Origin of the sequence: Tenacibaculum crassostreae (genome assembly GCF_964512405.1) — a bacterium.
Lineage (GTDB): Bacteria > Bacteroidota > Bacteroidia > Flavobacteriales > Flavobacteriaceae > Polaribacter > Polaribacter crassostreae.
The window spans coordinates 57,672-115,342 of the sequence record NZ_CAZELE010000003.1 but is presented as its reverse complement, the minus strand read 5'-3'; the positions used below and the strand labels follow the sequence as shown (position 1 = coordinate 115,342).

54 protein-coding genes and 2 tRNA genes (2 of these 56 cut by a window edge) are annotated in these 57,671 nt (G+C 32.1%); 17 read left to right on the top strand and 39 right to left on the bottom strand.

Annotation, left to right across the window (positions count from 1 at the left end):
* The 7 genes from ACKTST_RS02770 to ACKTST_RS02740 form a co-directional block, all read right to left on the bottom strand.
* A protein-coding gene (locus ACKTST_RS02770; RefSeq protein ID WP_408046272.1) for a peptidylprolyl isomerase crosses the window boundary here: on the bottom strand, positions 1-283 show its start. 1,835 nt of this gene lie to the left of the window's left edge; 283 of the gene's 2,118 nt are visible here — the first part of the coding sequence; its start codon is at positions 281-283; its stop codon lies off the left edge, out of view.
* A 108-nt stretch (positions 284-391) separates the two neighbouring features.
* Positions 392-1,684, bottom strand: a complete 1,293-nt coding sequence (locus tag ACKTST_RS02765) for a hemolysin family protein (RefSeq protein WP_408046271.1) — start codon at positions 1,682-1,684, stop codon at positions 392-394.
* The gene (locus ACKTST_RS02760) at positions 1,684-1,881 is read right to left on the bottom strand and encodes a hypothetical protein (protein ID WP_408046270.1); all 198 of its coding nucleotides are present in this window, start codon (positions 1,879-1,881) and stop codon (positions 1,684-1,686) included. The genes ACKTST_RS02765 and ACKTST_RS02760 overlap by 1 nt, the downstream gene beginning before the upstream one ends.
* On the bottom strand, positions 1,881-2,453 hold the full coding sequence (gene lptC / locus ACKTST_RS02755) for an LPS export ABC transporter periplasmic protein LptC (RefSeq protein ID WP_408046269.1): 573 nt from the start codon (positions 2,451-2,453) through the stop codon (positions 1,881-1,883). The genes ACKTST_RS02760 and lptC overlap by 1 nt, the downstream gene beginning before the upstream one ends.
* A 9-nt stretch (positions 2,454-2,462) precedes the next feature.
* The gene (locus ACKTST_RS02750; protein ID WP_408046268.1) at positions 2,463-3,773 is read right to left on the bottom strand and encodes a hypothetical protein; all 1,311 of its coding nucleotides are present in this window, start codon (positions 3,771-3,773) and stop codon (positions 2,463-2,465) included.
* Positions 3,774-3,788: 15 nt separating this feature from the next.
* On the bottom strand, positions 3,789-5,072 hold the full coding sequence (locus ACKTST_RS02745) for a hypothetical protein (protein ID WP_408046267.1): 1,284 nt from the start codon (positions 5,070-5,072) through the stop codon (positions 3,789-3,791).
* Positions 5,065-5,796 carry a type III pantothenate kinase gene (locus ACKTST_RS02740; RefSeq protein ID WP_408046266.1) on the bottom strand — a complete coding sequence of 244 codons (732 nt, stop codon included), beginning with the start codon at positions 5,794-5,796 and terminating at the stop codon, positions 5,065-5,067. Before ACKTST_RS02740 ends, ACKTST_RS02745 begins: the two co-directional genes overlap by 8 nt.
* Before the next feature lie 107 nt (positions 5,797-5,903).
* On the opposite strand from ACKTST_RS02740, the gene ACKTST_RS02735 reads away from it, so the two are divergent.
* A tRNA-Phe gene (locus ACKTST_RS02735) sits at positions 5,904-5,976 on the top strand.
* A 39-nt stretch (positions 5,977-6,015) separates the two neighbouring features.
* Positions 6,016-6,091 (top strand) — tRNA-Phe (locus ACKTST_RS02730).
* Between the two features lie 51 nt (positions 6,092-6,142).
* On the opposite strand, the gene ACKTST_RS02725 is transcribed toward ACKTST_RS02730, so the two are convergent.
* From ACKTST_RS02725 to ACKTST_RS02715, 3 genes are all read right to left on the bottom strand, one after another.
* Positions 6,143-6,760, bottom strand: coding sequence for a response regulator transcription factor (locus ACKTST_RS02725; protein ID WP_408046265.1), 618 nt, complete (start codon positions 6,758-6,760; stop codon positions 6,143-6,145).
* Complete coding sequence (locus tag ACKTST_RS02720; protein ID WP_408046264.1) at positions 6,753-9,629, bottom strand: sensor histidine kinase; 2,877 nt, start codon at positions 9,627-9,629, stop codon at positions 6,753-6,755. Before ACKTST_RS02720 ends, ACKTST_RS02725 begins: the two co-directional genes overlap by 8 nt.
* A 274-nt stretch (positions 9,630-9,903) precedes the next feature.
* Positions 9,904-12,087 carry a cadherin domain-containing protein gene (locus tag ACKTST_RS02715; protein WP_408046263.1) on the bottom strand — a complete coding sequence of 728 codons (2,184 nt, stop codon included), beginning with the start codon at positions 12,085-12,087 and terminating at the stop codon, positions 9,904-9,906.
* 188 nt (positions 12,088-12,275) lie between these two features.
* Here ACKTST_RS02715 and ACKTST_RS02710 point away from each other — a divergent pair, with 188 nt between their 5' ends.
* Together ACKTST_RS02710 and ACKTST_RS02705 are read left to right on the top strand one after the other, a co-directional pair.
* Entirely contained in the window at positions 12,276-13,301 is a 1,026-nt protein-coding gene (locus ACKTST_RS02710; RefSeq protein ID WP_408046262.1) for a hypothetical protein, read from the top strand.
* A gap of 204 nt (positions 13,302-13,505) precedes the next feature.
* Positions 13,506-14,714 (top strand): hypothetical protein, encoded by a 1,209-nt coding sequence (locus ACKTST_RS02705; protein ID WP_408046261.1) that lies wholly within the window; start codon positions 13,506-13,508, stop codon positions 14,712-14,714.
* Between the two features lie 39 nt (positions 14,715-14,753).
* On the opposite strand, the gene ACKTST_RS02700 is transcribed toward ACKTST_RS02705, so the two are convergent.
* A complete protein-coding gene (locus ACKTST_RS02700) occupies positions 14,754-15,731 on the bottom strand; it encodes an endonuclease/exonuclease/phosphatase family protein (RefSeq protein WP_408046260.1) in 978 nt (325 codons plus the stop codon).
* Between the two features lie 101 nt (positions 15,732-15,832).
* Between ACKTST_RS02700 and ACKTST_RS02695 the strand changes: the two genes are divergently transcribed.
* Positions 15,833-16,285 carry a hypothetical protein gene (locus ACKTST_RS02695; protein WP_408046259.1) on the top strand — a complete coding sequence of 151 codons (453 nt, stop codon included), beginning with the start codon at positions 15,833-15,835 and terminating at the stop codon, positions 16,283-16,285.
* A 31-nt stretch (positions 16,286-16,316) separates the two neighbouring features.
* Here the strand turns inward: ACKTST_RS02695 and ACKTST_RS02690 are convergent, their stop codons facing one another.
* The 3 genes from ACKTST_RS02690 to ACKTST_RS02680 are packed head-to-tail and all read right to left on the bottom strand — an operon-like array spanning position 16,317 to position 19,779.
* Positions 16,317-16,832 carry a gamma carbonic anhydrase family protein gene (locus ACKTST_RS02690; protein WP_408046258.1) on the bottom strand — a complete coding sequence of 172 codons (516 nt, stop codon included), beginning with the start codon at positions 16,830-16,832 and terminating at the stop codon, positions 16,317-16,319.
* 8 nt (positions 16,833-16,840) lie between these two features.
* Positions 16,841-17,572 carry a LytR/AlgR family response regulator transcription factor gene (locus tag ACKTST_RS02685; protein ID WP_408046257.1) on the bottom strand — a complete coding sequence of 244 codons (732 nt, stop codon included), beginning with the start codon at positions 17,570-17,572 and terminating at the stop codon, positions 16,841-16,843.
* Positions 17,569-19,779 (bottom strand): tetratricopeptide repeat-containing sensor histidine kinase, encoded by a 2,211-nt coding sequence (locus ACKTST_RS02680; RefSeq protein WP_408046256.1) that lies wholly within the window; start codon positions 19,777-19,779, stop codon positions 17,569-17,571. The genes ACKTST_RS02685 and ACKTST_RS02680 overlap by 4 nt, the downstream gene beginning before the upstream one ends.
* 238 nt (positions 19,780-20,017) lie before the next feature.
* Here ACKTST_RS02680 and ACKTST_RS02675 point away from each other — a divergent pair, with 238 nt between their 5' ends.
* Positions 20,018-21,130 carry a vWA domain-containing protein gene (locus tag ACKTST_RS02675; protein WP_408046255.1) on the top strand — a complete coding sequence of 371 codons (1,113 nt, stop codon included), beginning with the start codon at positions 20,018-20,020 and terminating at the stop codon, positions 21,128-21,130.
* A 52-nt stretch (positions 21,131-21,182) separates the two neighbouring features.
* On the opposite strand, the gene ACKTST_RS02670 is transcribed toward ACKTST_RS02675, so the two are convergent.
* Genes ACKTST_RS02670 through ACKTST_RS02660 form a run of 3 tightly spaced genes read right to left on the bottom strand, consistent with a single transcriptional unit; the run spans position 21,183 to position 23,789 of the window.
* A complete protein-coding gene (locus ACKTST_RS02670) occupies positions 21,183-21,974 on the bottom strand; it encodes a glucosaminidase domain-containing protein (RefSeq protein ID WP_408046254.1) in 792 nt (263 codons plus the stop codon).
* Positions 21,974-22,915 carry a 1-aminocyclopropane-1-carboxylate deaminase/D-cysteine desulfhydrase gene (locus ACKTST_RS02665; protein WP_408046253.1) on the bottom strand — a complete coding sequence of 314 codons (942 nt, stop codon included), beginning with the start codon at positions 22,913-22,915 and terminating at the stop codon, positions 21,974-21,976. Before ACKTST_RS02665 ends, ACKTST_RS02670 begins: the two co-directional genes overlap by 1 nt.
* A gap of 31 nt (positions 22,916-22,946) precedes the next feature.
* Positions 22,947-23,789: a winged helix-turn-helix domain-containing protein gene (locus tag ACKTST_RS02660; protein ID WP_408046252.1), complete on the bottom strand. Its 843-nt coding sequence runs from the start codon at positions 23,787-23,789 to the stop codon at positions 22,947-22,949.
* A gap of 182 nt (positions 23,790-23,971) precedes the next feature.
* Here ACKTST_RS02660 and ACKTST_RS02655 point away from each other — a divergent pair, with 182 nt between their 5' ends.
* Positions 23,972-24,595 (top strand): hypothetical protein, encoded by a 624-nt coding sequence (locus ACKTST_RS02655; RefSeq protein ID WP_408046251.1) that lies wholly within the window; start codon positions 23,972-23,974, stop codon positions 24,593-24,595.
* A gap of 72 nt (positions 24,596-24,667) precedes the next feature.
* On the opposite strand, the gene ACKTST_RS02650 is transcribed toward ACKTST_RS02655, so the two are convergent.
* Positions 24,668-26,584, bottom strand: a complete 1,917-nt coding sequence (locus ACKTST_RS02650) for an ABC-F family ATP-binding cassette domain-containing protein (RefSeq protein WP_408046250.1) — start codon at positions 26,582-26,584, stop codon at positions 24,668-24,670.
* 225 nt (positions 26,585-26,809) lie between these two features.
* Here ACKTST_RS02650 and ACKTST_RS02645 point away from each other — a divergent pair, with 225 nt between their 5' ends.
* Entirely contained in the window at positions 26,810-27,100 is a 291-nt protein-coding gene (locus ACKTST_RS02645) for a DUF983 domain-containing protein (protein ID WP_408046249.1), read from the top strand.
* Here ACKTST_RS02645 and ACKTST_RS02640 read toward each other — a convergent pair whose 3' ends face one another.
* The 7 genes from ACKTST_RS02640 to topA form a co-directional block, all read right to left on the bottom strand.
* Complete coding sequence (locus ACKTST_RS02640) at positions 27,101-28,150, bottom strand: NAD(P)/FAD-dependent oxidoreductase (protein ID WP_408046248.1); 1,050 nt, start codon at positions 28,148-28,150, stop codon at positions 27,101-27,103.
* Positions 28,151-28,226: 76 nt separating this feature from the next.
* Complete coding sequence (gene porN, locus ACKTST_RS02635; protein WP_408046247.1) at positions 28,227-29,087, bottom strand: type IX secretion system ring subunit PorN/GldN; 861 nt, start codon at positions 29,085-29,087, stop codon at positions 28,227-28,229.
* A gap of 19 nt (positions 29,088-29,106) precedes the next feature.
* The gene (gene porM, locus ACKTST_RS02630; RefSeq protein ID WP_408046246.1) at positions 29,107-30,642 is read right to left on the bottom strand and encodes a type IX secretion system motor protein PorM/GldM; all 1,536 of its coding nucleotides are present in this window, start codon (positions 30,640-30,642) and stop codon (positions 29,107-29,109) included.
* 43 nt (positions 30,643-30,685) lie between these two features.
* Positions 30,686-31,324 (bottom strand): type IX secretion system motor protein PorL/GldL, encoded by a 639-nt coding sequence (gene porL, locus ACKTST_RS02625; RefSeq protein ID WP_408046245.1) that lies wholly within the window; start codon positions 31,322-31,324, stop codon positions 30,686-30,688.
* A gap of 49 nt (positions 31,325-31,373) precedes the next feature.
* Complete coding sequence (porK, locus tag ACKTST_RS02620) at positions 31,374-32,747, bottom strand: T9SS ring complex lipoprotein PorK/GldK (RefSeq protein ID WP_408046244.1); 1,374 nt, start codon at positions 32,745-32,747, stop codon at positions 31,374-31,376.
* A 99-nt stretch (positions 32,748-32,846) separates the two neighbouring features.
* A complete protein-coding gene (locus ACKTST_RS02615; protein WP_408046243.1) occupies positions 32,847-34,007 on the bottom strand; it encodes a formimidoylglutamase in 1,161 nt (386 codons plus the stop codon).
* 59 nt (positions 34,008-34,066) lie between these two features.
* On the bottom strand, positions 34,067-36,550 hold the full coding sequence (gene topA, locus ACKTST_RS02610; RefSeq protein WP_408046242.1) for a type I DNA topoisomerase: 2,484 nt from the start codon (positions 36,548-36,550) through the stop codon (positions 34,067-34,069).
* Between the two features lie 199 nt (positions 36,551-36,749).
* Here topA and miaB point away from each other — a divergent pair, with 199 nt between their 5' ends.
* The 7 genes from miaB (at position 36,750) to groL (ending at position 43,260) form a co-directional block, all read left to right on the top strand.
* The gene (miaB, locus tag ACKTST_RS02605) at positions 36,750-38,204 is read left to right on the top strand and encodes a tRNA (N6-isopentenyl adenosine(37)-C2)-methylthiotransferase MiaB (RefSeq protein ID WP_408046241.1); all 1,455 of its coding nucleotides are present in this window, start codon (positions 36,750-36,752) and stop codon (positions 38,202-38,204) included.
* 81 nt (positions 38,205-38,285) lie between these two features.
* Positions 38,286-39,518, top strand: coding sequence for a sigma-54 interaction domain-containing protein (locus ACKTST_RS02600; RefSeq protein WP_408046240.1), 1,233 nt, complete (start codon positions 38,286-38,288; stop codon positions 39,516-39,518).
* A gap of 36 nt (positions 39,519-39,554) precedes the next feature.
* Positions 39,555-40,061, top strand: coding sequence for an LptE family protein (locus ACKTST_RS02595; RefSeq protein ID WP_408046239.1), 507 nt, complete (start codon positions 39,555-39,557; stop codon positions 40,059-40,061).
* A 6-nt stretch (positions 40,062-40,067) separates the two neighbouring features.
* The gene (locus ACKTST_RS02590; RefSeq protein WP_408046238.1) at positions 40,068-40,808 is read left to right on the top strand and encodes a hypothetical protein; all 741 of its coding nucleotides are present in this window, start codon (positions 40,068-40,070) and stop codon (positions 40,806-40,808) included.
* The gene (gene secG, locus ACKTST_RS02585) at positions 40,809-41,153 is read left to right on the top strand and encodes a preprotein translocase subunit SecG (protein WP_408046237.1); all 345 of its coding nucleotides are present in this window, start codon (positions 40,809-40,811) and stop codon (positions 41,151-41,153) included. It begins immediately after the preceding gene.
* Positions 41,154-41,315: 162 nt separating this feature from the next.
* On the top strand, positions 41,316-41,591 hold the full coding sequence (locus tag ACKTST_RS02580; protein WP_299107720.1) for a co-chaperone GroES: 276 nt from the start codon (positions 41,316-41,318) through the stop codon (positions 41,589-41,591).
* Positions 41,592-41,625: 34 nt separating this feature from the next.
* Positions 41,626-43,260: a chaperonin GroEL gene (gene groL, locus ACKTST_RS02575; RefSeq protein WP_408046236.1), complete on the top strand. Its 1,635-nt coding sequence runs from the start codon at positions 41,626-41,628 to the stop codon at positions 43,258-43,260.
* 54 nt (positions 43,261-43,314) lie between these two features.
* On the opposite strand, the gene ACKTST_RS02570 is transcribed toward groL, so the two are convergent.
* On the bottom strand, positions 43,315-43,704 hold the full coding sequence (locus tag ACKTST_RS02570) for a hypothetical protein (RefSeq protein ID WP_408046235.1): 390 nt from the start codon (positions 43,702-43,704) through the stop codon (positions 43,315-43,317).
* Positions 43,682-44,659, bottom strand: a complete 978-nt coding sequence (locus tag ACKTST_RS02565; protein WP_408046234.1) for a polyprenyl synthetase family protein — start codon at positions 44,657-44,659, stop codon at positions 43,682-43,684. Before ACKTST_RS02565 ends, ACKTST_RS02570 begins: the two co-directional genes overlap by 23 nt.
* 61 nt (positions 44,660-44,720) lie before the next feature.
* Between ACKTST_RS02565 and ACKTST_RS02560 the strand changes: the two genes are divergently transcribed.
* Positions 44,721-45,242: a hypothetical protein gene (locus ACKTST_RS02560; RefSeq protein ID WP_408046233.1), complete on the top strand. Its 522-nt coding sequence runs from the start codon at positions 44,721-44,723 to the stop codon at positions 45,240-45,242.
* Here the strand turns inward: ACKTST_RS02560 and rlmN are convergent, their stop codons facing one another.
* The 10 genes from rlmN to ruvC all read right to left on the bottom strand — a co-directional run bounded on the left by rlmN (position 45,243) and on the right by ruvC (position 53,674).
* The gene (rlmN, locus tag ACKTST_RS02555) at positions 45,243-46,283 is read right to left on the bottom strand and encodes a 23S rRNA (adenine(2503)-C(2))-methyltransferase RlmN (protein WP_408046232.1); all 1,041 of its coding nucleotides are present in this window, start codon (positions 46,281-46,283) and stop codon (positions 45,243-45,245) included. It lies immediately after the preceding gene.
* Positions 46,284-46,351: 68 nt separating this feature from the next.
* Positions 46,352-47,401 (bottom strand): tRNA preQ1(34) S-adenosylmethionine ribosyltransferase-isomerase QueA, encoded by a 1,050-nt coding sequence (queA, locus tag ACKTST_RS02550; RefSeq protein ID WP_408046231.1) that lies wholly within the window; start codon positions 47,399-47,401, stop codon positions 46,352-46,354.
* Between the two features lie 67 nt (positions 47,402-47,468).
* Positions 47,469-48,698 carry a 3-phosphoshikimate 1-carboxyvinyltransferase gene (locus ACKTST_RS02545; protein ID WP_408046230.1) on the bottom strand — a complete coding sequence of 410 codons (1,230 nt, stop codon included), beginning with the start codon at positions 48,696-48,698 and terminating at the stop codon, positions 47,469-47,471.
* A gap of 26 nt (positions 48,699-48,724) precedes the next feature.
* Positions 48,725-48,973, bottom strand: a complete 249-nt coding sequence (locus ACKTST_RS02540; protein WP_408046229.1) for a hypothetical protein — start codon at positions 48,971-48,973, stop codon at positions 48,725-48,727.
* Positions 48,974-49,300 (bottom strand): nucleotide pyrophosphohydrolase, encoded by a 327-nt coding sequence (locus ACKTST_RS02535; protein ID WP_408046228.1) that lies wholly within the window; start codon positions 49,298-49,300, stop codon positions 48,974-48,976.
* A gap of 49 nt (positions 49,301-49,349) precedes the next feature.
* Positions 49,350-49,727, bottom strand: a complete 378-nt coding sequence (locus ACKTST_RS02530; RefSeq protein ID WP_408046227.1) for a VOC family protein — start codon at positions 49,725-49,727, stop codon at positions 49,350-49,352.
* The gene (locus tag ACKTST_RS02525; protein WP_408046226.1) at positions 49,724-50,935 is read right to left on the bottom strand and encodes an MFS transporter; all 1,212 of its coding nucleotides are present in this window, start codon (positions 50,933-50,935) and stop codon (positions 49,724-49,726) included. The genes ACKTST_RS02530 and ACKTST_RS02525 overlap by 4 nt, the downstream gene beginning before the upstream one ends.
* Before the next feature lie 231 nt (positions 50,936-51,166).
* Positions 51,167-51,916 (bottom strand): cyclase family protein, encoded by a 750-nt coding sequence (locus tag ACKTST_RS02520; protein WP_408046225.1) that lies wholly within the window; start codon positions 51,914-51,916, stop codon positions 51,167-51,169.
* A 12-nt stretch (positions 51,917-51,928) separates the two neighbouring features.
* Positions 51,929-53,116, bottom strand: a complete 1,188-nt coding sequence (hemW, locus tag ACKTST_RS02515) for a radical SAM family heme chaperone HemW (protein WP_408046224.1) — start codon at positions 53,114-53,116, stop codon at positions 51,929-51,931.
* Positions 53,117-53,122: 6 nt separating this feature from the next.
* Positions 53,123-53,674, bottom strand: a complete 552-nt coding sequence (ruvC, locus tag ACKTST_RS02510; RefSeq protein WP_408046223.1) for a crossover junction endodeoxyribonuclease RuvC — start codon at positions 53,672-53,674, stop codon at positions 53,123-53,125.
* A 46-nt stretch (positions 53,675-53,720) separates the two neighbouring features.
* Between ruvC and ACKTST_RS02505 the strand changes: the two genes are divergently transcribed.
* Positions 53,721-54,464 carry a Bax inhibitor-1/YccA family protein gene (locus ACKTST_RS02505; protein WP_408046222.1) on the top strand — a complete coding sequence of 248 codons (744 nt, stop codon included), beginning with the start codon at positions 53,721-53,723 and terminating at the stop codon, positions 54,462-54,464.
* A gap of 60 nt (positions 54,465-54,524) precedes the next feature.
* On the opposite strand, the gene ade is transcribed toward ACKTST_RS02505, so the two are convergent.
* Positions 54,525-56,147, bottom strand: a complete 1,623-nt coding sequence (gene ade / locus ACKTST_RS02500) for an adenine deaminase (protein ID WP_408046221.1) — start codon at positions 56,145-56,147, stop codon at positions 54,525-54,527.
* An 80-nt stretch (positions 56,148-56,227) separates the two neighbouring features.
* Positions 56,228-57,671, bottom strand: the 3' portion of a protein-coding gene (gene pckA / locus ACKTST_RS02495) for a phosphoenolpyruvate carboxykinase (ATP) (RefSeq protein WP_408046220.1). Its footprint extends 161 nt past the window's final position; the window shows 1,444 of its 1,605 coding nt (coding positions 162-1,605); its start codon lies beyond the right edge, outside the window; its stop codon occupies positions 56,228-56,230.

Here is a 57,671-nt window from a genome sequence, read left to right as displayed (position 1 = left end):
ATTGCGCTTTATATATTTTTTGACGAAGTAAGTTATTCCATACAGTTTTTGCTGCTTGCATTTCAGAAACTCTGTTTCCTGTTTGTGCTTTGTAAGCATCTAATGCTTCAGCAAATTCTTGACGAGAAATAGTTTCGCCATTTACTTCACCTACTTGGTTTACTTTATTTGCACTAAAAAAATCTGAAATTGTAGAAGGGTCTAATACAAAAGCAAAAAGTGCTAAACCTATTACAAGAATTAAGAACATTGAACGTTCTCTAATTTTCGATAAAATTGCCATACGTCATTTATTTTATTAACAGTGTGCGAAAATACAATTTCATAGTAAATAATGCAATGTTTTTTTACGCTGTTTTTGAGGAAGTTCTCTCGTAGAAATGTAGTTGCGTTAATCTGCTTTATTGGTTACTTTAAAGTAGATATCATCAATTTTAGTTGCGCTTACTTTTAAGATTTTAATTTGAAAGTTTTCTATATGTAAAACTTCATCTTGTTCTGGTATGGTTTCGGTATGATCTAAAATAAAACCACCAAGTGTTTCGTAAGCTTCTTCTTTAGGAATATTCAGCCCGTATTCTTCATTTAAATAATCCACCTCTAAGCGTGCAGAAAATTTATATTCGTTTTCATTAATTTTTTCTTCTAGCAACTGTTGTGTATCATGCTCATCTTCAATCTCTCCAAACAATTCCTCTACAATATCTTCTACCGTAATAATTCCTGAAGTTCCTCCATACTCGTCAACCACAACCGCAATACTTTTACGTTTTTTTATCAAACCGTTAAGTACATCGTTGATAATCATTGACTCTGGAACAAACTCTACAGGCAATAGAATAGATTTTATTGAACGTGGTTTTTTAAACAATTCAAAAGCGTTTACATACCCTAAAATATCGTCTAATGAATTTTTATAAACTAGGATTTTTGACAAACCAGTGGTGATGAACATTTTTTTAAGATTACTTACCGATTCGTGTAAATCTACCGCATAAATCTCTGTTCTAGGCACCATAATTTCGCGTGCTTTAACCTTGTGAAATTCTAACGCGTTTTGGAAAATTTGTATTTCTGAATCTACTTCTTCTTCATCATTTCCTCCGTCTAATTGCTCTGAAATATAGTTACCTAATTCTTCTTTGCTAAATTCTGTTTGAATCTCATCTTCTTTTGTTCTAAAGAATACACGTAAACAGAAATCAGAGATTTTGGTAATTACCCAAGTAATTCCGTAAAAAAACACGTAAAAGATATAGGCAGGAATTGCAAAAATCTTTAAAATTTCATTGGCATAAATCCTGAAAATAGCTTTCGGCAAAAACTCAGCTGTAACCAGAATAATTACTGTTGAAATAAGTGTTTGTGTTAGTAAACTTATATCGGAAAGTATATAATTTACCAAGGCAAAATCTGAAGGCAAAAATGATTGAAACCAACGCATTAACAATTCTCCCATAAAATAACTATACACAACTAATGCTACGTTATTACCCACCAACATTGTGGTGATAAATTTGGAAGATTTTTCGGTTAACTTGGTTAAGATTTTAGGAACAATTCCCTCTCGCTTTTTTTCTAGCTCAATATGAAGTTTGTTCGCCGAAATAAAGGCTATTTCCATACCTGAAAAAAAGGCTGAAAATAGAATAGAAGCAAAAATAATAATGACTTCGGGATGCATTAACCTTGTTGATTTCTTTTTTCAATTTTTCTTCTAAAATGTCTTTTAAAGAAGAAAATTAATATGATAAAGATAGCAAATCCGAACATAATAAATGCTTCTTCTCTATCGGAATTCCATTTTAAAATTCCTTCAACAAAAAAAATGACACCTACTACAAGGTATCCGTATTGTAAATATTTCCAAAGAGTGTTCATTAAATATCTTTTTGTGTTGTTTCTATATCTCCTGTAATGTCTTTAGCCATCCATTTAGATAAATCTTCTTTTGATTCAAATCCGAAGCCGTTAATTACGCTTTCAGGAGTGGTAAAACGAAATCCGTCTTCAGTAAAAAAGTAGTGTTCTTTTTGATCCCAAAACAACTGATTGGTTTCTAATTTTGTTTGTTTTGAGTGATTGAGGATAACAACATTTCCTTTAATTTCTGAGATATTAGTGTTGTTATACGTTAATGCATAATTACCAGAAATTGTAGTTGAATCTGTTCCTGTTTTATCTATGGTAACAATTTCTATTCCTTTAGGAAATTCGTTATACGGATGCTCTTTTCTGTTTGAAAAATCATAAAAAACAGGTGCTTTTGTTTTAGACGTTATTCTACCTGAATCTTTATGAATATGATAAATATTTACCGCTGAACCTACGGGTAAGTTTTTATCAGCTAAAAAATCTCGTACTTCTTTTTTTGAATTGGTACAAGAAAAAAACATTGCTACCAAACAAATGGTAGCAATGCTATTTTGTATATGTGTTGCTTTTTTAAGCATTACAATTTATTAAGGTACACGAACTGTTTCTCCAATCCAACATCCAACTCTGTAGCTAGCTCCAGTAGCCATTCCTTTTTGGAATACTAACTTTTTAGATGGTACATTTTTCTTATAACTTGAAATGTATCTTCCTGCACCACAACCTGGATCTACTTGATTTGCTTTTAACGCTTTGTTTAAAGCTGCTACGTAAACCATTCTCTTTTCAAATTCGTCGCTACCACAAGAGTTTGCACTTCTTTGATATAAACTTGCAATGAATAAGTAAGCTTTACCCATGTTAGGATTGTACTTTAAAGCTTCGTATGCTAAAGCTCTTGCTCTTGCTCCGCTTGCTCCTTGAGCTTCTCTTAACTTATACTTAGCCTTTTTAAACGGATCTGTTTCTAAATCAAACGCTTTCTTTCTCATTTCAGCAGCTCCACTTCTATCTCCATTTTTAGCTAAAACCCCAGCTAAGAAGTTATATGCATCTGCAGATTGTGTTACTTTAGCGTATTCGTTAGCTAACTTTTCGAATAACGGATCAGTAGTACATTCTTTATTGTACATTCTTGATACTGCTCTCTTTAACCAAACACCATCAGTTTTCTTAGATTCAAAATCTCTAGAATAGATTGGTATTAATCTTTCACAAGTAGCTATTTTAGAAATTTTAGCATCTAAACCACCTTCAACCTGACCTAAAGAAGTAGAGTTAATAGTATAAGCTCTTAAGTTCTTTTGTTCTCTAGAACTGATTGTCCCTAAAGAATCTTTCTCTTGTAATTTAGCAATCTTCTTACTATAATCATCTAATTTTTCTTCTACAGACTCCATAACGTCATCATACGTATCAAATACTTTCTGAGGATCGTTATCTTGATGTTTTTCAGCTATAGCCTCAAAATATCTAAAGATATTTTTTACCCCCATATCTTTTGGAGAAATATTATAAGCTTTCTTTAAAATTTCAAAAACCTCATCTTCTGATGCTAATTTATTTTCCAGCAAATACTCTGCATAATCACTATGTGCTTTTGCTGGGTTTTTATCAGGAAAATTAGCCAATCTTGTTTCATAAACTTTTTTAGCTAATGCTGGATCTTTTAAATTCTCAGCTACTTTAGCTCCATATTTATATATGTTGATAGATAAACCTGCACAGTTATCTAATAAGTACTCTAAATCTGGTTTAGCTTGCGTATACTTTTTTGTAGTAGCATTACCTTTAAATAGGTTGTACTTAATATTACACTCTTGACTTGCTTGCGCTTTCGCTCCATTTACGGCTACAAACAAAAATAATCCTGTTAGTAAATACGTAATTTTTTTCATCGTTCTCGGTTTTTGTTAATCTATTCGTGTTTTACGGAACCAGTTAATATCGTTTAAAGATAAACTTAATCTTACATTAAAATAGTTTTCTTTAATTAAATTATTACTTGTTGTTCCTCTTTGTCCGTACTCAAATCCAACGTTTACGTTTGATAATTGTCTCGGTAATGGCAATCCTAATCCAACATTTATGCCAAAGTCTTTTACTGCAGTAAAATTATCTGTAGTTTTCACCATTAAACCAGTATCTTCAAAACGTAAACCTGCTCTATAGGTTACTCTATCCCAATAACTTGAAATAGAATTAATTTTTGGGATATAATATCCTCCAATAGAAAATTTACTAGAGTCTTCATATTTATGAGATTGTCCGTCTGCAATAAAAACACTATTACTTTCTAAAGCACTTTGAAATTGTTGGTTAATTCCTACATACCATTTATTCTCTCTTCCAATTCCAAAACCATATACACTTTTTAAAGGTACATTAATATCTCCATTTAATGATCTATTATACAATTCATCTCTAGGAATTTCTTGACCTGAACCACTAAAAGACAATGAATACATTTTTTCATTACCTCTAGCTGATAAGTCTGTAGCTAAAGTGAAAGATGCCCCTGTATGTAGTTGTAACTTATTTTTCAACTCTGTTTTGTACTGAACTCCTAATCTAAATTGCCCACCTCTTACGTTGAAAGATTCTTCTTGTTTAGTAGCTAAAGCTACTTCTGCTCTTTGATTTAATATGCTATTTTCAATATTACCGAAGATGAAAGCTGTTTCAACTCCAAAAGACAATCCTTTATAAGCATACATACCAAAACTAGCGTAGATTTTATTAGCACCGCCTTCTCCTTTAAACTGAGTTACTTCTGTAAGGTTTTCATCAACATCAAAAGCTTCACTTGTTAACGAGTAACCTACAGATGAAAATGGTTGCAATCCTACAGATAAACCTGCTTTTTGTCCAATAGGAAAACCTAAAGAAATGTACCTTAAATTCGTAGAATTTCCTGATTGAGAAGTAGTATTATCTTTTATTGTTAAAAAAGTTAAGCTACCTCCTATCGCGTAAGTTGCAGCTCTTAAATCTGCATTTGCAGCTGGGTTTGTAAAATTTAAATGATGGTTACTTTTTATTGCAGCACCAATTCCTCCCATAGAAGCTTGTTCTACTGTAACGGCTTCAAAATTCTCTCCTATTCCAAAGTAAGAATATGGTGAAGCACTGTTTCTTTGTGCAAGTATTGTAGATGTAGTTAATACGAAAACTCCTAATATAAATCTCTTAATCATTCGCTATATTGTGTATCAAAATAGTATGTAATCCTTCCAAAACAAAATTTGGATGGGCAAATATGACACTTTTTAATTGTTTTGACAAGAAATATGTATCTCCACCTGTTAAAACTACTGTTAAATCTGTATACTTTTTTTGATATTGCTGAATTACACCGTCTATTTCATTAGAAACCCCATTTACAACCCCTGAATGAATTGACGAATTTGTATCAAAACCCACAAAATTTTCAATATTTTTTGTCTCTAACAATGGTAATTTAGAAGTAAAAGAATGTAATGCTTTATATCTCATTTGTACACCCGGTGAAATTGCTCCTCCTAAATATTCTCCTTTTTTTGTAATAAAATCGTAGGTTATACATGTACCTGCATCTAAGACTAGTACATTTTTGTTTGGATATTTATTTACCGCTGCTGATGCCAAAGCTATTCTATCAACACCCAAAGTCTTTGGAGTTCTATATAGATTTTCGAAAGGCACTTTTGAGCTTGAATCTAAAAAAAGAGGATACAAAAAATCGTTTATCCTTTCTTTCTTTTTTTCTGAAATTGATGCTACAGAAGACATTATACTGTGAGTAATGGGAAACTTCGCCACAATTTTTTTAAGCTCAGAAATTATTTTTGCCTTTTTAAAGACAAACACGTCCTGTATAGTATCTGTTTCAGTAACAGCTACTTTAACCCTAGTATTTCCTACATCAATAATTAGATACATATTCAATTTCTTAGTGTGTGTAAATTTACGTTACATTTTTTTAAAGTTTTTACTTTGGATAATTAAAAAACCATTGTATATTTGCATCCGCTAAACAAAAGCTAACTGGTGCCTTAGCTCAGTTGGTAGAGCAAAGGACTGAAAATCCTTGTGTCCCTGGTTCGATTCCTGGAGGCACCACTTTTTTTAAAGAGGCTTTTGATTAGCAAACCAATGACTGGTGCCTTAGCTCAGTTGGTAGAGCAAAGGACTGAAAATCCTTGTGTCCCTGGTTCGATTCCTGGAGGCACCACCACAAAAACCCGAACAAATTGTTCGGGTTTTTTAGTTTTAAATTCTTATGATTTTATATGGCTCCTAACTTATCAATCAATTCTTCTCTTTTACTTACATGCATTTTTTCGTAAATGTTACGTGTATGTGTTTTAATTGTATTTACAGACAAACTTAGCTCTTCTGCTATAGTCGCATAACTTTTTCCTTTTGCTAATAATTTTACAACTTCATTTTCGCGTTCTGTTAACTCTTCTTGCTTTGGCATTTGAAAATAAGCTATTACTTTTCTTGCTATACTTCCGCTCATAGGAGAACCTCCATTTTTCACTTGTTTTAATGCACTTATAAGTTCTTCTGGACTTGTGTTTTTTGTTAAATAACCGATAGCTCCTGCTGACAATGCATCAAAAATATAATCAGAATCTTCATATACTGAAATCACCATGCTTTTTGCTTTTGGGTTTTGATATTGAAACCTTCTCACCCCTTCAATTCCATTTATCCCTGGTAATTTTATGTCTATCAGAATAATATCTGGATCTTCATTTTTACAATACAAAAGCGCATCCTCACAATTAGAAAAAGCCCCAATTACATTAAATTCTTCTGAATTATTGATGATTTCTTTAAACGAAATTAAAAGACTCTCGTTATCTTCAATAACTACTACATTTTTCATCTTACTCATTAATATTTCCTTTAAAACAAACACTAAAACCATTAGTGGTTTGTATGTTTAACTCCCCATTTATTGATGTTATTCTCTCTTTCATATTTCGTAAGCCATTTTTTCTTCCAGATGCATTTAAATCAAAACCTACACCGTTATCTTCAAGTTTTATTTCTAAAATATCTTTATTTAAGTATACTGAGAATAGTACTTCTGTGGCTTTACTATGTTTTAAGGCGTTTGTCATAGCTTCTTTAAACACTAAAACCAATTGCTTGTTCCAATAATGCGGTAAGGTTATATCTGATTTCGCCACGTTATTAGTACTCTTAAAATTAATATTAGAATACTCGAACAACTTCTCTCCAAAATCGTTTAAATACATCTGTACCTCATGTAGCTTGTTATTTTTATAGTCTAACGACCACACAAAGTCTCGCATCCCTGCATATAAGAAATTAGCATCTTTATTAATTTGATGTAAACTCGGATATAAATTACTTTCTTTTTCTGTTTTTTTAAGTGATAAGTTAGATAACATAGAGATACTTGCTAATTTATTACCTAAATCATCATGGAAATCTTGCGCTATTTGATGGCGTACATTTTTTAAATCTTCTTGTAACTTCTCTCTTTCTTGAATTGTTTTTCGGAATATTTTATTTTTCTTTCGAACCTTTACTAATTGTGTGTATACTGCTAAGGTTACTGCTCCTGACCCACATAGAACTAATAAAATATAAAACCACAATTGTTTAAACCATAACTTAGTTATTTTGAATTTATAGAGTTGCGTATATTTCCAATCACTTAAGCCATCTTTATAACGAAAAACCAATTCATAATCATTTTCATTTAAGTTTTTAAATTCTAGCTTAGTGTCAGAAGTTTCTTTCCAATCATCATTATTCAATTTATATTGAATTTTTACAGTATTTGGGTTTACAAAGTTTATCGTTGCAATATCAAAACTCGTATGTTGTTGATTTATTTTTAAATAAGTGTTGGATTGTTTTTTAAACGGATGCAAATTATCAAGTTTAAAAAGCCCTTTATTACCCGCTACGTATAGGTTGTTATTAAACTCTGTTATCTTTTCTACCGACAATGATTTTTGTCCTAAATTGTTGTCTATACTGTAAAAATCATTTTCATTTAAAACATTTAACCCCTTTTGAGTTGCCACCCATAAAACATTATGGGAATCAACAAAAAGATCGTTTATATGATTACTAGACAATCCGTTTTTTGTTGTGTAATGAACAATCTCTCCTTCTGTAACCATAAATATTCCGTTATTGGCTGCAATCCATAAATTATTGTCTTTATTAATTATATCAACAAACATATTTGCTTCAATAGCTAAACTATCTGTCCAATTAATTACTTCACCAGTGGTAATATCTAATCTAAAAATCCCCAAGCGCCCAAATATGGCGTATACATACTTTTTATGTTGAAAAGCGTGGTGAACATAATATCCTTCAACCAAATGAAACTCTCCTTTTTTAAGAACTTCTTTATCCTCCTCAATAGAAAATGAAAAATCAGTAATTGTAACTATTTTGTTTTGATATTTAAAATGAAATTTTTTATGCACTCTATTGGTTATATCTAGTGAACCCAGTTTTGTTTTATAAGTTTTATTAGAAATGTTAGCAGTAACAATATTGATTTGATTATTTTTTTCTACTTGAAAAACTTCAGTATGAAAAGGAATTTTTTTTGACCTTACTAAAGTATCGTTATCAACACTATAAATAACATTTGGTGCTGCAATTACAATCTTTTCATCTAAAAATGAAACATCTCTTAAATCGGGGTTTGAAAAATATTTTTGATCATAAAAATTGTTGTTCGTATTAAGTAATTGGTAAACACCATCACCGTAAGTAGTAATCCAAAGATTTGCATCTTTATCAAATAAAAAATCTGATATAGAGCTTTTAATTCCTATGTTTTTTGAAATATTTACAGTGAAATCATTTTGGATATCATAAGAATATAATTCTCTAAATCCGTTTTCTTGATTTATAAAAACAAAATACAGCTTCCCTTTATAAAATTGCATTTGGATTATCTTTCCACTTGGCAGTTTAGGGTTCCTTTTTTCAAGAAACCTTTCTCTGTCATAAAAAAATAATGATGTATAAGAAGATACTACATAATAACCTTTCGATTCTGTTAATGCATGTATGAGTTTATTATTTAATCCTGAAAAATTTCTTCTAATAAAATTCTCTCCTTCAAAAACATAAATTCCTCTAACTTTATTTTCTGAAGTTATGTTTAACTCTGAATCGAATAGATGCAACTTACCATTTACAAACTCATAATTAACATCTCTTATTGGCTTATCAGTTACTTTTGTCTTTTTTAAAATTAATTCTTTTCTTTCATTATACCACACTTTAAAAGAACTAGTCTTGTGACCATTCAAATCATACAAAACTCCTCTACTCGATGAACAAGAATATATTAAAGAATCATTTAATTGATATAGTTTGTTTATTTTAGAATAGTCTTTCTCTAAAGGTTCCTTTTTAAATACACTATCATTTTTTAATATATGAAGTCCTCTACCCCAAGTTGCTATTAAAAATTGTTCGTTTTTAACATCTTCAATAACATCTATTACAAAATTTGACTTTAACCCATTTTCGCTAGTAAAAACCTTAAACTTTTCTCCATTAAATTTAACCAAACCGTCATCGGTTCCAATCCAAATATACCCTTGTGAGTCTTGTATAAGTTGATATGTAATATCGTGTGGAAGCCCTTGCTCGGTAGTATAATGCTTATAAACATTGTTTTGAGCACTCAGTTTCATTCCCCAAAAAAGAGAAAACATAAAACACCAAACAAAACAACTTTTTACAGCTTTCATTTCACAAAAATAGGAATGCAAATATCGATAAAAATAACGTTTTAAAAATCACCCTTTTTGGGTGAACTCTAGCCTAACCAACAAAAATTTCACTAATTAATACTTATGTTAATTCAATTGTTTAGCACAATTCACTACCCTTACAACTAGGTTTGACTAAATAAATTCAAAATCTAATGAATTGAGTAGAGTTTAAAAAACGCTTTTTAATCTAAACTAAAAACAAAAAAGGAGGTAATTAAATCACCTCCTTTTTTGTTTTATGTAAGTATTCTTATGGACAAGCAGTATAAGTATAACTATCTGCATTATCTGTAAACCATTTTGTAGGGTCTGGTTTAAAATCAGCATCTATTTGAATACACGTTAAATTTGGGCAATTACTAGCAAAAAAATATGCTATTAAACTATTGTTACCATTAGAAATATTCACTTTTACTAAACTAGCATTGTTATAAACATTTAAAGATGTTAAACTCGAATTATTAGAAAAATCTAAATTAGTTATTTGGTTATGTGAAAGTTCTAGGAGCTTTAACTTTGTATTAGTTGAGGTATCTAACTTTGTTAATTGATTGTTATTAGCTCTTAAATTACTTAACTCTGGTGCATCTTTAATATTTAAAGTAGTAATTGAATTATAAGTACATCTTACTGTTGTTAAATACACTTTATTAGAAACATCTAAAGATGTTAAATTGTTTCTGCTTAAATATACTTCACTAAGTCTAGAGTTTGAAGAAAAATCTATTGTAGTAAGTTTATTATCTTCTAATGATACACCTTGCAAATATGTGTTTTTAGTAAGGTCTAAGCTTGTAAGATTATTTTTTTCTGCAGTAAGATATTTCAACAAAGTATTAGACGTTAAATCTAAGCTTGTTAGCCCATTATTTGTACATCTTAAATCTTCTAGCAACACATTTTTAGAAACATCTAACCCTGTTAATCGGTTATTATATGTATATAGTGTTACTAAGTTTACATTTTTAGATAAATCTACAGTTGTTAAGTTATTATTGTGTATAGATAGAGAATTTATATTTGTAAAATATTCAATTCCTGTTAAGTCGTTTATAGCTTTCCCTCCTACTGATATAAACCCTGTATAAGCTTCTGCTTCACTTACCTGAATTTCAGAATCTCCGTTAGTGTTTATTGAATTGTTACCTACTAAAGCTTGTTTAAAATTAGCATCTGGTATGTTTACCACAGTATCTTCTACAACATCGGTAACGTTAATGGTTATATTAGCTGTAGCTGTTTTTTCTCCATCTGAAACTTCAACAGTAATTACATGACTTGTTTTTGTTTCATAGTCTAATTGTTTCCCTTCAATTAAATACAACGTACCATTATCAAAAATTCTAAATAAATTATCGGCATCAGCTTTCATAACAAAACTTAATCTTACTCCACCATCATCTGTAGCTACAACTTGCCCAATAAGATCAGTAGCTGAAATATCTTCTGCAACAGTAAATGTTTGATTCTCGATAACTGGCGCTTCGTTTTCATCAACATCGGTAACTTTAATAGTAATTTCTGCTGATGATGTCATGGCTCCATCTGAAACTTCAACAGTAATTACATGACTTGTTTTTGTTTCATAGTCTAATTGCTTTCCTCCAACTAAACTTAACTCTCCTGAGCTTGTAATTTCAAAATCAGCAGCACCTGAAACAGTATAACTTAAATCGTCACCATTAGGGTCTGTCGCTACAACTGTTCCAATAATAGCTCTGTCTGAAATATCTTCTGCCACAGTAAATGTTTGGTTCTCGATAACTGGTGCTTCGTTTTCATCAACATCGGTAACTTTAATAGTAATTTCTGCTGATGCTGTCATTGCTCCGTCTGAAACTTCAACTGTTAGTTTGTGTTCGGTTTTTGTTTCGTAGTCAAATTGCTTTCCTTCAACTAAACTTAATTCTCCTGAGCTTGTAATTTCAAAATTAGCATCTGAAACAGTATAACTTAAATCGTCTCCGTTAGGATCTGTAGCCACAACTGTTCCTATAATAGCTGTATCTGAAATATCTTCTGCTACGGTAAATGTTTGATTTTCGATAGCTGGTGCTTCGTTTTCATCAACATCTGTAACGTTAATGGTGATTTCTGCACTAACCGCTTTTTCACCATCTGTTACTTCTATGGTTATTTTATGAGATGTTGTTGTTTCAAAATCTAAGTTTTTGTCGGTTACAACACTCAACTCACCAGCTTCAGTAATTTGAAATAAATCCGCATCGTTTTCTTTGATACTAAAAATCAACTCATCTTCATCTTTGTCTATTGCAACTACATCAGCAATTTTTTGATTGCTTGCAATACTTTCTAAAACTTCAAATGTTTGATTTTCAATTACCGGCGCGGTATTTAATTCTTCATCCTTATCACATGATGTTAGTAGTAACAATGCCAAAGGAAAAACTTTTAAGTAATTTTTAATTTCCATCTTTATTTTATTGCTTTTAATTTAAAATGAACAGCCGCAAAACTAGATTATAAAACGATGGAGGACTTCACCCAAAAAGGGTGATATTTTAAAACTTATAAAAATCATCTAAAAAAAATCACCCTTTTCGGGTGAGTTCTAATGTAAATAACAAAATATTTTTGCATTAAATATTTCAATCAAATAAAATGAGAAAATTAACTTTTATCCTAATTTTACTACTTAACGTAGTTTACTATTCATGCAGCAAAGATTCTTCATCTACTATAGAAGAAAAAGAAACAACTATTTTTGCTATGTATAATGACTTTGAAAACTCCTTAGGAGCAATTAAACTTTGGAAAAACGGTAATATAACCAATGTAACTAACGGAACCTCTGACGCTTATGGATCCGCTATGCATGTTTCCAATTCAGATGTTTATATTGTAGGAGATCAAGATAACAGTTCAACAGATAATAGAGATCAAAAACTTTGGAAAAATGGCGTAGAAGTTTCTTTAGCCGACGTTACACCTGGAGTTACGTTTTTAAAAGATGTTAGTTACTCTAACAACACTCTTTATCTATTAGGCTATGATATAATTAATAACAAAAATCGTATTAAATTATGGAAAAACGGAGTAGCTTCGTACGTAACAGACGGAACTACAAATTCTATACCTCAAAAAATATATGTTGATAATGATGATGTATACATACTTGGAAGAACCCAAAATGACACTAACAGTAAAACTGTATTAACTGTATGGAAAAATGGGGTTTCAAGCAGTTTAACAGACGGTAACAACAGTGTTTTTGCAAGAGATATTTTTGTTTCAAACGGTAATGTTTATGTTTTAGGAAGAGAGGTTATAGATGCTGTAACTATAAGTAAATTATGGGTAAATGGTCTTGAAAAAACAATATTTGATAACGGTTTTAACGCTGAAAAACTTTTTGTTAACAATAACGATGTTTATATAGTTGGTACTACACCCGCTAATGGAGGATTACGAACAGGAAAAGTATATAAAAACAGTGAACTTTTAGCTGATTTAGGTTCAGGAGCAACCACATCATACGGTATATCTGTTTTTGTTAAAAATGATATTGTATACGCAGCGTTTGCTGAACAAATTGATAATAGTAGAAAATACACATCTAAACTTTGGGTAGATGGCGAAACAAAAGAATTAGCATTAGGTTGGGTAGAAGATATTTTTGTAGAATAACCCCCACTTAATTGCCCTTGTTAAACTAATTATTATGTTTTTTAAATTAAATTGTGATTAATTTCTCGTAATACTCTTAAGGGCTGAGTATTACTTTAAAAAGCTCATTTTAATTAAAATGAGCTTTTCTTTTTAGAAAACCACCCTTTTTGGGTGCATTCTTTTCCTTATCTAAATATTATTTTTGTAAAAACACCATCTCTTATGAAAATTATAAAAAACTATTTACTCTTATATCTTATAGCCTTACTCTTTTATCATTGTAAAAAACAAGAAAAATTTCAAGCAATTGAATTCAGTTCTCCTTATAAATTCAATCATGAAATCAGAGAGAAACTAGCAAAAGACACCTTACCATGGAAATTTCAAATTGCTGCATCAGATTATGCTTCAAAAGGAAATTATAAAGAAGCTCTTAAAATGTGGGATTCTGTTTTTCCTGTAAGAGAACGTAATTATTCCACCTTAGAAATTGACTCTATACAAAAAACATACACTCCATATAACGCTATTGATTTTATTACTTCTGAAGCTAAAAAAACTCGACTTACAATTATAAATGAAGCTCACCACAGTTCTTTACACAGAAACTTCACGAAACAATTACTTCAAAAATTATACAATAACGGATATAAGCATTTGGGGTTAGAAGCCTTAACCAATGGTAATGAAAAAGATACTGGACTTAACACTAGAAAATATCCAATTCAAACATCTGGATATTATACTAAAGATCCTGAGTTTGGCAACTTGATACGAGAAGCACTAAAAATAGGGTTTCATGTTTTTGCTTACGAACAAACTACAAATAAAAATGGTAAGGAACGAGAAATAGAGCAGGCTAAAAATATTCAAAAAGTCTTAAACCAATTTCCAGATGACAAGTTTTTAATTCATTGTGGGTTTGATCATGCTTTAGAAGGAAGTCATCGTTCTTGGGATAAAGCCATGGCAGAAAGATTAAAAGAGTACACGAATATCAATCCGCTTACTATCAATCAGGTTTTGTATAGCGAAAAAAGCAATCCAAATTTCAATCATCCTCTATTAAAAACATTGAATATAAAAGAGCCTACCGTTCTTTTAGACAAAAACAACAAACCTTTATCTTATCAAAGAAACGATTCTTGGAGTGACATTGCTGTTTTACATCCTAACACCTCTTTTTTAAACAACAAAGCTAATTGGGCAGAAAGTAAAATTGAAATTGATTTAAAAGAGTTAAATATAAACTATCCTGCTATGGTATTAGTTTACCATAAAAATGAAAGTATTCAAACTGCAATTCCGGTTAATATTATTGAATTAGAAAACAGGCAAGATTCATGTTTGCTGTATGTAGAAAAAGGAAACTATAACATTGTAATTACTGATACTAAAAATAGTTTTTTACTGAATAAAAATATAGAATAATAAAACTCGAAGTGTTTACTTCGAGTTTTTTGGTTGTTATTACTTCAATCTAAAATTCATTTGAACCGGCAAATGATCGGATGCTTGACCAAAATCATTTAAGACTTTTCCATCTACATACTCTATTGAGTTTTCTGTATAAAAAATATAATCGATACGCTCGTATAAATCTTTTGTATCAAAAGTATTTGCCGGATTCGAAACTTCAAAAGCAGCATTTCCTACTCCATTCATTTTTATTAACTTTTGAACAACCGCTTCAGAATCTCTAGCTTTTGAGTTAAAATCACCTAATAAAATTGTTGCATATTGATTTTTATATTTATTAAATAAATTAACTACATATTCAAACTGACGTGCTCTTGTAGGTTTATCAAAAGCTTCTAAATGAATATTAATCACAACAACTTCTTGTCCTTCCAACATAACTTTCACTACCTGTACCAAACGCTCTAAATACAATGCATCTCTATAAAATGGATTGTCTGGTACACGTTCTAAAACGATACGCTCATAATCTTTTAATTCATATTTACTAACAATTGATTGCCCTGAAACCATTTTACCAAAATGCATGCTTGGAGGCCAATACGGAAAAGGTACATAATGTTCATCCCAATTCACTCCCCTTGCCACATAATTATATCCTAATTTGGCAATTTCTTCTTCTTGATCTACCTCGTAAGACCTTGCTGCATTATAATCAATTTCTTGAAAAGCGATTATATCTGGATTTTCTTTTTTAATTTCTGCAACAACCTTCTTTAAATTATCATCAAACAACTCTTTAGGCTTAGCAATTGCGCGATTATTCGTCATTCCGCTTAAATAACCGATATTATACGTAACAATGCTATAAACTGAATCGTTATCAACTTGTGTTTCGTAATTGTGAGTAATTAATTTTGAATATTCTTTCTCATCCATTGTTGGTGACGATGCCCAAAAGAAGAAAACCAAAGCACTACCTATTAATACCAACAAAACCTTTAAAAAAACTCTCACAATTTGCTTCATAAAATTAAAAATATGTTAAATCTGCTTTCAAATTTAAACTTTTTTATATTTGATGTGTCAAAGGGATGTAAATAATTACAAAACTTTAAAATTTAATAATTATGAAAAAATTAATAGCAGTATTAGTGTTAGCAGTTGGTTTTACAGTTACTACTCAAGCACAAAAAGAGAATAAACGTCAACAATTAACCGTTGAACAACAAACGGAATTACAAGTTAAAAAATTAACTCTAAAACTTGATTTGACTGAAGCTCAACAAAATCAAATTAAACCTCTTATTGCTAAACAGGTTGCAAAAAGGCAAGAAATGAGAGCTAAAAGAAAAATGATGAAAGAAAGCGATAAAAAGCCTTCAGCTGAAGAACGTTATGAAATGAAAAGTGAGATGTTAAACAAGCAAATAGCTTTTAAAGCTGAAATGAAGCGTATTTTAAATGAGCAACAATACGAACGTTTTGAAAAAATGTCTGCTAGAAAAACTCATAAAGCAAAGAAAAAGGTTAAGAAACACAAAATGAAAGAAAAGGCTGAACATCGTGAAGATAGAAGGTAAATAAAAAAACTCGGGATAACCCGAGTTTTTTTTATTCTTTAAACCAACTTGAATATTTTACATAATTATTAGCGATTCTATCAATTTCTCCTGAAATTAGTTCTTGTGATATATCTTTTACTTTTTTAGCGGGTACACCCGCATAAATACTTCCACTTTCTACTCTAGTGCTTTTAGTTACTACCGCACCTGCAGCAATAATTGAGTTAGACTCCACCACACAATCATCCATAATAATACTTCCCATTCCTATCAAAACATTATCGTGAATTGTACATCCGTGTACTATAGCATTGTGCCCAATAGACACATTATTACCTATCGTAGTTGGTGATTTTTGATACGTTGCGTGGATTACCGCACCATCTTGCACATTTACCTTATCTCCCATTTTTATAAAATGTACATCTCCTCGAATTACAGCATTAAACCACACACTACATTCTTTCCCCATGGTTACTTCACCTACAATAGTAGCGTTTTCAGCTACATAACAGTCTTCAGGTATTTGCGGATGTTTTCCGTTTACTGGTTTTATAATTGGCATAAAATTTTTTATTTAAAATACGAGAGCAAATTAGCTTTTTTAGATGAAGAAACCATAATTTCTTTTCCGTTGGAAAGCACTACACTTCCTCCTTTTCCTTTTTTATATTTTACTATTTCATTTGCATTTACTAAAAAAGATTTATGTATACGCACAAACGAACCATCGTTTAAAACATCTTCAAAATACTTTAAGGTTTTACTCACCAATTTTTTAGTGGTTTCAAAATACAGCTCGGTATAATTATCATCGGCTTTACAAAACAAAATATCTTTAGAGTTTATTACTTCAAATCCATCTTGTGTAGGAATGGTTATTTTACTACTATTTGCAGCTATTTTTGGTGTTAGAACTGAGCTTTCTAATTCGCTTTCTTTTTCTTTAATTTCTGCAACTAAGTTTACTGCTTTTATCAACTCATCAATCGAAATTGGTTTAAGCAAATAATACGTTGCTTGATTGTTTAAGGCTTCAATAGCGTAATGATCATACGCTGTTACAAATACCACTTCAAAGGTTCTGTTTTCAATTTTTTCTAATAAATCAAACGCATTTCCAAAAGGCATTTCTACATCTAAAAACACTAAATCTAAATCGTTTTTATCAATTAATTTTTGTGCTTCTTCAATGTTACTTGCTTCACCAACTAATTCAACATTTGGGCAATATTTGGCGATGTAATTTCGTAGAATATCTATACTGATAGCTTCGTCTTCTACAATGATGGTTTTTAGTTTCATAGCACATCTTTTTTTAGGATTAACTCAACTTTGGTTCCGCTTTCATTTTCAAAAACATTGGAAATAGAAACGGTAATTTTATCTCTATACATATCGTTTAAAATGGCTATTCTATTTTGAATAGTACTCATTCCTTTCGATTTTTGTTTTAGCTGATTTTTCGTTTTCATCTCCATAGATTTTTTTCTTCCAACACCGTCATCTTTTACAGTAATGATTATTGAATCTTCTTTATTTTGATGCATCGAAATATGCAAATTTCCTTTTTCTTCTTTATATCGAAGCCCATGCCAAATAGCATTTTCAATATAGGGTTGCAATAACATTGGCGGAATAGAATAATTTTCTAATGGTATATTTTTATCGATTTCTATTTGATAATCAAACTTATCTTGAAAACGATTGTGTTCTAATTTTACATATAATTCTAACAGCTCAATTTCTTTTGATAGCGTAATAAAATCTTCATCCGAATTTTCTAAAACCGAACGCATTAACACAGAAAATTCAGATAAATACCTGTTCGCACTTCGCTCGTCATTTACCGCAATAAAACTATTTACCGAGTTTAGCGCATTAAAAATAAAATGCGGATTCATCTGCGATCGCATCGACTTTAATGCCAATAAATTATTGGCTAATTTTTGTTGTTTGTTCGTTCTCTGCATAAAATAGGCTACCAAACTCAACAGAAACAATCCGCCAATTAACGAGTAAATAATGTATTGTTGGCGCTTATTACTTTCTTGTGTTATTTGCTGGTCTTTATATGCTAAATCTATCTTACTATCAGCAAGCTCTTTGTCTTTTTCTAAACTTTTAATTCTACTTTGGTTGTCGGCTATTCGCTTACCAAAACGTTTTATTTGTTGAATTTCTTGTTCTTTTCTAGAATACAAGGTATCAACCAACTGAACGTATTCTTGGTAGGTTTTTAAGGCTTCAGAATACTTACCAACTGTTTCATAAATTTCCGATAATTTACGAGTCGCATCTTTTTGAATTATTAAGTCTTCTTTTTTGTCGGCTTCGTCTATACTCTTTTTTAAATACGGAATTGCTTCGTTGTATTCTTGCTTTAAAGCATACGCATTTCCAATTTTATAGTTTATTTTTTGTGAAGTTATCGAATCTATTAAGGCTTCTTTTTCTTCCTCAGCTACAACAATATCATCCGCATTTTCTAAACTTTCTTTTCTTAAATTGATTTCATCATCATATCGTTGCGACTGATTGTAATAATCTGCTACTTTTTGTTGTTCTTTTAAGGTTCTTTTTCGGTTTTCTTTTGATGCTAAGTTTAATGAATTTTGAAAATAAGAGTCTGCTTTTTGGGCATTTCCTTCAGCGGCAAAAACTTCTGCAAGTTTTGAATTTAAATCGGTAATTTTGGGTGTAATCAAATTCTTTTTAGCAATAGCTAAAGCTTGTTCGTAATTACTTCTTGCTTTATCAAACTCTTGTAAATTTTTATATACATCTCCCAATCCTTGATGTACCAATAACCGATCGTACGAACTTAACCTGGTTTTTAAACTTTGAAGGTGCGATTTCTCACTACCCTTATACTCCTTAGCTAAAAATTGTGTTTTTGCCAACTCAATTAATACCGAAGTATTGGGCATTTCTTTTAACGAAGCTTTATAATTTTCTATCGCTAAATCGTATTGTTTCCAGTGAGCATAAATATCGGCGAGTTCTTTAAAAGAAGTAGCACGTTGATTTTTAGTATCACTTTCTAACAACATTTTTTCTACAAACGTTAAACTTTTATCTAGCTCTTTTTTCTTATAAAACAACACCGAATCGTAATAAACTGAATAAAAATCAGACCTTTTAGATTTTGCTTTTTTTGATATGGAAGGGCTTACACTTTTTGTAATTTCAGATCCCTTAAAATCTTCAACAATTATTTTTATATCCTCATCATTTTTAATGGTGTAAAAAACGGTTTCAAAATCTGGATGAGAAACCTCTAGCGTACTATTAACTCTAGCTTTTACCAAATAACTATCTTTTACAAAAGAATATCTGTAAGAAATACCATTAACATCTACCCTAGCATCTTTGATAGGTTCATTTGTTTTATCATTAACCACTTTAACTTTTACTGAAAACTCTTTAAGCAAAGATTCTTGTTGTTGCCCATAAACACTACAAAAACACAACAGTAAGACAGCTATTTTTATGTAAAAAAACTTTTTCATTTGTTACCTAATTCCTGTAAACATACATACAAAAATTGACTCTCTAAAATTGGAAAAGAGCTAAACTGCATATAAAAACTCATTAAAAAGCTACTTTACTCAATTTCTGTTCTACTTTACTCAATCAAAAGACTTGTTTACTCATTCTCGATTTTTTAAGAAAAAAGGTGGACATACTTTTAACTCGTAAAAATCAACCACCAGCTTCCTATTTAATAATCTTTAAAATTAAAAAATCATGAAAAATTATGTTTTTATCGCCCTATTTTTTATCTCATTAATAGGATATGCTAATTCTGACAAACCTGTAAGTAAAAAGCAAACCATTAAAGTAGCTTTGTTGTTAGACACCAGTAACAGTATGGATGGACTTATCAATCAAGCAAAAGCGCAATTATGGGATATTGTTAATGAATTATCACATGCGAAATGTGATGACTCACATCCTAATCTGCAAATTGCATTGTATGAATACGGTAACGATCGTTTATCTTCAAGAGAAGGTTACATTCGTCAGGTATTACAGTTTACAAGTGATTTAGATGAAATTTCTGAACGTTTATTTTCTTTAACAACTAATGGCGGAAGTGAGTTTTGCGGACAAGTAATTCAAACTTCCATTAACGAATTAGAATGGGGAAATAACTCTAAAGATTTAAAAATGATTTTTATTGCAGGAAATGAACCTTTCACGCAAGGAAAAATCAACTATAAAGATGCGATTACCAACGCTAAAGAAAAGGACATTACTATAAATACCATTTTTTGTGGTAATTATAACGACGGAATTTCTGGCAGGTGGCAAGATGGAGCCTATTTTGGTAACGGAGATTACATGACTATTGATCATAACAAAAATATAGTTCATATCGTAACTCCTTACGATAACGAAATCATCATCTTAAACAAAAAACTTAACAAAACGTATGTTCATTATGGAACTGCTGGATATGCGAATTACGAAAAACAAGCTGCACAAGATTCAAATGCTGAAGAGTTGGATGAAGTGGTCGTGGTAAAAAGAGCTGTTAGTAAAAGCTCGAAGCTTTACAACAATGCTTCTTGGGATTTGGTAGATGCGTCAAAAGATAAAAAAATGGATTATAGCAAATTAAAGAAAGAACAATTACCAAAACATTTACAAAACAAATCTGCCAGCGAACTAAAAATATATGTAGATAAACAGCGAAAAGAGCGAGAAAAAATTCAGCAAAAAATTCAAGAATTAGACAACAAGAGAAAACAGTTTATAGTAAAAAAACAAAAAGCTGATGTTAAAAACAACGAGCTAGAAAGTGTTATGATTAAAGCTATAAAAAAACAAGCTAAAAAGAAAAACTACTCATGGTAGGTAGCTTTATTAATTCAATTCAATTTTTTAGAAGGAGCTACCGCTCCTTCTTTTATTTTATAACCAAATCTTGTCCAATACTTATCGTATTATCTACCAAACCATTGGCTTGTTTTATTTCTTTTACCGTTATATTATGTTTTCTTGCAATAGAATATAACGTATCTCCTTTTTGAACTGTATAATAGGTTTCAGATACTTTTTTATCATCAATATTACTTCCTCTTTTAGGAATACGATCGTACTTATGCAACTCGTATTTATGAATTAACGAAATTAATTTTTGAGGATATTTTCTATCAGTAGCATACCCCGCTTTTTTTAGTCCGTATGCCCACCCTTTATAATCGGTATGACGTAATCTAAACAAACTCGCATATCGACTACGAGTTAATAAAAATTGAGAATGATCTTCGTAAGATGATTCAGGGTATTTATATTTTCTAAAACACTCGCCTTTTTCATCATCATCGTGCGTTACACTGTTTCCTTGCCAACCTTTATGGCATTTTATTCCGAAGTGATTATTAGAACGAATTGCTAACGGACTTCTTCCACTACCCGATTCTAAAATACCTTGTGCTAAAGTTATACTTGCAGGTATGTTATGCTCGTGCATTTTTTTAACCGCAATAGGTGCGAATTTTAAAATATAATCTTCAGTATTATTCGTTGTCGTTGTTGTTTTTCTCTGAACTTGCTCTAGCTGAAAAACTTCTGGTTTTTCTTCTTGCTTTTCTTCTATTACTACTTCTCTCGGAGCTCTGTTCACTACATTTTTATTAGAACCACAGCTTACCAAAAGCAACGCACTTACTACAACTAAAACTGAATTTAACCTCATTAAACGTGTATTAATTCTTGATTTTTATTTTTTAATTTCTGATTTACCCCTTCAATTCCTTGTAAACCACCTGTATGAATTGCTAAAATTTTACTCCCACTTTTAAATTGATTATTCTCAATCATTTTTACAATTCCAAACATCATTTTTCCTGTATAAATAGGATCTAACGGAACAGTTGTTTGCTCTTTAAACTCATTGATAAAACGAATAAGTTCGGAAGTATATTTTGCATAACCATCAAAATGAAACTCAGTTTGTAACCTCCAATTATCATTCCTTTTAACAAATTGCTGAATTTCTGCTGTTAAAAAATCACCTTTTAACGCTGGAAATCCTATTATTTGTTGATGATTTTCAGCTGAATTTATCAATCCTGATATGGTTCCGCCAGTACCAACAGCACAACAAATATAATCGAATTTTTCATCTTCGGAAGTTATGATTTCTTCGCATCCTTTAACCGCTAAACTATTCGTTCCTCCTTCAGGAACTAAATAAAAATCACCAAATTCTTTTTGTAATTGAGTAATAAATTCTTCGGAAGTTTTGCTTCGATACGTTTCTCTTGATACAAATTTGAAATGCATTCCGTTTTCAGAAGCATGACGAAGTGTTGTATTTTGAGCTAAAGTAGCTTCTAAATTCTTTTCCAATTCATCACCTCTAATAATTCCGATTGTTTTAAATCCTGCTATTTTTCCCGCTGCTGCAGTTGCTGCAATGTGATTAGAAAAAGCTCCACCAAAAGTTAGTAACGTGTCTTTATTTTCTTTCTTAGCAGCAGCTATATTGTATTTTAATTTTCTGAATTTATTTCCCGATACAAATGAGTGAATTGTGTCTTCTCGTTTTATCCACAACTCAATTCCTTTTTCTTTTAAAACAGGAAGTTGAATCTGCTGATTTATCGGTTTGGGTATCTCTAATTGAAAAAGCATAGAATTAAAATAACGCTACAAAAATAAAGTTTTAATCTATTTCTAACTTATAACCTACCCCGTGAATATTGGTGATTTTTATTGAAGAATCGTCTTTTAATTTTTTACGGAGTTTGGACACATAAGTATCTAAACTTCTACCTACTACCACTCCGTTATCTTCCCAAATTTTCTTCATTAACTCTTCTCTTTTAATTACTTCATTGGGTTGATTTGTAAATAATGCTAATAACTCACACTCTTTGTTTGACAACGGAATTTCAACTGCTTCTTTTATCAATTTATTTTGCTCAGGATAAAACTTATATATCCCTAGGTTTAAAGAATTATTTGTCGGTATTACTTCTGATTCATTATTCTTTCTTTTCCTAAAAAAAGCTAGGATACTAACAATAAAAATAAGTAAGAATAATCCGTAGAAAACAAAAGGATTACTTTCTTCTTTTTCTAAAAATTGAACTTCTAAAAAATAACAATTGGCAGGTAATAATCTACCTTTACAAGGAACAATTGCATTTTCTTCGCTACGTTTCATTTCATAACTGTACACAACTTCATTATGTCCACAATCTTTTACTTCAATTCTGTAATCTCGAGGTAATTTAGCTTTGATGAAATTTCTTTTCGCTACCAACATTAAGCTATCAGGTTGTATTTGTAACGAATCTTGAAAAGAGATTTGAAATTTATTTTTAGTGAGTTCTTTAACAGGTAACACTAATGATGTTGAATCTTGGTTTATCAACAATAATTCATGACCTACATTACGCAACGACACCTTAGCTTTTTCAGTAAAATCATTTTGAAAACTACATGAAGTTAGCTGCAACGCTACAATAAAAACACCTATATATAAAACGAATCTCTTACTCATATAACCTGCAAATTACACACTTTTTAAATACATCTACATCGTAGTTGACACTTCTTTTACACTTTTTTGACATTTTAAACCCCTTTAAATTAAACTTAACTCCCTAAAAACAAAATGGTTTCCATTGAAAAAACTTTTTATATTTGTTTTCATCAGTAAACAATATTTAACATCATAGATTAATGAAAACTTACAAAAAAATTAAACTTTCAGTATTTTTCTTATTTATAACTTTAATAAGTTTTAACAATCACACTGCTTTTTCACAAGAAGCAGAAGGAACTCTTATAGTAGATTTGAAACCTTTTATTTCTGATATTAAATTAAAGAAGAAAGTTTTAAAACAGTTGGAAAGTGGAGCTTTAGAATGGGGAATTTCAGAAAACCAATTTGTAACCACTCTAACAAACAAACGTTTTATAAATTTTGACATACCTCACATGACAAGATACGGAACGTCAAAAGAAATTAAATTAAAACCTGGCACATATACTATTACATGCATTGGTTTTAAATATAAAGGTGGTTTAAGTGTAAAAAAAGTATTACAAAAAGCTGCTTTTTTTAATATAGACGAACTAACTTTTGAAATTATTGAAGGAAAAACAACAGTTCTTGAAATTTTACCTAAAATTGAAAAGAATAGCTCTTTATTAATGAAGATATTCTCTCCAGATTTATACGTTACTATTACTGAAGATGGTGAAACCAAAATTGATGGAAAAGTAATTAGTATTAGACACGAAAAATCAATTAATTGGGATGATTATAATGGGAGATTGAAGTTTAAAAAAGAAGTTGAATAATAAAAACTAACAATATAATTATAATAAAAAAAGCTGTTAGATATAATATCTCTAACAGTTTTTTTATTTCTTTTAATAACTTGAAACCTGTTCTTCAACTAGTTCCCATTCTTCTATAAGTTCGTCTAAGGTTGCTTTTTTAGCTTTGTAATTTTCAAAAAAGTTTGGTCGTTCTGAAACCTCTGCATAATTCTGAGCCAATTCTAAATCTATTTGCTCAATTTCAGCTTCTAAATCGGCAATTTGGTTTTCTATTTTATTAAGTCTATTCTTTAATTTTTTAAGTTCCTTTTCTTGCTCTTTAGATAATTTATAGGCTTCTTTTTTAGAGGTGTCTTTTTCATCTTTAACCACTGTTCTTTTTTCAGCTTCTCGTAAATTTTCTATTTGATGCTGCTCTAAGAAATAATCAATATCTCCCAAATATTCTTTTATCACACGATCTTTAAACCCATACACAGTAGTAGTTAAACCTTGTAAAAAATCACGGTCGTGAGATACTACGATTAAAGTTCCATCAAAATTTTGCAATGCTTTTTTTAATACATTTTTTGAAGCAATATCTAAGTGGTTGGTAGGCTCATCCATTATTAACACATTAAAGGGTGATAATAACAGTTTACACAATGCCAATCGATTTCTTTCTCCTCCTGAAAGTACTTTTGCTTTCTTATCTACCGCTTCTCCACCAAATAAAAAGGCACCTAACATGTCTCTTACCTTTAAACGGTTGGTATCATTAGCAGCATCTTCCATAATTTCCAGCACTGTTTTTTCTGGTGGTAATTCTTCGGATTGATTTTGAGCAAAATATCCTATTTCAACATTATGACCGAGTTTTAAGTTTCCTTCAAACGGAATTTCACCCACCATCATTTTTGCTAAGGTAGATTTACCTTGTCCGTTTTGCCCAACAAAAGCAATTCTACTGTTGCGCTCAATCAATAAATCGACATCTTTTAACACTTCTTTTTCTCCATAGCTCTTCGATAAGTTTTCAGCTTCAACAATAATTTTTCCTGGTTCTTTTGAAATTTCAAAACGAACATTCATTACGGCATTATCATCTTGATCTACCTCAATACGCTCAACTTTTTCCAGTTTTTTAATCAGCGATTGCGCCATAGCAGCTTTACTTGCTTTTGCGCGGAATTTTTCAATCAGCTTTTCGGTATGTTCAATTTCTTTTTGCTGATTTTTTTGTGTTTGCAGTTGCTTTTCTTTGATTTCAGCTCTCAGCTTTAAAAACTCTGAATACGGCTTTTTATAATCGTAAATTTGACCAAGAGATATTTCAATAGTTCGGTTGGTTACATTATCTAAAAACATTTTATCGTGTGAAACCAACACAATAGCACCCGCGAAATTCTTTAAAAAGTTTTCTAACCAAATAATCGATTCGATATCTAAGTGGTTCGTAGGCTCATCGAGTAATAAAATATCGTTATTCTGAAGAAGAAGCTTTGCTAGTTCTATACGCATACGCCAACCTCCGGAAAAGGTATCGGTTAACTTATCAAAATCTTCTCTTTTAAATCCAAGTCCTTGTAAAATTTTTTCAGTTTCTCCTTGGTAATTATATCCGCCTAATAACTCATAACGTTCAGTTTTTTCATTTAAATCGACAATTAATTGATTGTATGCTTCGCTTTCATAATCGGTTCTTTCAGCTAATTGTTGATTGATTTCATCGAGCTCTAATTCAATTTCTTTAATTTCAGTAAACGCCTGATATGCTTCTTCTAAAATAGTTCTTCCGTAATCGAAATCTATATCTTGACGTAAAAAACCAATGCGTACCTCTTTATCAAAAGCTAAGGTTCCGCCACTACTTTCAATATCTTTTGCAAGTACTTTTAATAAGGTAGATTTTCCTGCTCCATTTTTTCCTATCAATCCTATTCTATCTCCTTTAATTAATTTAAAAGTGATTCCTGAAAACAAGTCTGTTCCCATAAAAGAAACTGATAAATCGTGTACGTTTAACATAAACTTTATTGAAATTATTAAGACTTTGTAACTCTGGTTACAAAATACTGCTTTATTTTTGTTGAAATTTGTGCAAACTTACAAAAAGCAGCTAGCAAATTACATTAATATACCTAAGATATGTTTTGGAAAGGGAGTAAACTATATAGCATTTTTAACAATAAATGTCCTCGTTGTCATGAAGGTGAATTTTTTAAGTACAAACTAAATTTCAATCCTAAAAAAATGACAACGTTACATGATAATTGCCCAAAATGCAATTTAAAATACATGATGGAACCTTCATTTTTCTTTGGTGCTATGTATGTTAACTACGCTATTGCCGTAGCTTTATTTGTTGCTATTTTTATTATTGCTAAGGTATTTATTGGGTTAAGTATTTTACATAGCTTTATTAGCATTGTTGTTGTATCACTTCTACTAACTCCAATAAGCATTCGCCTTTCTAGAATTATATGGATTAACCTATTTGTTGGTTACGATAAGGATGCAAAAAAATTACAATCTGAAAAGTAGCTAATCTATAAACCTTTTAATATCTATTTCTTTGTCTAGTTTTTCTCCTTTTTCAAGGTGATTAAATAGACTTTCTGCTACAGTTGGTGCAACCATAACCCCACGTGTTCCTAAACCGTTTAGAACAGCTAATTGAGCATGTTTTGGATGTACTCCAACTAGCGGTCGTCTATCTTTTACAGTAGGTCGTATTCCTGCAGCTTGTTCTATCACCGTATAAGGAACTGATATTAGTTTTTGCAGTTTATCTTCTAACTCTTTCTTTCCTTCTTCTGTTGGAATTGACGTTTTATCAGTCCAATTAAACGTTGCTCCTACTTTGTAGTTATCTTCTCCTAAAGGCATTACAAAAACACTTCCTTTAAGTAAGAAATCAATTTTTAATTCAGGTGCATGAATTGTAATGGTTTCTCCTTTTGTTCCGTTTAGCGGTAAATAATTAAAAAAAGGATTCTTCTTCAGCCCAAAACCTTCACTAAAAACAATCTTTTTTGCGCTAACATTTTTATAATGAACTGAACCTTCATCTAGAATTAAATCAACATAATTAAAAGCTTCTTCAATAAGATTACCTTGTGAGATACAATACTCTTTATAAGCTGTAACTAACAATGGAGTATCAACTCTTCCTGTTCCTGTTAATACGCCAAAACCGAAATCACCAATAACTCCATCTATCTTCTCTTTTTGAATTTTCGGATTCATATAGTGACTTAGCATAGGTTTATCTGACGCTATAAACCAATTGTTTTCATCTCCTATACTTGTAAATACTTTTTTAGTAGTAAAACTATAATCTAGTGGTAAATTCAGCTTTTTTTCAAGTTTCTTATAAAAAGGAATTGCTTTTAGCAATTGCTCGTGACCATCCCAAACAGGAGTGAATCGTTTTAAAATAACAGGATTATAAACTCCACCAGCAACAACTGAAGATACCTGAGAATTGTTCTCAAAAACAACAAAACTCTTATTGTTTTCTACTAATTGTTCAACAAAAGCTATGCCCGATAAACCTAGACCAACTATAATATAATCTACCTCTTTAATCATCCTTCAAAAATACTATTATTACAACAAAAAAGAGCTTGCAATGCAAGCTCTTTTTGTTTGTATTGAAAAGGGAATATTAATAATTCCACATATCCATTTCACGGTTACGAATACCTTCTTTAATTCTATTAGCTTCTAATAATTGGAACAAAGAGTTACCACGAACATAATCTTCAATAGCTCTATCTCCGTAGATATTTTCTTCCTTAAGAATTGTAGAATTAAAACGTCTTGCATTTAACAAATTATCATACGATAATGGTTGCGCAGAATTTTCTGGGTTAAATACTTTTGAATTGTGTAATGTTTCTCTAGCATCTGGGAAGAATACCCAAAATAACTCGTAAACATTTTCAGTATCATCAATTTCTTCAACCCCCATAACCTGTACATCTGGTCCCATTGGAGCTAAAGCTAACAAACGATATTTTAATTCACCTTGACGCTTATCAAAATACCATAATCCTTTTAATAAATAACCTCTGATATCTTGAGATTGAACATAATAAGGATCTACATAATCTCCGTTTTGACGTTCATTAAAAGTCATCAATTTAACCTCTTCCATTCCTATTTTAGTAGTGAAATAAGAGTCGTTATATACTTCTTTTATCTCACCATTTTTAATACCTTTTAATAAGGTATCAAATAAAGAACGTCTTGTTAATCCTGCATTTGTAGTATCAATTGGATAGTAATAAGGAAGATTTATTTTTTGATTTAAATCTACATATTCCCACACCACTTTAGACCATAACACATCTCTATCACTAATATAGCCATAAGGAAGTGGTTTATCGTCTTCTGAAGCTATTTGGGCTTCAGATTTAAATCCAATACTCTCTACCTTTTTAGCATTTAAAAGGTTAGCTTGTGCACTTGCATAGCTTGTAGCCGCAACTGCGAATAAAACCATATAAAAACGCTTCCAATTCATACTTTCTTGTTTTTACTTATTAATTTGTAATTTCTACAATAACAGGCAACACCTTTTTCAGTTGGTAATTAGAACCTGAAACTGATGCTTTAATATCAAATATTGTAATTTGATCATTTCTTCTTGCTTTATTTATAGCTGCCTTTGCTCTTGCATTCATAGTAGTTCCACTAACTGGAATAGCAACTTGCCCAGGTACTTTTATTTTAAAGCTAGATACATTTAATTTTAAATCGAATAAGAAATCTGGTAAACCTGCTGCAACGCTAATTCTTCCAACACTAGCTTTAGGCATTTTTACGGTACCAAATTGACCTCTTACCATACCCATTGCTGGTGGTATATCTTTAATTCTGAATTTCTTAACAGAACGAACTCCTTTGTCTGCTCCTGTTGGAGTACCTGTAACCACAATGTTTACTTCGCTACCTTTACCAGGATTCATTACATAACTATCTCCTTTAACCCTACGTAAACCTGGTGCTTTAGCAGTAACTTTATTACCTGGTACACCTGGAATAGAAATTGTTAATGGGTTAGATAAACCACGGTAAACAACGTTCATTTTATCAGCAGAAACTAATGCTTCGTTTGGTCTTGGAATTACTGCATAACCTCCAGTAATATCTATCTTTACGATAGAATCACCTTCTTTAAACTGAAATTCTCCTTTTAATTCTTTATCTCCGACATTTCCTACTGGAGTATCTAAAATAACTTGCCCTGCTTGAATTTTATCGGCAGCTATTTCTTCTCCGTTGATAATTACCTTTTCTGCAGTTAAATTAGGATCTTTTTTTCCTAAAATTACTCTACCTGATAAATTTTCTCCTGGATAATATGCTCCTTTATCGAAAACTACCATAGCTTCGTACTTAGTCATCGAAACAGCACTTTCTAACTCACCTTGTAATAACGCTGATAAAGCATCAGATTCAGTCGCTTTAATATCTGCTTGAATTTGAGTTAACTTTGTTAAAGATGCTACTAATGGGAAACCTTCGTAGTTATATTTTAACCAGTCTATTTTTTTACCATCTTTATTTTCTTCTTTATCAGTACTGAAACGAGATGCAATCACTCCAGCTAATTCAGTACCTTCCAAAGCTGCCATTGCTTCATTTCTAAATCCATCAATTTTAGCAACAAATTCTTTACCTGCTTCAGTAATTTTACCTCCTTTAAAGAATAATTCGTCTAAAAACTTAGATTTATCCATTGTTTCATATGCCTTAGGATCTTTTAAATCTCCAGTCATTTGAGACTTTAAATCACCAATATAAGCGTATAATTCATCTGCAGCTACTTTTAACTTATCAGTTTTCTCTTTGGCTTCACCGTATTGCTTAGCTTGTTCTGCAGCTTTTTGTGCTAAAGTTTGGTAAGCTTGCGTATTTTTTTCTGTAGCTTTTGTATTAGCTTCAGTTAATTTTTCGTTCATTAAACCAAAGGCTGATAATACCTCTTTACTCATATTCATTGCTAACATTGCAATGAATACTAAGTACATAAGGTTAATCATCTTCTGCCTTGGTGATAGTTTTCCTCCTGCCATATTAATTAGTTTGTTTAGTTAATAAATTAGATAAACTAATTAATTATTTGTTAGACATTGCAGATAACATTCCACCATAAACTCCATTTAAAGAAGATAAATTCGTAGCTAACGATTGCATTTGCTCTTGTAAGCGTTGAGAATTTTCTACCATTGCAGAGTTTAAATCAGCTTGTTTGCTAGCGTTTTCTACTTGTGTTTGGTATAAACTATTTAATGATTCCATTTGAGCAGCTGCTCTAGACATTTGCTCGTTATAGCTATTTGTAGCTGAAATTGATTGAGAAGCTGATGCTAAAGGCTCTACAGCTCCTTGAAAATCTTTAATACTTGTTCCTAATCTAGATACTAATTGTGCATCTAACTTAGCTTCTTTTAAGATATCATCTAATTTTTGAGATAATAATGACTGAGCTTCAGCTGGTGTAGCTTCTTTACCTTTTTTACCTAATGATTGTCCATCAGCTAACTCAGGATATACTTTAGTCCAATCTAAATCTTCTTCTACAGCTTCAAATGCAGATAATGCGAATACTACTGCTTCTGTAATCATACCTATAATTAACATTTCGTTACCAAAAGGCCAGTGTAAGATTTTAAATAACGCTCCTAAAATTACTACAGCGGCTCCTAAACCGTAAGCCATGTTAAATAATTTCTTTGTTGATTTTGATTGTGCCATAATTCTTAATTTTTAATTTGGGGATTAATATTTATTCTTGTTTTGTTAATTAATTACTTTTATTAGTACCTAGGTAATCTTGTACTGTTCTAAATCCAATATAACTTCTTGCAGTATCTGCATACTCCCAGTCACGAGAACTTACTTCTAAAAAGTACGCTACATCTTTCCAAGAACCACCACGGATAATTTTTCTTCTGTTTTCCTTAATTTCTACGTTAGGATTCATTGTAGACCCCATGTAGTAAGACATTTGGTTGTATGCTGTATTCGTCCATTCTGAAACGTTACCTGCCATGTTAAACAATCCGTATTCATTAGGATTATACGACATTGCCTCTACTGTATATAACGCACCATCAGCTGCATAATCTCCACGTACTGGTTTAAAGTTAGCTAAGAAACAACCTCTATCACTAGTAGTACTTGGACCACCCCAAGGGTATTTTGCATAATCTAAACCTCCACGAGCAGCGTACTCCCACTCAGCTTCTGTTGGTAATCTGAAAGAAGGTACTAAACCTAACTTTCTTTTTGAACGTTGGAAGTTATTTTTCGTTTGAGTTCTCCAGTGACAAAATGCTTTTGCTTGGTTCCAAGTTACACCAACTACTGGATAGTTTTCGTAAGCTTTGTGAGCAAAATATTCTTGGTGCATTGGATCATTGTATGAATAATTGAAATCTTTAATCCAAACTGTGGTATCTGGATACACATTAATCACTTCATTTTTCAAGAAATCCCTTCTATTTTTACCTGTCTTAGCAGCAGCTTCATTATCAAACCAGTAATATCTATAGTTTAATAATTTTGTATTAAAAGTTCTGATTCCGTTTAATGCTTCATCTTTTTTGATGTATAATGAATCCATTACCTCAACATAATCAGCATCTGGATATTCAGAAGCTTCCCAAATAATGTCCTCTTGCCAATTTAAAGGCTTAATAGAATCTAAACCTTCACCTAATTCGTAATAGTTTTCACGCATGTACTTTTCATAAGCACTTTCGTTCACAGTATCTTTTGATGCGAAAGCATATAACTGAATTCCATCAGGTCTACCTGAAGCAGCAGGATCGTCTCCCATAGAAGCAAACTCAGCTTGATAAGCTAACTTAGTTCTTGTTACAGAATCTCTTACCCAAAATACAAATGCTTTATACTCACTATTAGTAATTTCTGTTTCATCCATATAAAAAGGTTGAACGGTAACTGTTTTAGTAGGTGCATTCATAGCTCCCATTGGGTCTTCATCTTGTTTACCCATAGTAAAAGATCCTCCAGGTATTTTTGCCATACCGTAAGGTTTTTCAGCAAACCATTTTCTTGTAGACTTTACTCCTACTAACTCTCCTCTATCTCCACTTGAACCACAAGAGTAGATGATAGACATCAATAATGCAAGTATTGCTATTTTTTTCATATTATATCTTTCTTATAAAAGAGGCGTAAACCTATTATTTTTTTTATTAAAAAACAATTACGAGTTATTATTATTTTTTAAACATTAAACAAATTACTCTTAAACAAGCTTTTGTAAAGCTTTATACCATCTTTCAGGAGTTCTTTGTTGTAATGCTAATTCATAATCTCGATAGCTACATGGTATTAACGCATGTCTTTTGTGTTTATTATTCGATATTAAATTTATTTCCATCCACCAACGACCACTTTTATCACTTTTGTAAAAATTTATTGGATCATCGTCACTTAAAAGTACGGTGAATTTTTGATAATTTTCTTTTGTTACAAACGGATAATCTTTGGCTCTTGAGTTAACTCCCTCAATAAAATACCAAAGCATTTGCGCTATTAAATTTGCTGTTTGATTATTGGAATCTAATTTAGCATTATATTCATAAACTCCAAAAGAAGTTACCTTATCACTTATACCAGCATAACGAGCAATCGCACAAATTTCTTCTCCGTAGAAACCATTTGGTGAAGCATTTTTGTTTGCAGGAGCTTCACTTTGGCGAATACTTCCTACATCAACACTTACAACATCGGCATCTCTCATTATTGGCTCTACTAAAGTAACATCTTTAACTTCACCTAACCTGTAAGCATCAAAATATAACTTATCTAAAAGATTTATTTCTTCTTGAGAATTGAAATATGTTTGATAACCAATATTACTAAAATTAAACAAATTATTTGGTTCTTCCATCACAATTCTACTAACATATGACTTTGAACTCAAATCATCTTCTAACGAACCTAAATCAAATCGGCTATCAACAGTTACTAAATTAACTGTTTGCTCTAAGTTATCGTAAGCTCTATAATTTGCGTATGTAATATCTTGTCCTCCACCAATAATAATAGGCAGAATATTCTTCTTTAGTAAAAACTCTACTGATGATTTTACTGCGAAATAAGTATCTTCAATAGTATTTCCTTTTTCTATATTACCTAAATCAGCAATTTGAGTGTGCCAATTTCCAGGAAACAACTGATATAAGTGCTTGCGGATTTCTTGAAGCTCGTCTCCACAACCATAGTTATCTACAGCTCCTCTACCTTCTTTTACCCCTAAAATTGCAATTGAAACTTCAGATAAATCTGGAAATCCGTTTTGAGCAGTATGAAGTTGAATCTTTTTACCCAACACATCAGAAGGTTGTAATACTACATGAGCTATTACAGATTCTTCAATAGGTGTAAAGAAATCAATATTCATTTTTTCGGGGGATTTAATGGTCGCAATATAGTAAACTATTTTTTATCAAAACTGCTTTATTACTTTTTGGTAGTTTTCTTCTTAGCTGTTTTCTTTTTTGGGGTTTTTGCCTCAATCATCTTAACCGCTTCTTCTTGAGTTAGCTTTTCTATCTCAGTAGTTTTAGGTAATTCTACCTTAATTTTACCTTTAATAACATTAAAACGACCCCAACGAGCTTTTTCAACACGAATACCAACTTCTTCAAAATTGTGAATTAATTTTTCGCGTTCTTTTTGCTTTTTATCTTCGATTAATTCTTCTAAATCTGACTGACTTAAATTATCGAAGTCGTATTTTTTATTTACGTTGATAAAAATAGAATTCCATTTAATAAATGGCCCAAAACGACCAACTCCTTTTTGAATTGGCATTCCCTCATATTCTCCAATAGGAGCATCTGCTTTACGTTTTGCTTCAATTAACTCGATAGCTCTATCCATATCTACCGACATCGGATTTTCATCTTTATCTAAAGAAACATATTTACCATCAAACTTAATATAAGGACCAAAACGACCGTTTGCCACCTCTACTTCTTTCCCTTCGTAATTTCCAACTACTTTTGGTAACTTAAATAAATCCATCGCTTCTTCATAAGTAATAGAATTCATTGTTTGATCTCCTTGTAGGCTTGCAAAACGTGGTTTTTCATCATCAGTAGCTTCACCAATTTGTACCATAGCTCCGTAACGTCCTAAACGAACATATACATTTTTACCACTTTCTGGATCAACTCCTAGTAATCTTTCACCTTTAGCTCTTTCAGCATTTTCAGCTACATCTTCAACAACTACATGGAAATTTGTATAGAAGTCTTTAATCATTGCCGTCCAATCTTCTTTTCCTTCAGCAATGTCATCAAACTCATTTTCTACTTTAGCTGTAAATCCGTAATCTAAAATTGTATCAAAATTTTCTACTAAGAAATCGTTTACAATATTTCCAATATCTGTAGGTACTAATTTTCCTTTATCGGAACCTACTCGCTCAGTCAATGTTTGTTCAGAAACTATTTGATTTGCTAAACTTAACTGAATGTAGTTTCTTTCTTTACCTTCAACAGTTCCCTTCTCTACATATTCTCTTCTTTGAATCGTTGAAATGGTTGGCGCATAGGTAGACGGACGACCAATACCCAATTCTTCTAATCGTTTTACCAAAGCAGCTTCAGTAAATCTTGCTGGTGGACGTGTATATCGTTCAGTAGCAGTAATTAGTTCGTTTACTAACGATTCATTTACTACCATTTTAGGCAACATTCCTGCCTGCTCTTCATCTTCATTATCTGTTCCCTCTAAGTAAACTTTTAAAAACCCCTCAAAAGTAATCACCTCTCCGTTGGCTGTAAACTGCTTTTTATTCTTGGTATTATCAATTTTTACAACCGTACGCTCTAACTGAGCTTCACTCATTTGAGAAGCTAGCGTACGCTTCCATATCAAACTATACAATCTATCCTGATCATAATCTACAGAAACTTCATGCTGCTTCATATCTGTAGGACGAATCGCCTCGTGCGCCTCTTGTGCTCCTTTTGTTTTGGTTGCAAAATTTCTAGGCTTGCTATATTCTTCACCGTATGATGCGATAATTTCTTCTTGTGCTGCATTTTTAGCATCGTCAGATAAATTAACACTATCGGTTCTCATATAAGTTATCAATCCAGCTTCATATAAACGCTGTGCAATCATCATTGTTTTTGCTACTGGAAAACCTAATTTTCTAGAGGCTTCCTGTTGCAAAGTTGATGTTGTAAATGGTGGTGCTGGTGATTTTTTTGCTGGTTTTTGTTGCAAATCTGCTACAGAAAATGCTGCATCAGCACATGAGTTTAAGAATTTCTCAGCTTCTTCTTTTGTTGAAAAGTTCTTAGCCAATTTTGCTTTAAACTTTTTCCCTTCAGCATTTACAAATTCAGCATCTACCCTATAAGAGGCTTCCGTTTCAAAAGCTTCAATTTCGCGCTCACGTTCAACAATTAAACGTACTGCTACCGATTGCACTCTACCTGCCGACAACCCTGGTTTAACTTTTCTCCATAATACTGGAGACAATTCGTAACCTACAATTCTATCTAAAACACGTCGTGCTTGCTGCGCATCAACCAAGTTATAATTAATTGTACGAGGATTTTCAATCGCCTTTAAAATAGCTTGTTTGGTAATTGAGTTGAATACAATACGCTTGGTATTTTCTTCTTTTAGTTTTAATTGCTCTGCTAAGTGCCACGCTATAGCTTCTCCCTCACGATCCTCATCGGAAGCTAACCACACTGTTTCTGCTTTCTTCGCTAAATCTTTTAGTTTTTTTACTACCGCTTTCTTATCAGTAGAAACTATATATTTTGGTTTAAAATCTCCATCAACATTTACCCCTAATTCTTTAGATGGTAAGTCTGCAATGTGTCCAAAACTCGATTCAACTTGAAAATCTTTCCCTAAAAACTTCTCTATTGTTTTAGCCTTAGCAGGTGACTCAACTATTACTAAATTTTTTGCCATACGTCTTATATCTCTTTTCTCTTTTATACCTTATTAATATAGGTACAATTCAGTTTGCAAAAGTATATAGTTTTTTTTTAATGATTCATTTTTCTAAAAACTTTACCTTTTTTTAAATAAAACTATCCATGTCAATTTGTCACAAATAACACTTTTTGGTTGTATATTTGCACCCTATTTAGCACGATTTTTAGGATTTATGGAACACGTAGAAAAAATAATTGATGAGAAACAACAAGGAAAAGCCCTTGTTACTGAACACAAAGAAGGAAACAACAAAAAACTTTTTATTGAAAGTTATGGTTGTCAAATGAATATGAACGATAGCGAAATTGTGGCGTCAATATTAGCAGAACAAGGTTTTAACACTACTCAAAGCTTAGAAGATGCTGATTTAGTTTTGGTAAACACTTGCTCTATTCGTGAAAAAGCAGAAACCACCGTTCGTAACAGACTGCAAAAATACAACGCTGTTAAAAAGGTTAACCCAACCATGAAAGTGGGTGTGTTAGGTTGTATGGCTGAACGATTAAAAGAAAAATTTTTAGAAGAAGAGAAAATCGTTGATTTAGTAGTAGGGCCTGATGCTTATCGTGATTTACCTAATTTAATTGAAGAAGTTGACGCTGGTCGTGATGCGGTAAATGTAATTTTATCAAAAGAAGAAACCTATGCTGATGTTTCTCCGGTTCGTTTAAATTCTAACGGAGTTTCGGCGTTTGTGTCAATCACACGTGGTTGCGACAATATGTGTACATTCTGCGTGGTACCTTTTACTCGTGGTCGTGAGCGTAGTCGTGACCCTAAGAGTATTATTGAAGAAATCCGAAGTATGCAAGAGAAAAACTTCAAAGAAATTACCTTACTAGGTCAAAACGTAGATTCATATTTATGGTATGGTGGCGGATTGAAGAAAGATTTCAAAAAAGCTTCTGAATTAGCGCAAGCTTCTGCAGTAGATTTTGCTCAGTTGTTAGACATGTGTGCTACTGAGTTCCCTAAAATGCGTTTCCGTTTTTCTACTTCTAACCCTCAAGATATGACGTTAGACGTAATCCATGTAATGGCAAAACATAAAAACATTTGTAAATACATTCACTTGCCTGTTCAAAGTGGAAGTAACAACATGTTAAAAGCGATGAACCGTCAACATACTCGTGAAGAGTACATGGAATTGGTTGATAACATCTATAAAATAATTCCTGAAATGGCTTTGAGTCAAGATATGATTGCTGGTTTCTGTGGAGAAACAGAACAAGATCATAAAGATACCTTAGACTTAATGGAGCATGTAAAATATAGCTTCGGATTTATGTTTGCCTACTCTGAAAGACCAGGAACTTTAGCCGCTAAAAAGATGGAAGACGATGTACCTTTAGAAACTAAAAAGCGTCGTTTACAAGAAATTATCGACTTGCAGCAAGAGCATAGTTTATATAGAACCAAAGAAAATCTTGGTCAAATTCAAGAAGTTTTAATTGAAGGAACTTCTAAAAAGAATCCTAACGAGTGGAAAGGTCGTAACACGCAAAACACCGTAGTAGTTTTTCCTAAAGAAAATTATAAAATGGGCGATTTTGTGAACGTTAAAATTGAAGATTGTACTTCTACAACCTTAAAAGGAACCGCTGTTGGATATTCTGACAATAATTAATTTTTAGAAAAGAGAATCAAGAGAAAAGAAAAAGACGCAATCTTCTCTCTCTATTCTTTTTTCTCTATTCTAAAGAAAGAAATGGAAAATTTACAAGCTATAAAACAACGTTTTGGCATTATTGGTAACGATATGCAATTAAATCGCGGAATTGAAAAAGCGATTCGAGTTGCACCTACCGATATTTCGGTTTTAGTTACTGGTGAAAGCGGTGTTGGAAAAGAAAATATTCCGAAGATAATTCATCAATTATCGCACAGAAAACACGCAAAATACATTGCGGTAAACTGTGGTGCAATTCCTGAAGGAACGATTGATAGTGAATTATTCGGTCACGAAAAAGGAGCATTTACAGGAGCAACTCAAACCAGAAAAGGATATTTTGAAGTTGCAGATGGAGGAACTATTTTTTTAGATGAAGTTGGTGAATTACCACTAACAACTCAGGTTCGTTTGTTACGTGTTTTAGAAAACGGAGAGTTTATAAAAGTTGGGTCGTCACAAGTACAAAAAACAAACGTACGTATTGTTGCCGCTACGAATGTAAACATGCAAGAGGCGATTTCGAAAGAGAAATTCCGTGAAGATTTATATTATCGTTTAAGCACAATAGAAATCTCACTTCCACCTCTTAGAGATCGTGGTGAAGACATTCATTTATTATTTAGAAAATTTGCTGCAGATTTTGCTCAAAAATACCGAATGCCAACAATTAGACTAGATGAAAACGCTGTGAAATTGTTATTGAATTACAGTTACCCAGGTAACATTCGTCAGTTAAAGAATATTGCTGAGCAAATATCAATAGTTGAAGAAAACAGAGTGATTTCTCCAGAAAAATTAGCGCAGTATTTACCTAATAACCGCAGTAATTTACCTGCTGTAATCGGAAGTAAATCAAACAGTCAGTCAGATTTTGCTAACGAACGAGATATTATGTATAAAATCTTATTCGACATGCGAAATGACATTAACGACTTAAAAAAGTTAACGCTCGATTTAATGCAAAATGGCGATTCTGAACAAGTACAAGAAGACAATCATCGATTGATAGAACGTATTTATCAAGACCATGATTTACCAGAAATTTCAAACGTTGAAGTAGTACAAATACCAAAATCATCTTCTAATCAAAACGATTATGATTACGCAGAAACTATTGAAGAAGATGAAAGCTTATCGTTACAAGACAAAGAAATTGAAATGATAAAAAAATCGCTTGAAAAAAACAACGGAAAACGTAAGCTTGCTGCTAAAGAATTAGGAATTTCAGAACGAACGTTGTACAGAAAAATCAAACAATACGATTTGTAAACAATTTGTTTATTTTTACATCTCATTCTACTTTTAATGAAAAAACTTTTATATACATTATCACTTTTAATTGGTTTAACAACTATTATTGGTTGCGGGGCTTATTCTTTTACGGGAGGGAATACTGGAGACGCAAAAACTATTCAAGTTGATTTCTTTCCAAACCAAGCACCGTTAATAGAGCCTACGTTAAGTCAAAAATTTACGCAAGACTTACAAGATTTATTTACACGTCAAACCAATTTAACCTTGGTTAAAGCTGGTGGAGACTTGCATTTTTCGGGTGAAATCACCGATTATCGCATAACTCCTATGAGTGCTACAGCACAACAAACTGCGGCACAAAACCGTTTAACAGTTACTGTGAATGTAAATTTTGTAAACGCTTTAGAAGAAAAAGACAACTTCGAAAAAAGTTTCTCTTTCTATTACGACTACGGAGCTACACAACAATTAACTGGCGGTGTTTTAGAAACTGCTTTACAAGAAATTATTGAGCGTATTACCCAAGATATTTTTAACGCTTCAGTAGCAAAATGGTAACTTTTTTTGGATACGAATAAATACATACAGCTATTAGAAAACCCTGAATTGATCTCTATTGAAGATCAAGCAGAATTAACAGCTATTATTAAAAAATATCCTTATTTGCAATCAGCAAAAGCATTGCGATTAAAAATTTTAAATCATCAAGAAAGCTATAAGTACAACAACGAATTAAAAATTACGGCAGCACACACAACTGATAGAACCGTTCTTTTTGATTTTATTACTTCGGAAGCTTTTAAAGAAATACCTAAAAAGGAAGAAAAAACTAGCTTAAAAGACAAAATTCTTCCGAAGAAAAAAGTAACAGAAGTTGAAACTATCGAAGACGATTTAGCAATTGGAAAACCGCTTTCATTTACACAAAATGAAACATTTTCATTCAATCAATGGTTACAACTATCTTCAAAAAAAGCGATTGTAAGAACCGAAAAAGAAACCTCTGAAAAAGAAGTAGAAGAATCTTTAGCAAAATCAGAACACGAAGCTATTATTAATCGTTTTATTGAAACGGCACCCAAAATTACACGCCCAAATAAAGCAGCTCCTTTAGAAATTAAAATCAACGAAAGCGAGCAAAACAACCAGTTAGCTACCGAGACTTTAGCTAAAGTTTACTTAGAGCAAAAAAAATATGATAGCGCAATTCAAGCTTATAAAATTTTAAGTTTGAAATATCCAGAAAAAAGTGGTTTCTTTGCAGACCAAATTAAAAGAATACAAATTTTACAAAACAATAAATAGATGACAACGTATACTTTACTTTTAGTTTTAATATTGATTGTTGCAATAGCATTAATCTTAATTGTAATGGTTCAAAATCCTAAAGGTGGAGGATTATCTTCATCATTCGGAGGTGGTGGTGCTCAAAACATCGGAGGTGTACAAAACACAAACAACTTCTTAGATCGTACAACTTGGACGTTAGCTATTACTATGTTTGCTTTAATTTTATTAGCAAACTTCGCTATTCCAAGAGGTAACGCAGCTGATGCACCTCAGTTAGATGACACATTAAACAATATTGAAACTACTTCAACTCCTGCTACACCAGCAGCAACTGAAACAGCTAAAGATAGCGCTCAGTAGTTTTAAAGAAACAATATTAAAATGCCAACGTAAATGACACGTTGGCATTTTTTTTGAATTTAATTTAAACTACTTGAAAAATTGGCAGCAATACTCTAATGGCATAATTTCTGTCAAAAATTAAACAGATAAAAATTAATTTAATCAATCAAAATATATAAAATGGGATTAAACATTAAACCTTTAGCAGATAGAGTTCTAGTAGAACCAGCTGCAGCAGAAACTACTACCGCTTCTGGAATTATCATTCCTGATAACGCTAAAGAAAAACCACAAAAAGGAACTGTTGTTGCCGTAGGTAATGGTAAAAAAGATGAGCCTTTAACTGTAAAAGTGGGCGATACTGTTTTATACGGAAAATACTCTGGTACTGAATTAAAACTTGAAGGAAAAGACTACTTAATGATGCGTGAGTCTGATATCATGGCAATCGTTTAATTCATTAACAAAACAATAAAAAACTTAGAACAAAATGGCAAAAGATATAAAATTTGATGTAGATGCTCGCGAAGGGTTAAAACGTGGAGTTGATGCATTAGCAAACGCAGTAAAAGTAACTTTAGGTCCTAAAGGACGTAACGTAATTATCTCAAAATCGTTCGGAGCTCCTCACGTAACTAAAGACGGGGTTTCTGTAGCTAAAGAAGTAGAGTTAGAAGACGAGTTAGAAAACATGGGAGCTCAAATGGTAAAAGAAGTAGCTTCTAAAACTAACGATTTAGCAGGTGACGGTACTACTACCGCAACTGTATTAGCTCAAGCAATTGTAAAAGAAGGATTAAAAAACGTTGCTGCAGGTGCAAATCCGATGGATTTAAAGCGTGGTATCGATAAAGCTGTTGCTGCAATTACTGAAGATTTAGCTAAGCAAGCTAAAGAGGTTGGAGATTCTTCTGAAAAAATTCAACAAGTAGCTTCAATTTCTGCAAATAACGATAACACTATTGGTGAATTAATCGCAACTGCTTTTGGTAAAGTAGGAAAAGAAGGAGTTATTACTGTTGAAGAAGCTAAAGGAACTGATACGTATGTAGATGTTGTTGAAGGAATGCAGTTCGACCGTGGATATTTATCTCCATACTTCGTAACTGATGCTGATAAAATGATTGCAGATTTAGAAAATCCGTACATTTTATTATTCGACAAAAAGATTTCTAACTTACAAGAAATTTTACCAATTCTTGAGCCAGTAGCTCAATCAGGTCGTCCTTTATTAATCATCGCTGAAGATGTTGACGGACAAGCATTAGCTACCTTAGTAGTGAACAAATTACGTGGTGGATTAAAAATCGCAGCGGTTAAAGCTCCAGGATTTGGTGATCGTCGTAAAGCAATGTTAGAAGACATCGCTATTTTAACTGGGGGAACTGTAATTTCTGAAGAAAGAGGTTTCTCTTTAGAAAACGCTACGTTAGATTTATTAGGAACTGCTGAAACAGTAACTATTGATAAAGATAATACTACAATTGTTAACGGTTCTGGTGACGAAACACAAATTAAAGCGCGTGTAAACCAAATTAAAGCGCAAATTGAAACTACTACTTCTGATTATGATCGTGAAAAATTACAAGAGCGTTTAGCGAAGTTGGCTGGTGGTGTTGCTGTATTATACGTTGGTGCTGCTTCTGAAGTAGAAATGAAAGAAAAGAAAGACCGTGTTGACGATGCTTTACACGCAACTCGTGCTGCTGTAGAGGAAGGTATCGTTGCTGGTGGTGGTGTTGCTTTAGTACGTGCTAAAAAAGTATTAGAAGCTATTACTACTGATAATTTAGACGAAACTACAGGTATTCAAATCGTAAACAAAGCGATTGAGTCTCCATTAAGAACTATCGTTGAAAATGCTGGTGGAGAAGGATCAGTAGTTATCAATAAAGTTTTAGAAGGTGATAAAGATTTTGGGTACGATGCAAAGTCTGAAGCCTATGTAGATATGTTAGAAGCTGGTATTATCGATCCTAAAAAAGTAACTCGTGTAGCATTAGAAAATGCTGCTTCTGTTGCAGGTATGATCTTAACTACCGAATGTGCTTTGGTAGATATTAAAGAAGATAACCCAGGTGGTGGAATGCCTCCAATGGGTGGTGGAATGCCAGGAATGATGTAGTCGAGAAACTCGACACCTAAATATTAAAAAAACCTCGAGATATTCTCGAGGTTTTTAGTTTTTATTCAATTCAATATCTAAAACAAGACTAAGCTGTCTAATTTGTTCATCTGTCACATTTTTTGACAATCCATCTCTAGCATAAAAATTTATTTTGCAATCATTTTTATGCACTAAAACAATAATGGGATCTCCTACATTCCAAGCTTTATAAAATTCTTTTTCACTACCATTTAAAAATACTGAATCATTAACTGCATAAGTATAATCCATTAACTTATTATAAGATGAGTCAAAAACAGAAGGTGTTTGATAAACTTTAGTTATAATTCCTTGTACTTCGTAAAAATCTTTTTCATTAAAATCTTCATATCTTTTTTCTTTCAAACAAGAAAAAAAGACTACTAGAACAACTAAGTAATTAAATTTTCCTTTCCACCACATAATCAATCATTTGAAGTAGTGAATTCTTATAATCTGAATCTGGGTAATTATCAAGAATTGCTAATGCTTTATTTTTATAATCGTGCATTTTAGTAGTAGTATATTCCAAACCGCCATTATCTTTTACAAAAGCTATTACTTCTTTAACGCGTTTTTTGTCTTTATTGTGTTTTTTAACCGAATTTATTAACCACGCTTTTTCTTTTGGAGAGCAGGTATTTAAGGTATGAATTAACGGAAGTGTCATCTTCTGTTCTTTAATATCAATCCCCGTTGGTTTTCCTATTTTATCTTCGGTGTAGTCAAATAAGTCATCTTTAATTTGGAAAGCAATTCCAATATATTCACCGAATTTTCTCATTTGCTGAACGGTTTCATTATTTGCCCCTACCGAGGCTGCACCAATACCACAACAAGCCGCTATTAACGTTGCTGTTTTTTGACGGATAATTTCAAAATATACTTCTTCTGTAATATCCAATTTACGAGCTTTTTCAATCTGCAATAACTCTCCTTCACTCATTTCTCTAACCGCAATCGAAATCAATTTTAACAAATCAAAATCTTCATTATCAATAGAAAGCAACAATCCTTTTGACAATAAAAAATCCCCAACTAAAACGGCTATTTTATTCTTCCAAAGCGCATTAATTGAGAAGAAACCACGACGACGATTACTGTCATCTACCACATCATCGTGCACTAAGGTTGCTGTATGAATCAACTCTACAACAGAAGCTCCACGATAGGTACGCTCGTCAAATCCACCATTAGAAACCATTTTTGCTACCAAAAACACGAACATTGGTCGCATTTGTTTCCCTTTCCTTCTAACTATGTAATAGGTAATTCGATTTAATAACGGAACTTTAGATAACATCGAATCTTTGAACTTGGTTTCAAAGAGTTCCATTTCTTTTGCTATCGGAAGTTTTATTTGTTCTACAGGCTTCATTCAGTAATCAAAAGTAAGAAATAAATTAAGATTTGGTATCTTTGAAAAAACAATTATTCAAATGAAAAAGCTTTTCTTATTCTGTAATCTTTTCCTTTTAGTTTTCATCAGCACTGCTCAAGAAAAAACCACCACTTTTCCAAATGATTTCTTAGGTATTTATAAAGGAACTTTGCAGATTCATTCTCCAAGAGGAAAGCAAGAAATTCCTATGGAATTTCATATGGTAAAAACAGATTCTGTTCACAAATTTGATTATAAATTAGTTTATAACGGTCAACCTAGAAATTATACGCTACTAGTAAAAGACAGCGCAAAAGGAATTTATGAAATTGATGAAAATAACGGAATTATTCTTCCTTCAAAACTAGCTAACAACACATTATACAGTTTTTTTGAAGTGCAAGGTAATTTTTTAAGTTCTCGTTTAGCTTTTTCAGAAAATCAACTAGAATTTGAAATCTTATTTACAGCTACCAAAAACAAAACTACAACTGGTAAAGGAACAGAAGAAATTCCTTTTGTATACGGTTACCCAATTTCTGTCGTACAAAAAGCTGTTTTAAAAAGAAAGGTTAATTAACTAACTCTTATTAGCTAATTGCCCACAAGCAGCATCAATATCTTTTCCTCTTGAACGACGCACATTTACCACAATATCGTGCATTTCTAAATTAGAAATATAATTATTCAAAGCTCTTTCTGAAGCTTGTTGAAACTCTCCGTCGTCTATTGGATTGTATTCTATTAGATTGACTTTACACGGAATAACTTTACAAAACTGAACTAACGCATCTATGTCTTCTTTTCGGTCGTTAATTCCATTCCAAACAACATATTCGTAAGTAACTTTTCGTTTGGTTTTTTCGTACCAATATTCTAAAGATTCTTTTAAATCTTTTAACGGAAAAGTCGCATTGAATGGCATGATAGATGTTCGCACCTCATCAATCGCTGAATGCAATGAAACTGCTAAGTTAAAACGTACTTCATCATCTGCCATTTTTTTTATCATTTTAGGGACTCCTGATGTAGACAAAGTAATTCTACGAGCTGCCATTCCTAAACCTTCATCCGAAGTAATTTTATCAATGGCTTTGATAACATTATTATAGTTCATAAGTGGCTCTCCCATTCCCATAAACACAATGTTTGACAGTTTATGGTTGTGATATAACCTACTTTGCTTATCAATAGCAACCACTTGATCGTAAATTTCATCCGCATTTAAATTACGCATGCGCTTTAAACGAGCAGTTGCACAAAATTTACAATCTAAACTACATCCTACTTGACTCGAAACACAGGCAGTTGTACGAGTTTCTGTAGGGATTAAAACAGACTCTACGATTAATCCATCATGTAATTTGATTGCATTTTTTATGGTACCATCATTACTACGTTGCATCGCATCTACTTCAATATGGTTTATCACAAAATTATCATCTAACATTTGACGTGTTACTTTTGATAAACTGGTCATATCATCAAACGAATGCGCTGCTTTATGCCACAACCATTCATACACCTGATTTCCACGAAAGGCTTTATCGCCATTTTCTACGAAAAAATCACGAAGTTGTTCTTTGGTTAATGCGCGTATGTCTTTTTTCTTCACTGTCATCAGGTACAAAAATACACAAAACCTCACAAGTAGCTTGTGAGGTTTTGCTAATGATTATAAAAGTTGTTTTATAAAATTAACATCGCATCTCCGTACGAGTAAAATTTATATTTTTCTTTAATTGCTTCTTGGTAAGCTTCCATCATAAAATCATGACCTGCAAAAGCTGAAACCATCATTAATAAAGTTGATTTTGGCGTATGGAAATTCGTTACCATTGAGTTAGCAATACTAAAATCGTAAGGAGGGAAGATAAATTTGTTTGTCCACCCTTCGTATGCGTTTAATTGTTTGCTTGAAGACACAGAAGACTCTATAGTTCTCATAACTGTTGTACCAATAGCACAAACTCTTCTCTTATCTTGAATTGCTTTGTTAACAATATCTGCACTTGTTTGAGGAATAATGATTTGCTCAGAATCCATTTTGTGCTTAGATAAATCTTCTACTTCAACAGGATTGAATGTTCCTAAACCAACATGTAAAGTTGTTTCTGCAAAATCAACCCCTTTAATTTCTAAACGCTTCATTAAGTGCTTAGAGAAGTGTAAACCTGCTGTTGGAGCCGCCACTGCACCTTCGTGCTTTGCAAAAATAGTTTGGTAACGCTCTTCGTCTTCTGGCTCTACCTCACGTTTGATATATTTTGGCAATGGAGTTTCTCCTAAATCGATTAATTTTTGTCTGAATTCTTCGTAAGAACCATCAAATAAGAAACGTAACGTTCTACCACGAGAAGTAGTATTATCAATTACCTCTGCTACTAAACTATCATCATCTCCAAAGAATAATTTATTTCCAATTCTAATTTTTCTTGCCGGATCTACTAATACATCCCACAAACGATTTTCAGCATTTAATTCACGTAATAAGAATACTTCGATGCGAGCTCCTGTTTTTTCTTTATTTCCGTACATACGAGCAGGAAATACTTTCGTATTGTTTAACATCATCACATCTCCTTCATCAAAATAATCGATTAAGTCTCTAAACAACTTATGCTCAATTTTTTGAGTATCACGGTGCAAGACCATTAAACGTGCTTCATCTCTGTGCTCTGAAGGATATTCTGCCAATAATTCTTTTGGCAAGTCAAAATCAAAATTTGATAATTTCATTTGTAAAGTTTTCTTAACGGAGGCAAATATACAATATCAAAACAGGGGTTGTCAAGTGATTGTCGTTTTATTTTACCTCTACAATTTTTATACCTATACTACTCATGTCTTTCCAGAAGTTTCTGTAAGATTTGGTTACCACTTCAGCATCTAAAATTTCAATCGGAACTTTTAAAGCTAAAGGTGCAAATGCCATTGCCATTCGATGGTCGTTATAGGTAGCTATTTGAATATTTTCTTTAATTTCTTCGGAAGCTTTCAAGTGTAAACTTTCGTTAGTTACCGAAATAACTGCTCCTAAGTTGGTGAGTTCTTCTCGAAGTGCTTCTAAGCGATCTGTTTCTTTTATTTTTAGTGTATGCAAACCTGATAAATCACAAGCAATTCCCAACCCGAAGCAAGTTACTGCAATGGTTTGAGCGATATCTGGAGCATTTTTTAAATCTTGCTCTAACAATGCTGAATTATGTTCTTTTTCTTTTGTAAGAAGTATTGAATTTTCTTCAAAAACTGTACTTACTCCAAAATGTTTATAAATTTCAACCAAACAACTGTCTCCTTGTAAACTATCTTTTTTATACGCTGATAATTTTACAGAAGAACCTATTTCGCTCAACGCTATAATTGAGTAAAAATAAGAAGCCGAACTCCAATCTGACTCTACAACAATAGTTTGCTCTTTTACGACTGGTTTTGGTTCAATTTTTATGGTTTGTCTAATAAAATTGGCTTCAATTTCTAGTTGATGTAACAACTGCAACGTCATATTGATATATGGAACAGAGGTAATTTCACCAACTAACTCAAGTTCTAATCCGTTTTGTAAACTAGGTGCAATTAACATCAATGCAGAAATATACTGACTGCTTACATTCCCGTTGATAGATACTATACTTTTTGTAAGTTTATTCCCTTTAATTTTTAATGGTGGATATCCATCTTTTTCAAGATACTCTATTTCTGCTCCTAAATCACGAAGCCCATCAACCAAAATTTTAATTGGGCGATTGTGCATACGTTCTGAACCTTGCAACACTTTTGTTACTCCTTCTTGTGTTGCAAAAAAAGCGGTTAAAAAACGCATAGCCGTACCAGCATGACCAATATCTGCTACATCACTATCTGATGATAATGCTTCTTGTAAATGGTGCGTATCATCAGAATCTGATAAGTTTTCAATTTGTAAACTTGGATATAATTGCTGTAAAATCAACAATCGATTTGATTCACTTTTAGATCCTGAAATGGTTATTTCAGATGAAATTTTATGCGTGTTTGTGCTAAGTTGTAAATTCATTAATCACTAGCTCTTTTCAAGGTTTATTATTTAGTATTCTTACTCGTCATCCAAATACCATAAATTACACTACCGATAAGTTTACTTCCAAAAAAAGGCTTCCATTTTCCATTACTGAAGTTTACTTCGTTTACCATATCGAAATTACCAGAAAATATAGCTCCACCACTATTCCAAAGCAAAGAAATAACTACAAAAATTAAAAAGAAAGGAATTGCTACTTTACTAAAATTAACCCAGTAGCTTCGTGTTTTCATTTTGCTAAAAAGACTCATTTATTGTAATTTTTTATTATTATGATGACGATCGTGATCGCGTTTTGTTTTTAAATCTAGCTTTTTATCAAACGCTTCTTGTAAGTTTACCCCAGTTTGATTTGCTAAACACAACACCACAAACATCACATCCGCTAATTCTTCTCCTAAATCTTTGTTCTTATCACTTTCTTTTTCGCTTTGCTCACCATAACGACGTGCAATAATTCGAGCTACTTCACCTACTTCTTCTGTTAATTGTGCCATATTGGTAAGCTCGTTAAAATAACGAACTCCGTGATTTTTAATCCACTCGTCTACTTGCTTTTGTGCATCTTGAATATTCATGTTGCTTGTTTTCTTTTATATAAAGTTTCAAATATAAAATTTCTTATTGCTAATTAATTCGCCAAGGCGGATTTTTTCTATGTTCACCTGCTTTAAATAAAATAAGTTTATTTCCATCGGGATCTATCAAATGAGCTTCTCGCCACAACCAAGTCTGGTCTTTTGGTAACTGCGTAAACTCTATTCCTTTCTCTTGCAATTTCTCAACCAACTCATCCAAGTTATCATCTTCAAAATATAAGGTAATTCCATTTTCGTTAGGCAATTCTTCAACTTGATGAATAGAAAATGTAGCATCGCCATCAGGAACTTCAAAACGCACATATCTAGGACTTGCATCTACAATAAGATGCAAGCCTAGTTTTTTATAAAATTCAACTGACGCTACTACATCAATTGAAGGAATAGTTACTTGATTTAAATTCATGCTACTACTTTTTCTTTTTTAATAATCCTCATCAACATCAATAAAAACAGTAATCCGATTATTGATAGGAATATCATAACATTCCAAGTATTATCAAAACCGATATTATCAATTAGCTGCATTCCTGAGTTATGTCCAAAAATATGTGACATTGAAAAGGCTATACTGTAATACGCCATATATTCTCCTTGATTTCCTTTTTTAGCTCGTTCCATTACAAAAGCATTTGAAAAAGGAAAAGCAATCATTTCGCCAATGGTCATTAGCAACATTCCAACAATTAAAATTCCTACCCAACCCGTTAAATTAATGACTACAAAACTCAATCCAGTTAATAACAACCCTAAAAACATTAACAGCTCTTTTGTGTATTTACTTTCTTCTAACCACTTTATCAAAGGCATTTCTAACAAGAAAATTAAGAACCCGTTCATTCCCATTATTAACCCTATTTCTAATTCTGTTAAGTGATGAACATCTTTATAATACAGCGGAATTGTTGAAAAATATTGCAAGAAAATAAATCCGAAGACAAACATTCCAACAAAAAATACCCAAAAAGCGCTATCAGAAAATATTGATGTAGGGTTTTCAACTTTTATTTCATCTAAAACTTTTGCCTTTTTAGGATGCAATACATTTACCAATAATAAGGTTGCTAAAATACAGGTAACACCATCTACCCAAAACAATCCGCTATAATCAAGTGATGTTATTATTAATCCTCCTACAGCTGGTCCTGCAGAAAACCCTAAGTTTATAGCTAAACGAATTAAGGTAACCGAACGTGTTTTGTTTTCTGGCTTACTGTAAGAGTTTAATGCAACAAACATTGCGGGTCTAAACGTATCTGCCACTAACATCACCAAAAAAATACCAATACAAAAACCTAAAAATGTATTTACAAATTGTAATGCAATAAAAAGTAATCCTGTTAAAAACAAACTCACCTTCATTACTTTATAAAAGCCTATTTTATCGGTTAACTTTCCTCCTAACCAAGAACCAACTACCGATCCTAATCCGAAGCAAGTCATAATCCACCCCACATCTTTTAAACTAAAATTTAAACTTTTAGTTAAATACAATGATAAAAAAGGAATTACCATCGTTCCTGCTCTGTTGATTAACGTAATTAATGCAAGCCACCAAACTTCGTTTGAGAGCCCTTTAAAGGTATTTAAATAATTAAAATAGAGTTTTTTCATGTGGTTTGGTTTTAGTGGTTGATGGTTGATATAAAAATAAAAAGTCCGACTTTTCAGCCGGACTTTTTATCATTATAATATTTTATATAAACATAATTATAATACATGTATAGCCCGATCCGATCTGTGTCTCACAGTCGATTTACATTGCTTATATGTATTAAAAATTGTCATTTTCTTAATTATTGAATTGTAAAACTAGTAAAAAAATAAATACACACTAAAAAAATATTAAATTATTTCATAAAGTGTAGGTTTACTTGGTGTAGCGTCATTTTCAAAAGGGGCAATCATTAGATTTAAAAAATAAGCTCCGTCTTTTACTGTATTCGGTACAAAAATAAATTCTGTTATGGTCGCTTGCATCCTAATTTTCCCTTTTGTATTCCAAAAAGCATTGTGTGCTAATAATTTTCCTTCATCTTTTTCTTTATCTACCGAAGGTAAATCAATTAATAAATGGTCAATTCCTTTTTCTTTAAGAAATTCCGCAGCTTCTTCTAACAAATAAGGCGGATTTGTATGTGAATATCGCATTGATTTTTTCTCAGACAAATTCGGGATGGTTCTAATTACCACAGCATCTCTTTTTTTATTTCCTAGAGCATACTGCAGCTGTTTTTTAGAAATCACAAAATCTTTGTTTTCTAATTGCTCAGGCGCAATAGTTATTACCTGAGCTAAAAAGAAAAAACTCTCTAAATATTTATTGATCGAATGTACTTCTTCAGTAATATGACCAACACATTCGGTATGCGTAATATGCGAATGCGGATTGAATTGTATATTGTTGAAGTTTACATCTGCTCCTTCTTGTACGCTTCCCGTCCAGTCACCATCAGAAACTGGAAAAATTTTAGGGTCTTCAACATACCAAGCATTAATATTTTCTTTGGAAGTATCAATAGCTATTGAAATATCAAGTGGATTTGATAAATCAATTTTGTATTTTTTTGAGTTATATTCTATAGTAGCAATCATATTCAAATATACTTAAATAATAAATAGCTCTGAAGCCAATCCGTCTGCTAAGAACTTTCCTTTGGCGGTTGTTTTTAGCACAAGATTGTCATTACGAAGAATTCTTGACGAAGTAATCTCTTTCTCCACATCAGATTGCCTCATTTCATTCGCAATGACAAGGAGTCCTTCTTTGATAAATCGCTCTGCGTTTTGAAGAAGAGTTTCTTTAAATTCTAAACCAAAATCGCTTTCAACCTGATGTAAAGACACTCCAAAAATGGTTCTTAATCCTGTCATTAAATATTCATTAAACCTATCTTTCTTAGTGAGTTTTTCCTGTTCTAAAGGTAGTTTTCCCTCTTTAAGAGCTTTGATATATTTTGCGTTGTTAGCTACATTCCAACTACGGTGTGTTTTATTGAACGAATGTGCAGACGGACCAATACCTATGTATTTTTTTCCTAACCAATAACTTGTGTTATGCTTCGAAAAATAATTGGATTTCCCAAAATTGGATATTTCATAATGAACAAATCCGTTTTTCTCAGTTTCAGATACCAGAATATCAAAATGCTCTTTAGCTACAGTTTCATCAACATCAGGATATTTTCCTTGCTTGATAAAAGAATCTAATGCTGTTTTTGGTTCAACAGTAAGTGCATACGATGAAATATGATTGATTCCGAAATCAAAAGCAATTTGTAAATTTTCTCTCCATCGTTCATTACTCATATTCGGAATTCCGTAAATTAAATCAATCGTAATATTATCAAAATGGCGAATCGCCATAGATAAGCATTCTTTTGCTTCTTGTGCATTATGAGCGCGATTCATTAACTGTAAATCTTCTTCAAAAAAAGATTGAATTCCGATACTTAATCTGTTTATCGGTGATTTTGCTAACTCTAAAATTTTGGTTTCTGTTAAATCATCTGGATTTGCTTCTAAAGTTATTTCAGGATTCTTAACCACCTGATAATTCTTATAAATTGCACCTAATATTTGGTCTATCTCATTTATAGAAAGTAAACTTGGTGTGCCTCCTCCAAAATAAATAGTTTCAATCTCTTCATATCGCAACTCTTCTTTTCGTAATTCAAGCTCTTTTTTCAAACAAAAAACCAACTCCTCCTTCTTTTTTAATGAAGTTGAAAAGTGAAAATCGCAATAGTAGCATGCTTGCTTGCAAAACGGGATATGTAGGTAAATTCCAGCCAAAACTTACTAATTAACCTTTTTAGGATTTTGTTTTACAAATGCTGCCCAACCGGTATAATTCTTCCCTCCTATTTTGGTTCCTGAATTGTAATAATGACAAACCGCCGCCGCTAAACCATCAGTTGCATCTAAATTCTTCGGAAGTTCTTTTAGGTTCAACAAAGACTTTAACATTAAAGCTACTTGTTCTTTACTTGAAGTTCCTTTACCAGTAATTGCCATTTTAATCTTCTTAGGCGCATATTCTGTTACAGGAATTTGACGCGATAATCCTGCTGCCATAGCAACTCCCTGAGCTCTTCCTAATTTTAACATTGACTGCACGTTTTTTCCATAGAACGGAGCCTCTAAAGCGATTTCATCAGGATTGTAGGTATCGATTAGCTCAATAGTTCGTTCAAAAATAATTTTGAGTTTTAGGTATGGGTCTTCATATTTTTTTAGCAATAATTCGTTCATTTGAACAAACTCCATCTTTTTTCCTATTACTCTAATAATCCCAAATCCCATGATAGTAGTACCTGGGTCAATACCTAATATGATTTTTTCTGTCTTCAAATTTTCGTACTTTGTACAAACACAAAACTAATCATTTAAATTGTTTATGAGCGTATTTGGTTTACGAACATCTAACCCAGCTTTTAATCGGTATTTTTGGAAGAAACCTAACTATTTTTCAAAAGCAAAAATGTCTATTGGAGGAATTCTTTTAAAATCGCTTCTAATTCTAAGTTTAGTCGTACTAACCGCTAGCTATACATGGCATTTGTTTTTTAGTGGCGTAAATACCAAATGGCACACAGCTGTCGGAATGTTTGTTGCCATAATTTGTAGCTTATTCATTTCTTTTAAACATAGTGCTGCAAAATATTTATTACCAATTTATTCTTTAGCAAAAGGTTTTTTCTTGGGAGGTATTAGTGCGATAGCGCATCAACGTTTTCCTAACCTTCCTTTTCAAGCAATTGGAGTTACTATTGTGACTTTTTTTGTAATGTTTTTACTCTATAAATGGAAACTTATTAGAGTTACCAAAGAATTTAGAACGATTATTATTACTGCCACTGCTAGTATTTTTATATTCTACTTTATCGGTTGGATTTTATGGTTTTTAAACATTGATGTTCCGTATTTATGGGGAACTTCTTGGTTTGCTATTGGCTTTAACGTGGTGGCAGCAATCGTAGCTTCCTTCAGTTTACTACTTGACTTTTACTATATCGACAAACAAGTAGGACGATATCCAAAAGAACGTGAATGGATAGCTACTTGGGGACTATTAATTACCTTAATTTGGTTATATGTAGAAGTGTTACGATTACTTAAAAAATTAACAATACGGTTTTAATCGCAGGGCGATAGCCAATCTTTTATTCTGTATGGATTCCGATTTCTCGGGAATGACACTTTATTTAATCTCTAATGAAGTAAACTGAAATGTACTTCCATTAAACAATCCTTTGTCTGATAATTTTAACGACGGAATTACCAATAACGCCATAAAAGACAATGTCATATACGGAGCTTTTAGTGAGCTTCCCATATTTTTTGCCATTGTATCTAATTCAGCATAAGCTTTCCCTATTTCTTCTGCTGGTTTGTCGCTCATAATTCCTGCAACAGGTAAAGCAACCACTTTTTCGTCTGTATTAGACACAGCACAAATTCCGCCTTTGTTTTCAATTAACAAGTTTACTGCTTTACAAATTGCTTCATCTGAAACTCCAACAGCAATGATATTATGTGAATCGTGTCCTACAGAACTTGCAATAGCTCCTTCTTTTAATCCAAAGTTTTTGATAAAGGCTTTAGATGGTTCTGCATTTTTATAACGGTTGACCACCGTCATTTTTAACACATCATTTTCAGTATTTGAAACCAAGTTTCCATCTTTAATCAAGGAACCTACTTCAATTTCATTGGTAACTAATTCTCCATCTAAAGCCTCAATTACTCTAATTTTTTCTGATGCAGAATGAAACTCAAAATCACTTATCTGTTTTTTATCTGTATCAAAATTATTTAATACTTCAAAATCTGCATGCTTTACAAACGAGTTTCCTTTTTCTGCAACTAACTCTCCATTAATATAGGTTTGTAAAACCTTGAATTTTTCTAAATTTTCTACTACAATAAAATCAGCTTCATCTCCTTCTTTTAATAAACCTACATCTAAATTATAATGTTTTACAGGATTTATACAAGCCGCTTGCAATACTTTAAAAACATCAATTCCTTTAGCTACCGCTCTTTCGCAAAGTTGATTTAAATGACCTACTAACAAATCATCTGGATGTTTGTCATCTGAGCAAAACATCATGTTCTCATAGTGTTCTGGAAGCAAACCTATCAACGCTTCAAAGTTTTTAGCAGCACTACCTTCACGAACGATTACCTTCATTCCCTTTTGCAGTTTTTCTAAGGCTTCTTCATAAGTAAAACATTCATGATCGGTATAAATACCTGCAGCAATATATGTATCTAAATCTTCACCTCTCACTCCAGGGGCATGACCATCTACAGGTTTATTGTAATGTTTTGCCCAAGCTATTTTCTTCAACACTTCTTCATCTTGATAAATAACTCCAGGGTAATTCATCATTTCAGCCAAATATTTAATATCTGGATTTTCCATCATTTTTTTGATATCATCAGAATCGATTACAGCTCCTGCGCTTTCAAAAGAAGTTGCTGGCACACAAGAAGGTGCTCCAAAATTGAATTTTAACGGAACTTTTTTTCCGTTTTCAATCATAAACTCTACACCTTTTACTCCTAACACGTTTGCTATTTCATGCGGATCAGAAACTGTTGCCACCGTACCGTGAGTAACCGCTATTTTGGCAAATTCTGAAGGCACCAACATTGAACTTTCAATATGAATATGCGCATCTACAAAACCTGGTAAAATATAGTTTTCAACAGAATGAGTTGTTTCATTAACAGCTACAATTTTTCCATTGGCTACTTCAACTTCTCCTTTAAAAATTCGCTTATTTTCTATATCAACTATATTTCCTTGTACTTTCATATGGTTTGGTATTAACAACTGCTAAAATAGGTAGTATTTCCCCATAAAAAAAGCATCCTTTCGGATGCTTTCAATTTTTATTATTCTGCTGATGGAGGTCCACCTGCTAAAATTTCTTCATTTGCATACTCTTCAAACTTTTTAAAGTTATTTCTAAAAGAATCTGCTAATTTATGTGCTGTTTTATAGTATTCCTCATCGTTATTCCAAGCTTTACGTTGACTTAATAAATCATCTGGAACACCTGGACACGTTCTTGGTTGTGCTAAACCAAATACAGAGTGAATTCTGAAATCTTCAGGAGAACTTCCTAACTCGCCATTTAACGCTGCATTAATCATAGCACGCGTATATTTTAATTTCATTCTATGACCAACTCCGTAAGGACCTGCTGTCCAACCTGTGTTTACCAACCAAACATTCACACCCGTTTCTTTCATTTTCTCACTTAACATTTCTGCATAACGCGTTGGGTGTAATGGCATAAATGGTGCACCAAAACACGCTGAAAAACTTGGTTGTGGTTCAGTTACTCCTGCTTCAGTTCCTGCAACTTTCGCAGTATACCCAGAAATAAAGTGATAAGCTGCTTGACCTGGAGTTAATTTTGAAATTGGAGGCAATACCCCAAAAGCATCTGCAGTTAAGAAGAAAATATTCTTAGGATTTTTACCAATTGATGGTGTTTGAATATTATCAATATGATAAATTGGATAACTTACACGTGTATTTTGCGTAATTGAAGTATCCGCAAAATCTACATTTCCATCAGCATCCATTACAATATTTTCAAGGATTGCTCCTCTTTTAATTGCTCCGTAGATTTCTGGTTCTTTTTCTTGTGATAAGTCGATTACTTTAGCGTAACACCCTCCTTCAAAATTGAAGATTGTGTTTTCAGCAGTCCAACCATGCTCGTCATCACCAATTAAACTACGATTTGGGTCGGTAGATAAGGTAGTTTTACCTGTACCTGATAATCCGAAGAAAATAGCAGTATCACCCTCTTTACCAACGTTTGCAGAACAGTGCATTGGTAGGGTTTTTTTAAATACTGGTAAGATAAAGTTTAACGCAGAGAAAATTCCTTTTTTAATTTCTCCAGTATATCCTGTTCCACCGATTAAAGCTATCTTTTTACCAAAGTTTAAGATTGCGAAGTTATGTTGGCGTGTTCCATCAACTTCTGGATCTGCCATAAAACCTGGAGCATTAATTACTGTCCATTCTGGTGAAAACGTTTTTAATTTTTCAGCAGTTGGGCGTAAAAACATGTTATAAGCAAACATGTTACTCCAAGGATATTCGTTTACAACACGAATATTTAATTTATAATCTTCATCTGCACATGCGTAGCTATCACGCACAAATACCTCTTTGTTTGATAAGTAGTTCGTTACTTTATCGTATAATTTGTCAAATTTTTCTGAATCGAAAGGAATGTTAATATTTCCCCACCAAATTTCGTCTTTTGTAATATCGTCTTTAACGATAAAACGATCCATAGGAGAACGACCTGTAAAC

What these genes read in the sequence shown, in the direction of transcription:
- porN (WP_408046247.1), bottom strand. Translation starts at nt 29,087, where the DNA reads ATGAATTGGAAGCGTTTTTATATGGTTTTATTCGCAGTTGCGGCTACA.
- ACKTST_RS02700 (WP_408046260.1), bottom strand. Translation starts at nt 15,731, where the DNA reads ATGAAGCAAATTGTGAGAGTTTTTTTAAAGGTTTTGTTGGTATTAATA.
- ACKTST_RS02680 (WP_408046256.1), bottom strand. Translation starts at nt 19,779, where the DNA reads ATGAAAAAGTTTTTTTACATAAAAATAGCTGTCTTACTGTTGTGTTTT.
- ACKTST_RS02640 (WP_408046248.1), bottom strand. Translation starts at nt 28,150, where the DNA reads ATGATTAAAGAGGTAGATTATATTATAGTTGGTCTAGGTTTATCGGGC.
- ACKTST_RS02665 (WP_408046253.1), bottom strand. Translation starts at nt 22,915, where the DNA reads ATGCTTTTTCAATTAGAGATACCCAAACCGATAAATCAGCAGATTCAA.
- rlmN (WP_408046232.1), bottom strand. Translation starts at nt 46,283, where the DNA reads ATGACAGTGAAGAAAAAAGACATACGCGCATTAACCAAAGAACAACTT.
- ACKTST_RS02535 (WP_408046228.1), bottom strand. Translation starts at nt 49,300, where the DNA reads ATGAATATTCAAGATGCACAAAAGCAAGTAGACGAGTGGATTAAAAAT.
- ACKTST_RS02720 (WP_408046264.1), bottom strand. Translation starts at nt 9,629, where the DNA reads ATGAAAGCTGTAAAAAGTTGTTTTGTTTGGTGTTTTATGTTTTCTCTT.
- ACKTST_RS02545 (WP_408046230.1), bottom strand. Translation starts at nt 48,698, where the DNA reads ATGAATTTACAACTTAGCACAAACACGCATAAAATTTCATCTGAAATA.
- ade (WP_408046221.1), bottom strand. Translation starts at nt 56,147, where the DNA reads ATGAAAGTACAAGGAAATATAGTTGATATAGAAAATAAGCGAATTTTT.
- lptC (WP_408046269.1), bottom strand. Translation starts at nt 2,453, where the DNA reads ATGCTTAAAAAAGCAACACATATACAAAATAGCATTGCTACCATTTGT.
- groL (WP_408046236.1), top strand. Translation starts at nt 41,626, where the DNA reads ATGGCAAAAGATATAAAATTTGATGTAGATGCTCGCGAAGGGTTAAAA.
- ACKTST_RS02600 (WP_408046240.1), top strand. Translation starts at nt 38,286, where the DNA reads ATGGAAAATTTACAAGCTATAAAACAACGTTTTGGCATTATTGGTAAC.
- ACKTST_RS02525 (WP_408046226.1), bottom strand. Translation starts at nt 50,935, where the DNA reads ATGAAAAAACTCTATTTTAATTATTTAAATACCTTTAAAGGGCTCTCA.
- queA (WP_408046231.1), bottom strand. Translation starts at nt 47,401, where the DNA reads ATGAAATTATCAAATTTTGATTTTGACTTGCCAAAAGAATTATTGGCA.
- secG (WP_408046237.1), top strand. Translation starts at nt 40,809, where the DNA reads ATGACAACGTATACTTTACTTTTAGTTTTAATATTGATTGTTGCAATA.
- ACKTST_RS02695 (WP_408046259.1), top strand. Translation starts at nt 15,833, where the DNA reads ATGAAAAAATTAATAGCAGTATTAGTGTTAGCAGTTGGTTTTACAGTT.
- porL (WP_408046245.1), bottom strand. Translation starts at nt 31,324, where the DNA reads ATGGCACAATCAAAATCAACAAAGAAATTATTTAACATGGCTTACGGT.
- ACKTST_RS02725 (WP_408046265.1), bottom strand. Translation starts at nt 6,760, where the DNA reads ATGAGTAAGATGAAAAATGTAGTAGTTATTGAAGATAACGAGAGTCTT.
- ACKTST_RS02745 (WP_408046267.1), bottom strand. Translation starts at nt 5,072, where the DNA reads ATGATTAAGAGATTTATATTAGGAGTTTTCGTATTAACTACATCTACA.
- ACKTST_RS02670 (WP_408046254.1), bottom strand. Translation starts at nt 21,974, where the DNA reads ATGAGGTTAAATTCAGTTTTAGTTGTAGTAAGTGCGTTGCTTTTGGTA.
- ACKTST_RS02595 (WP_408046239.1), top strand. Translation starts at nt 39,555, where the DNA reads ATGAAAAAACTTTTATATACATTATCACTTTTAATTGGTTTAACAACT.
- ACKTST_RS02615 (WP_408046243.1), bottom strand. Translation starts at nt 34,007, where the DNA reads ATGAATATTGATTTCTTTACACCTATTGAAGAATCTGTAATAGCTCAT.
- ACKTST_RS02660 (WP_408046252.1), bottom strand. Translation starts at nt 23,789, where the DNA reads ATGAGTAAGAGATTCGTTTTATATATAGGTGTTTTTATTGTAGCGTTG.
- topA (WP_408046242.1), bottom strand. Translation starts at nt 36,550, where the DNA reads ATGGCAAAAAATTTAGTAATAGTTGAGTCACCTGCTAAGGCTAAAACA.
- ACKTST_RS02710 (WP_408046262.1), top strand. Translation starts at nt 12,276, where the DNA reads ATGAGAAAATTAACTTTTATCCTAATTTTACTACTTAACGTAGTTTAC.
- porK (WP_408046244.1), bottom strand. Translation starts at nt 32,747, where the DNA reads ATGAAAAAAATAGCAATACTTGCATTATTGATGTCTATCATCTACTCT.
- ACKTST_RS02520 (WP_408046225.1), bottom strand. Translation starts at nt 51,916, where the DNA reads ATGATTGCTACTATAGAATATAACTCAAAAAAATACAAAATTGATTTA.
- ACKTST_RS02655 (WP_408046251.1), top strand. Translation starts at nt 23,972, where the DNA reads ATGAAAACTTACAAAAAAATTAAACTTTCAGTATTTTTCTTATTTATA.
- ACKTST_RS02505 (WP_408046222.1), top strand. Translation starts at nt 53,721, where the DNA reads ATGAGCGTATTTGGTTTACGAACATCTAACCCAGCTTTTAATCGGTAT.
- ACKTST_RS02715 (WP_408046263.1), bottom strand. Translation starts at nt 12,087, where the DNA reads ATGGAAATTAAAAATTACTTAAAAGTTTTTCCTTTGGCATTGTTACTA.
- ACKTST_RS02540 (WP_408046229.1), bottom strand. Translation starts at nt 48,973, where the DNA reads ATGAGTCTTTTTAGCAAAATGAAAACACGAAGCTACTGGGTTAATTTT.
- ACKTST_RS02760 (WP_408046270.1), bottom strand. Translation starts at nt 1,881, where the DNA reads ATGAACACTCTTTGGAAATATTTACAATACGGATACCTTGTAGTAGGT.
- ACKTST_RS02650 (WP_408046250.1), bottom strand. Translation starts at nt 26,584, where the DNA reads ATGTTAAACGTACACGATTTATCAGTTTCTTTTATGGGAACAGACTTG.
- ACKTST_RS02765 (WP_408046271.1), bottom strand. Translation starts at nt 1,684, where the DNA reads ATGCATCCCGAAGTCATTATTATTTTTGCTTCTATTCTATTTTCAGCC.
- ACKTST_RS02750 (WP_408046268.1), bottom strand. Translation starts at nt 3,773, where the DNA reads ATGAAAAAAATTACGTATTTACTAACAGGATTATTTTTGTTTGTAGCC.
- ACKTST_RS02690 (WP_408046258.1), bottom strand. Translation starts at nt 16,832, where the DNA reads ATGCCAATTATAAAACCAGTAAACGGAAAACATCCGCAAATACCTGAA.
- ACKTST_RS02570 (WP_408046235.1), bottom strand. Translation starts at nt 43,704, where the DNA reads ATGTGGTGGAAAGGAAAATTTAATTACTTAGTTGTTCTAGTAGTCTTT.
- ACKTST_RS02740 (WP_408046266.1), bottom strand. Translation starts at nt 5,796, where the DNA reads ATGTATCTAATTATTGATGTAGGAAATACTAGGGTTAAAGTAGCTGTT.
- ACKTST_RS02530 (WP_408046227.1), bottom strand. Translation starts at nt 49,727, where the DNA reads ATGAATTTAAATCAAGTAACTATTCCTTCAATTGATGTAGTAGCGTCA.
- ACKTST_RS02560 (WP_408046233.1), top strand. Translation starts at nt 44,721, where the DNA reads ATGAAAAAGCTTTTCTTATTCTGTAATCTTTTCCTTTTAGTTTTCATC.
- ACKTST_RS02565 (WP_408046234.1), bottom strand. Translation starts at nt 44,659, where the DNA reads ATGAAGCCTGTAGAACAAATAAAACTTCCGATAGCAAAAGAAATGGAA.
- ACKTST_RS02705 (WP_408046261.1), top strand. Translation starts at nt 13,506, where the DNA reads ATGAAAATTATAAAAAACTATTTACTCTTATATCTTATAGCCTTACTC.
- ACKTST_RS02675 (WP_408046255.1), top strand. Translation starts at nt 20,018, where the DNA reads ATGAAAAATTATGTTTTTATCGCCCTATTTTTTATCTCATTAATAGGA.
- ACKTST_RS02645 (WP_408046249.1), top strand. Translation starts at nt 26,810, where the DNA reads ATGACAACGTTACATGATAATTGCCCAAAATGCAATTTAAAATACATG.
- miaB (WP_408046241.1), top strand. Translation starts at nt 36,750, where the DNA reads ATGGAACACGTAGAAAAAATAATTGATGAGAAACAACAAGGAAAAGCC.
- ACKTST_RS02685 (WP_408046257.1), bottom strand. Translation starts at nt 17,572, where the DNA reads ATGAAACTAAAAACCATCATTGTAGAAGACGAAGCTATCAGTATAGAT.
- ACKTST_RS02580 (WP_299107720.1), top strand. Translation starts at nt 41,316, where the DNA reads ATGGGATTAAACATTAAACCTTTAGCAGATAGAGTTCTAGTAGAACCA.
- porM (WP_408046246.1), bottom strand. Translation starts at nt 30,642, where the DNA reads ATGGCAGGAGGAAAACTATCACCAAGGCAGAAGATGATTAACCTTATG.